Here is a 55871-nt window from a genome sequence, read left to right on the forward strand (position 1 = left end):
GCCGGCCTTGCGCACCGCCTCGGCCCACATGTTGAAGCCGATGTAGTGGGCTTCCATGGGGTCGTTGGTGACCGCCTCCTCGTCGCCGGTCCACTCGATCCAGGCGTCGATGAAGTCGTAGTTGGCGTCGGTGTCGACGCTCATGAAGTAGTTCCAGGCGGCCAGGTGGCCCACCAGGGGGGCGGTGTCGATGCCGGTGAGCTCCTGCTCGCCCACCGAGAAGGCGATGACCGGGATGTCGCCGGCGTCCACCCCCTGGTTGCCCAGCTCCCGGTAGAAGGGCACGTTGGCATCGCCGTTGATGGTGGAGACCACCGCGGTGGGCTTGCCCTCGCTGCCGAAACGGCGCACCTCGGCGACGATGTTCTGCCAGTCGCTGTGCCCGAAGGGGGTGTAGTTGACCATGATGTCCTCGTCGGCGATGCCGTGTTCCTCCTTGAGGAAGGCTTCGAGGATGCGGTTGGTGGTGCGCGGATAGACGTAGTCGGTGCCGAGCAGCGCGAAGCGCTCGATGCCCATCTCGTTGATCAGGTACTCCACCGCGGGGATGGCCTGCTGGTTGGGCGCGGCGCCGGTGTAGAAGACGTTCTCGGAGGACTCCTCCCCCTCGTACTGCACCGGATAGAAGAGCAGGCCGTTGAGCTCCTCGAACACCGGCAGCACCGCCTTGCGCGACACCGAGGTCCAGTTGCCGAAGACCACGTCCACCTCATGCTGGGCGAGCAGCTCCCGGGCACGCTCGGCAAACAGCGGCCAGTTGGAGGCGGGGTCCACCACCACCGCCTCGAGCTGGCGGCCAAGCAGGCCGCCCTGCGCGTTCTGCTGATCGATCAGCATCTCCACGGTATCCTTGAGCACCGTCTCGCTGATCGCCATGGTGCCGGAGAGCGAGTGCAGGATGCCCACCTTGATGGGGTCGTCGTCGGCCAGGGCCTGGCCGCCGGCGCCCAGCAGGGAGGCGGTCAGCAGCGCGGCGGTCAGGGGACGAAGCGGCAGCGACTTGCGATGGGAAGGGGTCACGAGAATCTCCTTGCTCCCCGAAGGGGGTCGTTGTGGTGGGACAAGGAGACATTGCAAGGGGTGCGCCACAGCGGGCCATTCGCGATAAAGACGTTCCAAGACAATCAGTTGGCACCAGTTGGTGCGGCGCAGCAGCGTGCTTGACGCACCGCCTCGGTGCAACCGAGGGCGCCGCCATGCACCGTTCGGTGCGTCGTGCCCGCCCCCTTGCGCCAGGTCAGTGCGCGGCGGACGTGCCGCGCGCCGAGAGCCCAGGTACAACGACGCGGGGGCGCCGGCATGGCCGGCGCCCCCGCGAACGGCGGCCAGGCGGAGGGGTCAGCGGGCCCTGAACTTGCGCAGCAGCGGCAGGGTCAGAGAGAGCGCGGCCACCACCAGCAGCGCCAGGGAGATCGGCTTGTCGATGAAGATCGACCAGTCGCCTCCGGAGATCTGCAGCGCCCGGCGCATGGACTCCTCCATGATGCTGCCGAGGATCAACGCCAGGATCAGCGGTGCGGCCGGGAAGCCGAACAGGCGCATGCCGAGCCCCAGCAGGCCGAAGCCGAGCAGCAGCAGCAGGTCGAAGACGCTGAAGCTCATGCCGTAGACCCCGACCATGCAGAAGATCAGGATCAGCGCCAATAGCAGCGGCCGCGGCAGGTCAAGGATCTTGGCGATCAGCGGGATCAGCGGCAGGTTGAGCACCAGCAGGAAGATATTGCCCAGGTACATGCTGGCCACCACGCCCCAGAAGACGTCGGGGCGGTCCACCAGCATCGCAGGCCCGGGGGAGACCCCCATCACCAGCAGGGCGCCGAGCAGCACCGCGGTGGAGCCGGAACCGGGCACGCCGAGGGTCAAGAGCGGCACGAAGGAGCCGGTGCAGGCGGCATTGTTGGCCGACTCCGGCGCCGCCACCCCCTTGATGTTGCCCTTGCCGAAGGTGTCGCCGTCCTTGGCCAGACGCTTCTCCATGCTGTAGCCGAGGAAGGAGCCGATGGTGGCGCCGGCCCCGGGCAGCACCCCGGTGAAGAAGCCGAGTATGGAGCTGCGCCCGATGGGCGGCGCGATCTGCCTGACCTCCTGCTTCGTGAGCCTGAGCGAGCCGATGGCGTTGCGCGGCTGCTCCTTGCCGCCGCCGCCCCTGAGCAGCATGTAGAAGACCTCGGCCAGGGCGAAGATCCCCAGCGCCACTACCAGGAAGTCGATACCGTCGAGCAGATGAACGGTGCCGAAGGTGAAGCGCTCGGTGCCGGTCTGCAGGTCGATGCCCATGATGGAGATCATCACCCCCACCACGGCGGCGATAAGCCCCTTGACCAGCGACTTGTCGGAGAGCGAGACCACTGCGGTAAGCCCCAGCACCATCAGCGAGAAGTACTCGGCGGGACCGAAGCTGACCGCCACCCGGCCGAGAAGCGGTGCCACCAGCATCAGGAAGATGATGGAGATGGTGCCGCCGATGAAGGAGGCGTAGGCAGCGATGGCCAGGGCCTTGCCGGCCTGGCCCTGCTTGGCGAGCGGGTAGCCGTCGAAGGAGGTGGCCACGGTGCCCGCCACGCCGGGCGCGTTGAGCAGGATCGAGGAGGTGGAGCCGCCGAAGATGGCGCCGTAATAGACCCCGGCCATCAGGATCAGCCCCGAGGAGGGCTCCATGCCGAAGGTGAGCGGGATCATCAGCGCCAGGGCGCTGATCGGCCCGAGCCCCGGCAGCATGCCGATCACCGTGCCGGCGAAGACCCCGGCGAAGACGTAGAAGATGTTGATCGGGTCCAGCGCGATGCTGAAGCCATAGATCAGGTTATTAAAGGCATCCATGGAATCACTCTCTCGCCGGTCAGAACGGCAGCAGGCCGGTGGGCAGGTAGACGCCCATCACCCGGGTCAGGGTCAGGTAGAGGGTCAGCACCACGCCCAGCGAGGTCGCCAGGTTGACGGCGTGGCGACGATAGCCGTAGTAGCAGCCGAGGCCGAAGCAGAGTGCCGTGGAGGCCAGCACAAAGCCCACCGGCACCAGCAGCAGCGCATAGGCGGCAAGGGCGATGGCGGTCACCACCACCCGCGACCAGGGGCGCAGCAGCAGCGTCTCACTGGACTCGGCCGAGTCGCCGTCGGGCTGGGGCTCGCCGGCGGCGGGCGCCTCGAAGAAGAGCAGCACTGCCAGGCCCAGCAGGGTGAATCCGAGCACCTTGGGAAAGAGGTCGGAGTCGATGGGGCGCGGCAGGGGGAACTGGGGGATCTGCCAGGCCATGGCCAGGTAGCCCACCGAGAACAGCGCCAGCAGCAGCGCGATGATCTGGTTGGAGTTGAGTCGCGTCATAGGAACCTGCCCGACGGCACCGCAGTGCCGACACATGGGGACGGGCCCGCCCGGGAGCCAGGCTCCCGGGCAAGCGGTGAGACAGAGGGGTGGAGGGGTCAGCCGCCGAGCAGGCCGAGGTCACCGAGGATGGTACTGAACTGCTCCTTCTGCTCGTCCAGGAAGGCGCCGAACGCCTCACTGTCCTGGTAGGCATCGATCCAGCCCAGCTGGTCGCGAGCTGCTTCCCAGCCATCGGTCTCGAGCATCTCGGCGAACAGCGCCTCGTAGTAGGCCACCGCCTCCTCGGGCATGTCCGGAGTGCCCATCACGCCGCGCCAGATGTCGAAGGTGTAATCGATTCCCTGCTCCTGATAGGTGGGGATATCCGCCAGCACGCCGCCCAGCCGCTCGGGAGAGGAGACACCGAGAGGGCGCAGGCCACTGCCCTCGCCCAGCTGGCCGGAGGCCTCGCCCGCACCGGTGATCACCGCTGCCACGTGACCGCCCATCAGGTTGGTCATGGCCTCACCGCCACCGGAGAAGGGGATGTAGTTGACGCTGGCGGCATCGAGGCCGGCCGCGGCGGCCACCCCGGCCATGGAGATATGGTCCATGGAGCCCGGCGCGCTGCCGCCGCCGATGCTCAGGCTGGGGTTCTCGGCAATCGCCTCGAAGAGCTCGTTGAGGTCCTCGTAGGGTGCGTCGGCCTTGACCAGGATGATGGAGTAGTCGGTGATCAGCCGCGCGACGGGAGTGAAGTCGGTGTGGTCAAAGCGCGAGGTGCCGGCCAGGGGCACCAGGATGATCGGCGGACTGGTGGCAAACAGCTTATGGGGGTTGCCGGTGTCGCGGGCGATCTGCGCCCAGGCCACGGCCCCGCCGCCCCCCGGCACGTTGATGGCACCGAAGCTGCGCTCGGCCAGCCCCTCCTCCTGGATCACCCGCGAGACGGTGCGCACCAGGGTGTCCCAGCCGCCGCCGGGGTTGGCCGGGGCGATGAACTCGATGTTGCGGGTCGGTGTCCAGTCGTCGGCCTGGGCGGCGGCACTGAAGCCGGTCAGGGCGGCCAGCGGCAGGACGATGGCGGTGAGGCTCTTGGCGGTAAACCTGGCAGTCATGGCGATTTCCTCTAGGCGGGTTCGTTGTTATGGCACTACGGGGCGAACGTTAGAGGAGCGGCGCCAGGGATCACAACCTTGTGAACATAATGAAGAAAAAGTGCGTTGTGGGCATTGTGTCCATTCTGCTCACGGCCGGGCGACTACCCCTCCTGGCACCAGGCGGCAGCGTCGCCGACCCGCCGATAGCGGCGCTCCGGCCTGCCCACATCACCATAGCCCAGCTCCGCCTCCACCACCTGCACCGAGACCAGAAACTCCAGATAGCGCCGCGCTGTGGAGCGGCTCGCGCCCATGGCCCGCGCCACCTGCATGGCGGCCATGGGCGTCGGTGAGGCGTCCAGCGCCTCCACCACCGCCCGCAGGGTCAGGCGGTCGATGCCCTTGGGCAGCTGGCGCCGGCCCCTGTCCGGCATCTCCGGTCCGCGGCCGAGCACCCGGTCGAGCTCCTCCTGGCTCATCTCCTCCCGGGCGGCCAGGGCCTCGCGCTCGCGGCGAAAGCGCGCCAGCATCTGGGCCATGCGCGAGGCCTCGGCGGGCTTGATCAGGTAGTCGAAGACGCCGCCGCGCAGCGCCTCGCCGATGGTCTCCACCTCGCGGGCGGCGGTGACCATGACCACGTCGACATGGCGGTAGTCGCGGCGCAGCAGCCACAGCAGCTCGAGCCCCTCGACATCGGGCAGGTAGGCGTCGAGCAGCACCAGATCGACCGCCTCCCCACCATCGGTGAGCAGGGTGCGGGCCTCCGCCCCGGAGCGCGCCATGCCCACCACTCGGAAGCCCTCGCTCTGCTCGATGAAGGCGCGGTGGATCTCGGCGATGCGAAAGTCGTCCTCGATGATCAGGACGCTATAGCCCTGATGATCGAGGTCCTGGCCCTGGACCGACTGGGGGTCGTTCGACATCTCTCCTCCTCTGACGGTAGTTGCGGTTGGGGAGACGGGGCTCGCTCAGGCCGTGGCCGGGTCGCGGCACAGCGAACGGTCCAGCACCACCGTGAAGCAGGCCCCGCCCAGTTCGCTCTCCTCCAGGGTGATGGCACCGCCGTGCTCGGCACACAGGCGAGCGACCAGGGCCAGGCCGATGCCGCGGTGGCGGCCTGGCTTGGTGGAGTAGCCCTCCTCGAAGATATGCGCCACCTGCTCCGACGGCACACCGGGGCCGTTGTCCTCCACCTCGATCAGCAGCTGCTCGCCCAGGTCGGTAAAGAAGAGCCTGACCCGCGGCAGCTCGCCACGGGCTCCATTGCCATCCGGACCGGCGCCCTGCCGGGCGGCATCGCAGGCGTTGTCGATGAGATTTCCGAGCACCGTCATCAGCACCTCCTGGCCGGCGGCGGTCATCGGCAGCGAGAAGGAGCTCTGGTCGTCGATCTCCAGCACCACGCCGATCTCGCGGGCCCGGGTCAGCTTGCCGAGCAGGGTGCCGCTGATCACCGGGTCGGCCACGTGGCCCATCAGGAAGCTCATCTGCGCCTGGGCCCGCTCGCTCTCCTGGTGGATCAGCGCCAGGGCCTCCTGGATGCGATCGAGCTGCAGCAGCCCGGAGAGGGTGTAGAGCTTGTTGGAGAACTCGTGGGCCTGGGCACGCAGCATGTCCACGTCGCGGCTGGCGGCGGTCAGGGCATCGGAGAGCTCGACGATCTCGCGGCGGCTGCGGAAGGTGGCCACGGCCCCCTCGATCTCGCCGGCGTGGCGCACCGGCACCCGATTGACCACCACCGGGTGGTCGCCGAGCCACATCTGCTGGTCGAACTGCCGCTCGCCGCGCTCGAGCACCTCCAGCAGCCGCGAGTTGGGCACCAGCTCCTGGATCGGCCGCCCCAGCACCTCCCGGGCCTCGGGCAGCCCCAGGAAGCGCCGCGCCTGCTGGTTGACCAGGGTGATCTCGCCCTCGCGGTTGACGGCCAGGATCCCCTCGTGGATCGACTGCAGGATCGCCTCCTTCTCCATGGCGAGCCGGGCGATCTCGTGGGGCTCGAGGCCCAGGATCACCCGCTTGAGGTGGTGGGAGAGCCCGTAGGCGCCGGCGAAGCCCAGGGCGATCATGGCCGCCACCAGCCACCAGCCGAGGCTGGTGTGTCGCCCCACGTCCAGGGCCACCCGGTCGAGCATGAATCCCACCGAGACGATGCCGATGATGTTGCCTTCGGCGTCGAACACAGGGGTCTTGCCGCGCATCGCCTCGCCGAGCGAGCCCTCGGCCTCGGAGACGTAGGACTCGCCGCCAATCAGCGCCCGGTCGTTGTCGCCCCCGACCATGGGCAGGCCGATGCGGTCCGGCAGCGGGTGGGAGTAGCGGATGCCCTCGGCGTTGCCCACCACCACATAGCGGGCCCCGGTGTCGCGGCGGATGCGCTCGGCGATGGGCTGGATGGTGACACTGGGGTCGGGCTCGTCGAAGGCCGCGACCAGCTCGGGAATGGCGGCCACGCTCTGGGCCACCGCCAGGGCACGCTGGCCCATCTGGTCGCTGATGATCTCGGCCTTGCGGTGATTGAGGTAGGCGCCCTGGGCCAGCAGCATGGCGGCGAGCAGCACCCCCACCAGCAGCATTACCTGCAGGCGGAAGCTGCGCATCAGGCGGTGGCGCCGCGGGCGCTGGTGGCGCAGTCGCCTCACCTCGGCGAGGGCATCATTGGGACGAGCCGTCATGATGGGCTCCCGACGATCGTGGAGCCCTCATTGTCGCACGCGACGACCACGCCGTCTTCGCCAGCGGCCCGCCTCAGCCGCGGCTGCCGGTCTCCCAGCCGCCGGCCCCGGCATGGGCGGGGTCGAACCAGGCCAGCGTGCCGTGCAGCCCGACCACCCCACCGACGATGATCAGGGTGGGCGGCCGGGGCGACACCTGGGCCAGTCGCGCCGGCAGGTCGGTGAGGGTCGCGCGATACACCCGCTGGCGGGCCGTGGTGCCCTGCTCGATCAACGCCACCGGCGTCGTCGGCGCCAGGCCGTGGGCCACCAGCTGACGGCAGATCTCGGGCAGGCCGTGCAGCCCCATATAGAAGACCAGGGTCTGGCCGGGGCGGGCCAGGCAGGGCCAGTCGAGATCGGCGCTATCATCCTTGAGATGCCCGGTCACGAAGCGCACCGACTGGGCGTGGTCTCGATGGGTCAGCGGGATGCCGGCATAAGCGGCACAGCCCGAGGCCGCAGTGATGCCGGGAATGACCTCGAAGTGGACCCCGGCCTCCGCCAGGACCTCCAGCTCCTCGCCCCCCCGGCCGAAGATGAAGGGATCTCCCCCCTTCAGTCGCACGACCCGCTTCCCGGCCCGAGCCCAGTCGACCAGGGCCTGATTGATGGCCTCCTGGGGCAGGCTGTGGTCGGAGCGCGCCTTGCCCACGTAGAGGCGGCGGGCATCGGGATTGGCCAGGGCGAGGATCTCGCGACTGACCAGGCGGTCGTGCAGCAGCACCTCGGCCTCCCCCAGGCGCCTGAGTGCCCTGAGGGTCAGCAGCTCCGGGTCACCGGGGCCCGCCCCCACCAGGCTGACGCTGCCGGGCGGAAACTCGCTGGGGGCGATGGCGGATAAGAGAGGATCCTGCCGCATATTCCAATACCATTAAAATAAAGACGTTTTATATGCCTAAAGGTAATGAAATTGCCACCCGGATGCTACGACCGATCCGCTCCGAGCTTATAACGGGACGCCCCAACGCAGCGCGGCCCCGCCCCCTCGGGGCGAGGCCGCCTCTGACATGGGCGCTCGCTTCGTTCAGCCCATCAGGGCACGGCGCAGCCGGGGGCTTGCCAGCTCGCCCACCAGGGTAATCAGCACCAGGGCGCCCAGCAGCCACGGCCAGTGGAGGCCGAACTCGATCCGTGCGATGCCCAGGGCATCGGCGAAGATCACCAGGATCCCCAGGGGCGCCAGGTAGCGGACGGCGAAGAGCCAGAGGGCATACCAGCCCGGAGGCACCCCCAGCTCCTCCCTCATCGGCTCATTCTTGAGTACGAAGCCCGCCAGCAGCGCCACGCCCAGGCCGCCCAGGGGCATCATCCAGCGTGCGGTCAGGTAGTCGAGCCAGTCGAAGACGGTGCGCCCCACCAGGGTCCAGTCGGCCCCGACGTTGAAGGAGAGCATGGCCAGGGTGCTGATCAGCCACAGCACGATGCCGGTGCCCCAGGCCGCCGTGCGCCGCGAGACTCCCTTGCTGTCGGAAAGCCAGGAGACGGTGGCCTCCACCATGGAGATGGAGGAGGTAAGCGCCGCCATGGAGAGCATCATGAAGAAGAGGATGCCGAACAGGGTGCCCAGGGGCATGGCCTGGAAGGCCAGAGGCAGGCTCATGAAGATCAGCCCCGGCCCCTCCCCCGGACTCATGCCGTTGGCGAAAATGATCGGGAAGATGGCCAGTCCCGCCATCAGCGCCACCACGGTATCCGCCGCCGCCACGCTCAGGGTCGTGCGGGCGATGGAGGCTCGGGCCGGCAGGTAGCTGCCATAGGTGAGGATGGCACCGGAGGCGAGCGACAGGGTAAAGAAGGCGTGGCCCAGGGCCGCCAACATGCCCTCGCTGGAGAGGCTCCCGGCATTGAAGGAGAAGAGGAAGCGCCACGCCTCGCCGAAGCCCCCCGAGAAGGCGCCGTAGGCGATCAGGATCGCCAGCATCACCACCATGCCGGGCATCATCCAGGTGACGCAGCGCTCGATGCCCGCCTGCACTCCCTTGCCGACGATCAGCATGGTGGCGACCACCACCAGGGTACTCCAGAACCCCAGGTTCAGCGGATTCTCGTTGTTGGCCACGAAGATGCCGACCATGTCATCACCGGTGGCGCCGGCAAAGGCGCCGGTGAGCATCTTCCAGAGATAGGAGAAGGACCAGCCAGCCACCACCGCATAGAAGCAGAGGATCATGAAGCCGCAGAGCATCGCCAGCCAGCCCAGCAGCGACCAGGCCGAGCCGCTCCCCGACTCCTTCACCACCCGGCGCAGGGCGTCCACGGGGCTGCCGCGACCGCGACGCCCGAAGGCGATCTCGGTCATCATCACCGGGATGCCGACCGCCAGGATGCAGGCCAGGTAGACCAGCACGAAGGCGCCGCCGCCATACTCGCCGGTGATATAGGGAAACTTCCAGATATTGCCGAGGCCCACCGCGGATCCGGTAGCCGCCAGCACAAAGCCCCAGCGGCCTAGCCACTGGGCACGAGGTTGGGTATCGGTCGTCATTTCAGCGCCCATTGCAGTATCAGCCGAGCCGCCCGCCGAGGTGGCGGCGACAAAATGCGCTATTCTGCCGGATTTTTCCCTGTCTGGCAGGTTTGGCTATGCTCAGGAGTGTTAACGCGCTCCCCGGCCCGGACGGACAGCATGAACAGTAACGCGCCCACACACCTCACAGCCCTTCCCGACTCTCGCGCCAGGCGAGCTATCGAGCGCCTGCTGGAGGGCTCCGGCATCACCCTCAACGGTCCGGCACCCCGAGACCTCAGGGTCTACCACCCCGACCTCTTCGAGCGCGTGCTCCGCCAGGGCACCCTGGGCCTGGGGGAGGCCTATATGGATGGCTGGTGGGAGTGCGAGAGGCTCGACCAGCTGGCCTGTCGGCTCCTGCAGCACGGCCTGGGGGAGCGCGTACACCCTCCCTCCGAGCGGCTGATGTACCGTCTCCAGGCAGGCTTCTTCAACCTGCAGAGCCGGGCTCGCGCCTACCGGGTCGGCGAGGTCCACTATGACCTGGGCAACGACCTCTTCCAGCGTATGCTCGACCCCACCCTGTGCTACTCCTGCGGCTACTGGAAGGAGGCCGATACCCTGCATGAGGCCCAGCTCGCCAAGCTGGAGCTGGCCTGCCGCAAGCTCGAGCTCGAGCCCGGCATGCGCGTGCTGGATATCGGCTGCGGCTGGGGGAGCTTCGCCGAGCATGCCGCTCGCCACCACGGCGTCGAAGTCACCGGCATCACCATCTCGAAGGAGCAGGCCGAGCTGGCGCGGCAGCGCTGCGCGGGGCTGCCGGTCGCCATCGAGCTGATGGACTATCGCGACCTGGAGGGGTGCTTCGACCGCATCGTTTCCATCGGCATGTTCGAGCACGTGGGGCATCGCAACTATCCCGTCTACTTCCGGACGGTCGAACGGCTGCTGGACGCCGAGGGGCTGTTCCTGCTGCATACCATCGGCTCCAACAGCTCGGAGATCACCGCCGACCCCTGGATCAACCGCTACATCTTTCCCAACGGCGTGCTGCCCTCGGCGATGCATATCGCCCGGGCCAGCGAACCCTACTTGCTGCTGGAGGACTGGCAGAACTTTGGCCCCGACTATGACCGCACCCTGATGGCCTGGCTCGGGAACTTCGATGCCCGCTGGGGCGAGATTGCCGACCGCTACAACGAACGCACCCGCCGCATGTTCCGCTACTACCTGTCGGTCTGTGCCGGGGCCTTTCGCGCTCGCCACCTGCAGCTCTGGCAGGTGCTCTTCTCTCGGGGCCGCGAGCAGCGCTATGACGCGCCGCGCTGAGCGCGAGACCTCCAGTGGAGCAGCGACAGGCTCGGTCGGCTACACTGGACGGCCAGCCAGTCCTGACTCCGGAGCCCCCGATGATCCAGCAGACCCTTCAAGAGGTCTTCGGCTACGCCGACTTTCGCCCCGGCCAGCGCCCGGTGATCGAAGCGGTGACGGCCGGCCGCTCGGCGGCGGCCATCTTCCCCACCGGCTCGGGGAAGTCGCTCTGCTACCAGCTGCCCGCCCTGCACCTGCCCCACCTCACCCTGGTGATCTCGCCGCTGCTGGCGCTGATGCAGGACCAGCTCGCCTTCCTCGAGCGCCACGGCATCCGAGCCGCCAGCATCGACTCCGCCCAGAGCCGGGAGGAGGCCGCCGCGGTGATGGCCGGGGTCGAACGCGGCGAGATCCGCATCCTGATGATCTCGGTGGAGCGCCTCAAGAACGAGCGCTTCCGGGCCTTCATTCGCCGGGTGCCGATCTCCCTGATGGTGGTGGACGAGGCCCACTGCATCTCCGAGTGGGGGCACAACTTCCGCCCCGACTACCTCAAGCTTCCCGACTACCAGCGTGAATTCGGTATTCCCCAGGCGCTGCTGCTGACCGCCACGGCCACCCCCAGGGTCATCGACGATATGCGCAGCCGCTTCGGGATCGCCGCCGATGACATCACCGCCACCGGCTTCTATCGCGAGAACCTCGACCTCAGCGTGGCCCCGGTGGCCGCCGACGCCCGCCCCCGGGCCCTGGCCGCCTGGCTGAAGCAGCGCCAGGCCCAGGCGCCCTCTCCCACCATCGTCTACGTCACCCTCCAGCAGACCGCCGAGCGTCTGGCCGCCTACCTGAGCAAGGCCGGGCTCTCCGCCACCGCCTACCATGCCGGGCTCGAGGCCGAGAAACGCGAGGCGATCCAACGAGCCTTCATGACCGGACAGAGCGACTGCATCGTCGCGACCATCGCCTTCGGCATGGGCATCGACAAGGCCGATATCCGCGCCGTGGTGCACTTCGACCTGCCCAAGTCCATCGAGAACTACAGCCAGGAGATCGGCCGGGCGGGGCGCGACGGCAGGCCTTCCGAGTGCCTGATGCTGGCCGGGCGCGATACCCTGGGGGTGCTGGAGACCTTCGTCTACGGCGACACCCCGGAGCGCCACGGCATCCGCCGGGTGATCGACGAGCTGCGCGCCGCCGGGGCGCACTGGGAGCTGACCCTCAACGCTCTCTCCCAGCATGCCAACATCCGCCCGCTACCGCTCAAGACCCTGCTGGTCCAGCTGGAACTGCGTGGCATCCTCAAGCCCCGCCACGCCTATTTCGCCGACTACCGCTTCAAGCTGCTCCTCGACCCCGAGGCCCTGGTGGCCCGCTTCCAGGGCGAGCGCCAGGCCTTCGTCCAGGCCATTCTCGACGCCGCCAGGAAGGCGCGCACCTGGCACGAACTGGACTTCGCCACCCTGGAGGCGCTGGGTCGGGAGCGCGGCCTCGACACCTCCCGCCGCCGCGTGATCACCGCCCTGGACTACTTCGTCGACAAGGGCTGGATCGAGCTTCAGAGCCGCCAGCTCACCGAGGTCTACGAGGTCATGGCGACCGACATCGACCCAGAGGCGCTGACCGGCGAGCTCCACGACTACTTTCGCGACAAGGAGGCCGCCGAGATCGCCCGGCTGCACGCCATGCTCGAGCTCTTCGAGAGCGAGCGCTGCCTGAGCCGGCGCCTGGCCGAGTGGTTCGGCGACGACCGCGCGCCCGAACGCTGCGGCCACTGCTCCGCCTGCCGGGGCCAGCCCGCCCGGCTGCCCCGGGGACCCGAGCCCGCCCCGCTGGGGGAGCGCGCCCCTGGCGAGCTGCTCGGCGAGCTCCTTGGCCGCCTGAGCGACCAGGGCGAGGGCCACCCCCCCACGCCGGACCTGCTGGCCCGGTTCCTGTGCGGGATCACCACCCCGCTCCTCACCCGGCTCAAGGCCAGACAGCTGCCGGGCTTCGGTGCCCTGGAGGGCTACTCCTATGCCGAGGTGCGCGACTGGCTGATCCGGAGCGGCGCCGGGGCCTGAACCGGGGTCACCCAAGCCGGCCGCGGCGCTGCAGCCGGCGCGTCAGAAAATGAACGGGGAGGTAGATCAGCAGGGGCCAGAGGCCCATCAGGGCGACCAGGTAGAGCAGCGGATCCATCAGCGTCTGAGGCTCGCTGCCGAAGGGCCCATGCACCCAGTTGATGTTGCGCTCGGGGTCGGTGAGCAGGTAGCTGGCCGGTATCACCAGCCAGGTCAGGCCGGTCTGCCAGGAGAGGGCCCGTCGATCATAGCCCAGCCGCCACACCGCCAGCCCCGCCACCGGTGGCAGGATCAGGTGATAGAGCGAGAGCAGCCGGGTCAGCAGCGGCTGGCCGCCATCGAACATGTACTCGGTGCCGCCGATGGGATGCAGCCCGATGAGCCAGGCCGTTCCGACATCCAGGGCCCAGAGCGTCCCGACCAGGGCCACCGCCAGCCACTGCATGGAGAGCAGCAGGCGGCTCTCCCGCCACAGCCCGACCAGCAGCAGGAAGTTGGCCAGGTTGCAGAGCCAGAAGTAGTTCTGGGGACCCAGCAGCACCCAGAAGGTGGGCGCCCAGCCCAGGATCCAGAGCGTGAAGGCCAGCTTGAGCCAGAGAGGCACTCCCCTGCCGGGATGCCGGGCCGAAGGTGGCGTGGCGTCTGTCATGGCGGTCCCCTGTCTCTATCGACTCCCCTGTGTCTTCCTGCCCCCCAGTCTAGCCAGCCGAACGACGGGGTGCCTCCGCATGCCGCACAGGCTGGGATACCCCTTGACGTCGAGGCCCAACTGCACAACCTTTCGGGGTGAACTCCCTGCCGAGGTGACTCCATGGAAAAGCTTTCCCGTCAGCCCTGCGAGGCGTGCCGCAAGGGCGCCCCCACCGTCAGCGACGCCGAGATCGCACTGTTCAAGCCCGAGGTTCCCGAGTGGAAGATCATCGAGCGCGATGGCATCATGCAGCTGGAGCGGGCCTTCACCTTCCCCGACTTCCAGCAGGCCCTGGCCTTCACCAACCGCGTCGGCGAACTCGCCGAAACGGCCGGTCACCACCCGGCCCTGCTGACCGAATGGGGGAAGGTCACCGTGACCTGGTGGTCGCACAAGATCAAGGGCCTGCACAGGAACGATTTCATTCTTGCCGCCAGAACCGACGAGGTAGCGAAATAAATGTTCGAACATATTGAGCGGGTCCCCGGGGATGCCATCCTCGGCCTGATCGAGGCCTTCAAGAAGGACACCAACCCCCAGAAGGTCGACCTCGGCGTCGGCGTCTACAAGGATGCCCAGGGCAACACGCCGGTGATGCGCGCGGTCAAGGAGGCCGAGGCCCTGCTGCTCAAGAACGAGACCACCAAGACCTACATCGGCTCCCACGGGGCGCCGGCGTATGGCGAGGTGGTGCTGCCCATGGTGCTGGGCGAAGGCTCCCCGGTGCTGGAAGCCGGCCGCGCCAGCGCCACCCAGTCCCCCGGCGGCACCGGCGCCCTGCGCCTGGCGGCGGACTTCATTGCCAAGCAGCTGCCGGGCAAGGGCATCTGGGTCTCCGATCCCACCTGGCCCAACCACCACGGCATCTTCACCGCCGCGGGCATCGCGCTGCACAAGTACCCCTACGTGGACGCCGAGAACCGCCTCGACTTCGACGGCATGCTCGCCGCCCTGAAGCAGATCCCCGAGGGCGATGTGGTGGTGCTGCACGCCTGCTGCCACAACCCCACCGGCTTCGACCTCTCCCGTGAGCAGTGGCAGAGCGTGCTCGAGGTGCTGCGCGAGCGCAACCTGCTGCCGCTGGTGGACTTCGCCTACCAGGGCTTCGGCGAGGGCCTGGAGGAGGACGCCTATGCGGTGCGCCTGCTGGCCGAGAGTCTCGACGAGGTGATCATCACCAGCTCCTGCTCCAAGAACTTCGGCATCTACTGCGAGCGTACCGGCTGTTTGATCATGGTGGCAAAGAGCGCCGAGCAGATGGAGAACGTTCGCTCCCAGATCGCCATCGTGGCCCGGGAGAACTACTCCAACCCGCCGGCCCACGGCGGCGCCATCGTCAGCGAGATCCTGCACTCCGCCGAGCTCGCCGCCATCTGGCGCGAGGAGCTCACCGAGATGCGCGACCGCATCAACACCCTGCGTCGCGACTTCGTCGAGGCCTTGAAGCCCTACGGCCTGGACCAGAAGTATGCGCATATCGCCGAACAGCGCGGCATGTTCAGCTACACCGGCCTGACGCCGGAGCAGGTCGACCGCCTGCGCGACGAGTTCGGCATCTATATGGTGCGCTCCGGCCGCGCCAACGTGGCGGGCTTCTCCCACGAGAACCTGCCCTACCTGGCCAAGGCCGTCGCCGCGGTCAACTGAGCGAGGCGCCAGCCTTGTTCCCAGACGCCCGGGCCCTGCCCGGGCGTCGCCGTTTGGGGTAGAGTTCGCTCCTCCATCCCGCGCCCCAACAGCAAGAGGCTCCCCATGGCGACACCCCTCGGCAGCTCCCCCGTGCACTATCCCTGGTACAAGAAGGAGGACACCGACGCCTTCTTCGCGCTGTTCCAGAACAACATCGCCAACTTCGTCATCATCGCCATCACCATGCTCGGCATGGGCTTCCCGGCCTCCATCGTCTTCGGCCAGGTACTGCCCGGCGCGGCCGTGGCCGTGATGGTGGGCAACTTCTACTACGCCTGGAGCGCGGCGCGCCTGGCCAGGAAGGAGAACCGCACCGACGTCACCGCCCTCTCCTACGGCATCTCCACCCCGGTGATGTTCGTCTTCCTGTTCGGGGTGCTGCTGCCCGCCAAGCAGCTCACCGGCGACGCCGAACTGGCCTGGAAGGTCGCGGTGGCCGCCTGCTTCATCAGCGGCGCCATCGAGGCGGCCATCAGCCTGATCGGCCGCTGGGTCCAGTACCATCTGCCGCGGGCGGCGATGCTCGGCGCGGTGGCCGGGGTGGCGCTGACCTTCATCGCCGGCGAAATGCTGTTCAAGACCCTGGAGATGCCGGTGATCGGCCTGCTGGTGCTGGCGATCATCATCGTCGGTCTGGTGGCCCGGGTGGCCATGCCCTTCCGCCTGCCCACCTCGCTGTTCGCCATCGTGGTGGGGACCGCCATGGCCTACCTGATCGGCGATGCCGGGGGCGAGCGCTTCAGCGACGCCTTCACCCACCTGGGCTTCTACCCGCTGCTGCCCAACCTGGCCTGGTTCGAGGGCCTGGGGCTGCTCTTTACCGGCATGCTGGCCGTGCTCACCGTGGTGCTGCCGATCACCCTCTACAACGCCATCGAGACCATGAACAACGTGGAGGCCATGGAGGCCGCCGGCGACAGGTATGACGTGCGCGAGTGCCAGGCCGTGGACGGCGCCGGCACCATGATCGGCGCCCTGTTCGGCGGGGTCTTCCCCACCACCGTCTACATCGCCACCGTGGGCGCCAAGTGGATGGGCGCCGGGCGCGGCTACAGCCTGCTCAACGGTGCGGTCTACGGCCTGGCCACCATGTTCGGCCTGATCGCGGCACTCGCCGCCATCATCCCGGTCTCGGTGGTGGCACCGATCCTGGTCTTCGTGGGCATGTCGATGATCGCCACGGCCTTCCAGAGCAACGACACCCGCTACTATCCGGCGGTGGCACTGGCCATGCTGCCCTACTTCGCCAACTACGTGATGACCCGCTTCGGCCGCGCCGCCGAGGAGACGGTTACCGGCATCTCTACCGGCATCGTGCCCCTGGGCCAGGGCGCCATGTTCATGGCGATCCTGATCGGCGCCATGACGGTCTCGGTGATCGACCACCAGTTCCGCCGTGCCGCGGCCTTCGCCGCGATCGCCGCCGGCTTCTCCTTCGTGGGGCTGATGCATGCCCCGGCCCTCGCCCTCAACGCCGCCCCGGACTATGTGGTGGGCTACCTGGTGATGGGGGCGCTGTTCCTCTACTTCGCCTGGCAGCAGCAGCGCCTGGCCGCGGGGCCCTCGGGGCGCTCCTGAGCCCTGACCCCGAACGCAGCGCGCCCCGCCGAATGGCGGGGCGCGCTGCGTTTATCGGGCGTTCGCCGTGCCGCTATTTCCAGAAGTCGCGGATCGAGGCGATCCCCTGGGCGCCCACGGCCCGGGCGTGGTTGGCGTCATGACGCGTCATGCCCCCCAGGGCAAAGACCGGCATGGCGGCGCGCTCCACCAGCTCCTGGAAGTCGTGCCAGCCCATGGGCGCCACCTCGGGGTGGGAGGGCGTGGTACGCAGCGGCGAGAGGGTCACGAAGTCACAGCCCAGCTTGCCGGCCTGAACCAGCTGCTCGCGGTCATGGGTCGAGGCGGAGAGCCACTTGCCCTCGGCGATGGGGCGCCGCTCGAGGCGCATCAGGCGTTCGCTGGTCAGGTGGATACCGTCGGCATCGACGCGCTCCAGCAGTTCGGGCTCGGCGTTGAGCAGCAGGCGGGCGCCGTGCTGACGACACAGGCCCAGGGAAGCCTCGGCCCGGGCCAGGAAGGCCGCCTCGTCGAGCTCCTTGGCGCGCAGCTGCACCAGGCGCACGCCGTCCTCTACCAGGGCACGCTCGAGACGCTGCTGGAAGCGGCCTTCGTCCTCCTCCTCACCGGTGATCAGGTACTCGGTGGGCAGCGCCACGGCCCGCAGGATCGGCAGGTTGGCCGCCGGGAAGGGATAGTTGACCAGTTCCGCCATGGGCACCCAGCGCACCGCCTGCCCTTCGCGACCGAAGGGCTCGCCGGAGAAGTCGTGGACCTGCCAGACGTCGAGCAGGATATGCTTGTCGGGGTACTCGTGGTGGATGCGGATCAGCGGCTGGGCCCGCTGTATCTCCACCCCCAGCTCCTCGAGCAGCTCGCGCTTGAGCCCCCCGAGGCCCGTCTCGTAGGGCGCCAGCTTGCCGCCGGGAAACTCCCAGAGGCCACCGTGGTCGACATTGCTCGGCCGGCGGGCGATCAGCACCTCCCCGCCGTCGGCGCTGATGATGGCGGCGGCCGCCACGTGCACCCTTCTCTTCACCATTGCGTTCATTTACCTTTCCAACTGGTCCGCGCCGGGGGCGCGAAATTCTGTGTCTGGCGGTTGCCCCACCGCAGCGGCTCAGCTGCGATAGTCGGCGTTGATGCTCACATACTCATGGGAGAGGTCGGTGGTCCATACCGTCGCGCTCTCCTCGCCGCGCCCCAGCTCGATGCGGATGGGGATCTCCTCCCGGGCCATCACCGCGCTGCCGGCCTCCTCGGTATAGCCGGAGGCACGGCCTCCGGCCTCCACCAGGCGCACCTCGCCGAGATCGATGGCGACCCTCGAGACATCGAAGTCCGCCACCGGCGCACGGCCCACGGCGGCCAGGATGCGCCCCCAGTTGGCATCGGAGGCGTAGAGCGCGGTCTTGACCAGCGGCGAGTGGGCCACGGTAAAGGCCACGTCCAGGGCCTCCCGCCGGGTCCGGGCACCGCCCACCTGGAGGGTGACGAACTTGGTCGCCCCCTCGCCGTCGCGGATGATCGCCTGGGCCAGCTCGGTCATCACCCGCTGCAGGCCGTTGCGAAACACCGCAACGGCCTCGTCGCTCTCGATCCGGGCGCCGCGCTGGGTGCTGATCAGCGCGCAGGCGTCGTTGGTGGAGGTGTCACCGTCCACGGTGATGCAGTTGAAGGAGCGCTCCACCGTCTCGCGCAGCAGCTCGTCGAGCAGTGCCTGGTCGAGGGAGGCGTCGGTGGCCACGAAGGCCAGCATGGTCGCCATATTGGGCTGCACCATGCCCGACCCCTTGGCGATGCCGTTGATGGTCACCGTCTCCTCTCCCAGCGCCAGGGTCACGCTAGCCCCCTTGGGGCGGGTGTCGGTGGTGAGTATGCCCTCGGCGGCCTGATGCCAGGCCTGCGGGCCCTCGTCCAGGGCGGCCAGCGCCGCCGGCAGCCCCGCCAGCAGCGTCTCCATGGGCAGCGTCTCGCCGATCACCCCGGTGGAGAAGGGCAGCACGGCCTCGCCGGCCACGCCGGCCAGCCGAGCCAGCTCGGCGCAGGTGGCCCGCGCATCGCGCAGGCCCACCTCGCCGGTGCCGGCATTGGCGTTGCCGGTATTGATCACCAGATAGCGCGCGGCCTCGCCGCTGGCCAGGTGCTCCCGGGCCACGGTGACCGGGGCGGCACAGAAGGCGTTGCGGGTGAAGGCGCCCGCGACGCGGGCGCCTTCCGGCGCTTCGATCACCACCAGGTCGCGGCGGTTGGCCTTCTTGATACCCGCCATGGCGCTGCCCAGGCGCACGCCGGGAATGGCCGGCATCTCGGGAAAGCTTGCTTCACCCACTGCCATCGTCTTCTCTCCTGTCAGGTTGGCGGCGGCGCCGATCAGCTCAGCTTGCCACAGCACTGCTTGTACTTCTTGCCGGAGCCGCAGGTACAGGGGTCGTTGCGCCCTACCTTGGGGCCCTCGCGGCGCAGCGGGCGGCCGTCGGCACCGGGCGGCAGCGGCGCCTCGGCGTCCGCGGTGCCGGCGGCGGGCGCCTCCGGCGCATCGTGGCGGCTGGCCGCCGACGCCTTCTCGCGCTCCAGGGCCGCGCGGCGCTGCTGCTCCAGCTCCTCGACCTCCTCGGGGCGGCGTACCTGCACGTGGCTCAGGATGCGGGTCACGTCGCTCTTGATATTGGCCAGCAGGGTCTGGAACAGCTCGAAGGATTCGCGCTTGTACTCCTGCTTGGGATTCTTCTGGGCGTAGCCGCGCAGATGGATCCCGCGACGCAGGTGGTCCATGGACTGCAGGTGCTCCTTCCAGCGGGTGTCGAGCACCTGGAGCATCACCTGCTTCTCGAAGCGACGCATCAGCGCCTCGCCGGCCTGCTCCACCTTGGCCTCGTAGGCCTCGCGGTGCAGGGCGTGCAGGCGCTCGCGCAGCTGCTCTTCGTGGAAGCGCTCGTCCTCCTCGGCCCACTGCACCACCGGGACCTCAAGATTGAACTCGGTCCTGAGGTGGTCCTGGAGCCCGGCGAGGTCCCACTGCTCGGGCAGGCTCTGGGGGGGCACGAAGTCGCTGATGGCGAGTTCCAGGACCTCTTCCCGGATGCCGGCCACCGCCTGGGCCACCTCCTCGGCGGCGAGGATCTCGTTGCGCTGCTCGTAGATCACCCGACGCTGGTCGTTGGCCACGTCGTCGTATTCGAGGAGCTGCTTGCGGATATCGAAGTTGCGGCTCTCCACCTTCTTCTGGGCGCGCTCCACGGCGTTGGAGACCATCTTATGCTCGATCGCCTCGCCGCTCTCCAGGCCCAGGGCCTTCATCATGCGCTGCACCCGGTCGGAGCCGAACAGGCGCATCAGGCTGTCCTCCAGGGAGAGGAAGAAGCGCGTGGAGCCCGGATCGCCCTGACGGCCGGCACGGCCGCGCAGCTGGTTGTCGATGCGCCGCGACTCGTGACGCTCGGAGCCGATCACGTGCAGACCGCCAGCGGCCAGCACGGCGTCGTGGCGCGCCTGCCACTCAGCCTTGAGCGCCTCGAGCTGCTCGGGGCTCGGGTCCTGCAGCTTGGCCGCCTCGGCCTCCCAGTTGCCGCCGAGCATGATGTCGGTACCGCGACCGGCCATGTTGGTGGCGATGGTCACGGCGCCGGGGCGACCCGCCTGGGCGATGATCTCCGCCTCGCTCTGGTGCTGCTTGGCGTTGAGCACATTGAAGGCGATTCCCGCCTGCTTCATCAGCCCGGCCAGGTACTCGGAGGTCTCGATGGAGGCGGTACCCACCAGCACCGGACGGCCGGCCTCGGTCTCCGCCTGCACGTCCTTGATGATCGCCTCGAACTTCTCCTCGGCGGTCAGATAGACCAGGTCGTTGAGGTCGCGGCGAATCAGCGGCTTGTTGGTGGGAATCACCACCACATCGAGGCCGTAGATCTGGCGGAACTCGAAGGCCTCGGTGTCGGCGGTCCCGGTCATGCCGGCCAGCTTGTCGTAGAGGCGGAAGTAGTTCTGGAAGGTAGTGGAGGCCAGCGTCTGGCTCTCCCGCTGCACGGGCACCCCCTCCTTGGCCTCCACCGCCTGGTGCAGCCCCTCGGACCAGCGCCGGCCGGGCATGGTGCGCCCGGTGTGCTCGTCGACGATCACCACCTGGCCCTCGGCGACGATATAGTCCACGTCGCGATGATAGAGGTGGCGGGCGCGCAGCGCCGAATGCATATGCTGCAGCAGGTTGAGGTTCTGGGCGGCGTAGAGGGAGTCCTCCTCCCCCAGCAGGCCCTCGCTGCGCATCAGCTCCTCGACCTTGTGGTGGCCGGTCTCGGTGACCTCCACCTGCTTGTGCTTCTCGTCGAGCAGGAAGTCGCCGCTGGCCGGGTCCTCGGGGTCCTCGCAGGCCGTAAGCTCCTTGGCCAGGCGGTCGACCACCTGGTAGAGCTCGGTGTTCTCGTCCACGGCGCCGGAGATGATCAGCGGCGTTCTCGCCTCGTCGATCAGGATGGAGTCCACCTCGTCGACGATGGCGAAATGGAGCCCGCGCTGCACCTTGTCCTCCAGCGAGAAGGCCATGTTGTCGCGCAGGTAGTCGAAGCCGAACTCGTTGTTGGTGCCGTAGGTGATATCGCACTCATAGGCCGCCCGCTTCTCCTCGCTGCTCTGGCCGGCGCGGATCACGCCGACGGAGAGACCGAGGAATTCGTAGAGGGGGCGCATCCATTCGGCGTCGCGGCTGGCCAGGTAGTCGTTCACCGTGACCACGTGCACGCCCTTGCCGGGGAGGGCGTTGAGATAGACGGCCAGGGTCGCCACCAGGGTCTTGCCCTCGCCGGTCTTCATCTCGGCGATGCGGCCGCTGTTGAGGGTCATGCCGCCGATCATCTGCACGTCGAAGTGGCGCATGCCCATGACCCGCTTGCCGGCCTCGCGCACGGTGGCGAAGGCCTCGCCCAGCAGGTCGTCGAGGCGCTCACCGGCCTCCAGGCGCCCACGGAGCTCCTCGGTGCGGGCCCTGAGGGCGGCATCGTCCAGGGCTTCCAGCGCAGGTTCCAAGGCGGTGATGCGCTCGACGAGGCGACTCATGCGCTTGACTTCACGGTCGTTCTTGGAGCCGACGACCTTGCGTAACAGGGAATTGATCATGAAAGGGGTCCAGTCTCTGCGTGTGACAAGTTACCGGCCGCCGCTGGCGGTCGGAGAAACGTTCAGATTGCCCACGCAGCGGGCGGACCTCGGCGGGTCAGGACGTCATGGGCGGCGGTCAGACGACGCGCGCGCGGCGACGGCCAGCGCAGCCCGCAGGGCCGCGGCATCGCGATAAGACACGGCAACAGCGGCCAGGCGCGGCGCGCCCGGCGGCGGGCCTGCAGGCGCGAACTGGCCCGAATCAGCGCCGGCGCCAGGATACACACCTGCACCAGACGCTCGGCCTGGCGCAGCGGCTCCCCCTGCACCAGACCCGCCGGCAGCAGGCACCCCACCAGCAGGCCGGCCAGCCACCAGCGCGGCGTTCGCCGCCGGCTCATGGCGGCGGACGCCTTCGCATCATCATGCTGGGTGCGGGGGGGCATGCTGTCGATGGACTCCCGAGCGTGCTAGGCTTCCGAGCATCAGCGCCCGGCGCAGAGACATGTGAATGAGGTTCCCCGGCGTAACGCCACAAGGCCCCGAGAAACAAGCCCATGAGTATAAAGGCTAAGCGCTTCCGCGCCCAGCCCATGACCCGCCTGCTGGACGGCCGCGGCGAGCTCGGCTCGCTGATGCGCACCGCGCGGCTGATCGAGCGGGCCCAGCAGCACCTGCGCGACCAGCTGCCCGGCGAGGTCGCCGAGCATCTCTTCGTGGGCGGCTTTCGTGATGGACGCCTGACGCTGATCACCGACCGCGCCATCTGGCTGACCCGGCTGCGCTACGAGCAGCCTCGCCTGCTCGAGCTGCTGCACCAGCTCCCCGGCTTCGAGGCGGTAACCGGATTCACCCTCAAGGTACGCCCGGTGCGGCCGGTCAAGGCGCCGCTGCGCCAGGTGCGCCACCTGCCCGCCCAGGCGGCCGACGAGCTGACCAGCTGCGCCGAGGATACCCGGGACCCCCGCCTCAAGGCGGCACTGCAGCGCCTGGCCGCTCATGCAGAGCGCGAGCCGTAGGCCGTAGGCCGTAGGCCGTAGGCCGTAGGCCGTAGAGCAGCTTGAACCCTTCCGGACAACGAAGACAAACACCCCCACAGCACTGCTGCGGGGGTGTTTGTCTTAAAGCTTATGGCTTACCGCTTAGAGCTCCCGGCGCAGCCGGGTTCAGGCCATGGCCGGGGCCGCGTAGGAGATAGGCGCCGCGGCGGCCTCCTCCTCGAAGGTGACAATCTCGTAGGCGTCGGGCTGGGCCATCAGGGCGCGACAGAGCTGGTTGTTGAGGGCATGGCCCGACTTCACCCCGTGGAACTCACCGATCAGGCTGTGGCCAAGCTGGTAGAGGTCGCCGATGGCATCGAGCACCTTGTGCTTGACGAACTCGTCGTCGTAGCGCAGGCCGCCCTCGTTGACGATGCGGTAGTCGTCCACCACGATGGCGTTGTCGAGGCTGCCGCCCAGGGCCAGGTTGTTGGAGCGCAGATACTCCAGGTCGCGCATGAAGCCGAAGGTGCGCGCCCGGGAGACCTCCTTGACGAAGGAGGTGGTGGAGAAATCCACCATAGCGGTCTGGGTCTGTCCTTCGAAGACCGGATGGTCGAAGTCGATGGCGAAGGCGACCTTGAAGCCCTGATGGGGGCGGAAGGTGGCTTCCTTGTCGCCGTCCCGCACCGTGATCTCCCGCTTGATGCGGATGAACTTCTTGGGCGCATTCTGCTCGCTGATGCCGGCGGACTGGATCAGGAAGACGAAGGGGCCCGCGCTGCCGTCCATGATCGGCACCTCGGCGGCGCTGAGGTCGACATAGGCGTTATCGATACCGAGGCCGGCCAGGGCCGACATCAGATGCTCGACCGTGGCCACCTTGGCGCCGCCGGCGGAGAGCGCCGTGCAGAGGGTAGTGTCGGTGACGTTATCGGCCTGGGCGGGGATCTGCACCTCGGGATCCAGATCGGTGCGCACGAAGACGATACCGGTATCCACGGGCGCCGGACGCAGGGTCATGTAGACCTTCTTGCCGGAGTGCAGGCCGACGCCGGTGGCGCGGATGACGTTCTTCAGGGTGCGTTGTCTGATCATGGGCTGTGGCCAGGCTGTTATCGGGTTATCAAACACTGTTCACTATAACACCGAACGGGCGTTTCAACAAAGAAACCTCGCCCGGCACGGCCAATGGGCTCGATAGTGCGTCTCAATCGGCCTGGCGGCGCAGGAAGGCCGGAATATCCAGGTAGTCGTCGAGCTCCTGGGAGCGACGCTTCTCGCTGCGCGGCCTGGCGGCCTCCTCCGGCTCGGCGGCGGCACGGGTGGCCTGCTGACGCGCCACGGCCGGCTGCTGCGACATGCGACGGTAGTCGGAGGCGCTCTCGGCACGCTTGGCCGGCTCTCGCGTCGCGGCCTTGGTCTGCTGACGACCGTCGAGGCCTGCCGCCACCACGGTGACGCGCAGCTCGTCGCTCATCTCCATGTCGATGGAGGTACCCACCACGATGGTGGCGTCCTGGGAGGCGAACTCCTGGACGGTGGCACCCACATCGTTGAACTCGCCGATGGAGAGGTCCGGACCGGCAGTGATGTTGACCAGGATGCCCCGGGCGCCGTGGAGATCCACGTCCTCGAGCAGCGGGCTGCGGATGGCCTTCTCGGCGGCTTCCCGGGCGCGATTCTCGCCCACGGCACTGCCGGAGCCCATCATCGCCATGCCCATCTCGGACATCACGGTTCGCACGTCGGCGAAGTCGACGTTGATGATGCCGGGGCTGGTGATCAGCTCGGCAATGCCCTGGACGGCGCCCAGCAGCACGTCATTGGCGGCGCTGAAGGCGGTCAGCAGGCTGGCACTCTTGCCCAGCACCGAGAGCAGCTTCTCGTTGGGGATGGTGATCAGGGAGTCGACGTGCTCGGAGAGCTCACGCATGCCCTCCTCGGCGGCACGCATGCGCTTGGGGCCCTCGAAGGGGAAGGGACGGGTCACCACCGCCACGGTGAGGATGCCGAGCTCCTTGGCCACCTGGGCCACCACCGGAGCGCCGCCGGTGCCGGTGCCACCGCCCATGCCGGCGGTGATGAACACCATGTCGGCACCGTTGAGCAGCTCGGCAATGCGCTCGCGGTCCTCCATGGCGGCCTGACGCCCCACCTCGGGGTTGGCGCCGGCGCCGAGCCCCTTGGTGATCTCGTTGCCGAGCTGGAGCACGGTCTTGGCCGAGACTCGCTTGAGCGCCTGGGCATCGGTGTTGGCGCAGATGAACTCCACGCCCTCGATGTTGCTCTCGACCATGTGGTTGACGGCGTTGCCGCCGCCGCCGCCGACGCCGATCACCTTGATGACCGCGCTGCTTGAGGGTGCGCTATCTACCAGTTCAAACATTTGCCCCGTCTCCTGGATCGCCGCGGCGACCCTGTCAGAAATTTCCTTTCAACCAGCCCTTGAGCCTTGCCAGCGCCGGTATGCCTTCCCTGAAGCCGCGCCGGCCGGCGTCTTCGCGCCGCGCCTGGACCGGCATCACGCTGCCCTGTGCCTGTCGACCGTGACCCTGCCGGGTCTCCTGCAGAGCGTAATGTAGCAAACCGACCCCGGTCGAATAAATCGGGTTGCGCACCACATCGGCCAGGCCGCGCACGTTCTGCGGGCAAGCGATGCGCACCGGCATGTGGAAGATCTCCTCGGCCAGCTCCACGACCCCTTCCATCCGGGCGGTGCCGCCGGTCAAGACCACGCCAGCCGCCACCAGGTCCTCGTAGCCGCTGCGGCGCAGCTCGTCACGCACCAGGGTGAAGAGCTCCTCGTAGCGGGGCTCCACCACCTCGGCCAGCGCCTGGCGAGAGAGGTCCCGGGCCGGCCGGTCGCCGACGCTGGGTACCTTGATCAGCTCGTCGCTGGCGGCCAGCTGGGTCAGGGCGCAGGCGTACTTGACCTTGATCTCCTCGGCGTGCTGGGTCGGCGTGCGCAGGGCCATGGCGATATCGTTGGTGACCTGGTCGCCGGCGATGGGGATCACGGAGGTATGGCGAATCGCCCCCTCGGTGAAGACGGCGATATCGGTGGTGCCGCCGCCGATGTCCACCATGCAGACCCCCAGCTCGCGTTCGTCCTCGGTGAGCACCGCCATGCTGGAGGCGAGCTGCTCGAGGATGATGGCGTCGACCTCGAGGCCGCAGCGGCGCACGCACTTCTCGATGTTCTGCACGGCGTTGAGCGCCGCCGTCACCAGGTGCACCCGGGCCTCCAGGCGCACCCCGGACATGCCCAGCGGCTCGCGAATACCGCCCTGGGTATCGATGGCGAACTCCTGGGGCAGCACATGGAGCACACGCTGCCCCTCGGAGATCGCCCGGGCGCGGGCCGAATCGATGACCCGGTCGATATCGGAGGGGGTCACTTCCCGCTCCTTGATCGCCACCACGCCATCGGAGTTCATGGAGCTGATGTGGCTGCCGGCCACGCCGACATAGACGGAGTGAATATCGCAGCCGGCCATCAGCTCGGCCTCCTCCACGGCGCGCTGGATCGACTGCACCGTGGATTCGATATTGATCACCACGCCCTTCTTCATGCCGCGGGAGGGGTGCGAGCCGATACCGGCGATCTCGATGCCGCCATCGTCGGTGGGCTGCCCCACGATCGCCACGACCTTGGACGTTCCGATATCCAGCCCGACTACCATATTGGACGCGTTGGAAGGACCTGCCATGAGTCGGGAACTCTCCTCGAACCTGGCCCGCCAGGGGCCATGCATCATGAAAAATGAACCTGGGGTCAATTATAGGGACAACTCGAGTTGATCCTCCACCCCGGAGCGAAAATCACCTTTCACGATACGGCGATTTTGCCGCAAAAGAAACAGGCGCATGCCCTTGGGCATGCGCCTTTGCTCGGAAAAAGGTCTCAGCCCTCCTCCGCTGGATCCTCCTCTCCCGGCTCGGTCTCGCCATGCCAGGCAACGGCTACCCCGTTGGGGTATCGCAGATCGATGTAGCGGATGTGCGACGCCTGGGAGCCGAGCTGACGCTGCCAGGCCGCCGCCAGCCGTGCCAGCCTCGCCTCGCGATCGCTGCGCCCCAGCATCACCCAGACGCCGTCGTCGAGCTGGAAGCGCCAGGCGCCGCGGGGCTCGAGCCGAAGCTGGGAGAGCTCCAGGCCCATGGCCCCGAAGCGCGTGGCCAGTCGCTCGTGGTAGGCCAGCACCTCGGCACCGCTGCCGAGGGGACCGGCGAGGTCCGGCAGGTCGCCGGGCGGCGACACCGCTCCGAAGGCGAAGGGCTCCCCTTGGGGATTGAGCAGATAGTCGTCGTTCCAGCGCGCCACCGGCACCTGCTCCGTCAGCTCGAAGGTCAGCGCATTGGGCCACTCCCGGGTGACCCGTGCCTCGGCGATCCACTCGATCGCCAGCGCCTCCTCGCGCAGCTCGGCCACGTTGACCGAGAGCCAGGAACGACCGCGGATCAGCGGCGCCAGCTCGTCGCGCAAGTAGTCGGCATTGACGTGGGTGAACTCGCCGCCGATGGAGACCCGCTCGATGGGGCGGTCGAGCCACAGCCACAGGGCTCGACCGCCGGCGCCGAACAGCACCAGCAGCAGCAGGACACCCAGCCAGCCCCCCCGTCGCGTCATGCCGGGCGCGCCTCCAGGGTGGCCGCCAGGATGCGCAGCACCAGGGCCTCGAAGTCGATACCGGCGTGGGCCGCGGCCTGGGGCACCAGGCTGTGGTCGGTCATGCCCGGCGAGGTGTTGATCTCGATCAGCCAGAAACGCCCCTCGCGATCACGCATCACATCGACCCGGCCCCACCCCTCGGCGCCCACCGCCTCGAAGGCGCGGTGACAGAGCTCGCCCAGCTCGGCCTCCTCGGCGTCGCCGAGCCCGCAGGGCAGGTGATAGCGGGTAGTATCGGAGAGGTACTTGGCCTCGTAGTCGTAGAAGCCCCCGGGCACCTCGACGCGGATCGCCGGCAGCACCGCGTCGCCGAGCAGCGACACGGTATATTCCTCACCTTCGACGAAGCGTTCGGCCATCACCCTGGCATCGAAACGAGCCGCCTCATGGTAGGCCGCCGCCAGCGCCTCGGCGCTGTGGACGATGCTGATCCCCAGGGTCGACCCCTCGTGGACCGGCTTGACGATCAGCGGCAGGCCGAGGCGCGCCACCACCGCCGCCCAGTCGGCGCCGGCCTCGAGCATCACCGATTCCGGCGTGGGCAGGCCGAGTGCCTGCCACACCAGCTTGGTCCGCTGCTTGTCCATGCCCAGGGCCGAGGCGAGCACGCCGCTGCCGGTGTAGGGGATGCCGAGCAGCTCCAGGGCCCCCTGAAGGGTGCCATCCTCGCCGCCGCGGCCATGCAGGGCGATGAAGACGCGGTCCGGCGCCAGGGCCTCGAGCCCCACCAGCCCCCCCTCGGCGGGGTCATAGCCGATGGCATCCACGCCTGCCTGCTGGAGGGCGGCCAGCACCGCCGCCCCGCTCTTCAGGGAGACCTCGCGCTCGGCGGAGCTGCCGCCGTAGATCACGGCCACGCGGCCCAGATCGTTCACCAGGCTCATAGGGTCACCTCGTCGAGCATCAGGGCCGCATCGGCCAGCGCCTGGGAGATCCCGCCAACGTCGCCGGCGCCCTGGGTGATCAGGATATCGCCCGGGCGCAGCACCCGGGCCAGCAGGCCGGCAAGCTCACTCTTCTCCTGCACGAAGATAGGGTCCACCTCGCCGCGCTGGCGGATGGAGCCGGCCAGGGTGCGCCCCTCGGCGCCGGGGATCGTCGCCTCCCCGGCGCTGTAGACGTCCAGCAGCAGCAGGGTATCGACGCCGGAGAGCACCCGCACGAAGTCCTCATAGAGATCCCGGGTGCGCGAATAGCGATGGGGCTGGTAGAGCATCACCAGGCGCCGCTCCGGCCAGCCGGCGCGCACCGCCCGGATCACCATCTCCACTTCGCGGGGATGGTGGCCGTAGTCGTCCACTAGCATCACCTCGCCCTCGCCGCTCGGCGCCGGGAAGTGGCCCTGGACCTGGAAGCGTCGCCCCACTCCCTGGAAGCCGGCCAGGCCACGCAGGATGGCGTCATCGTCGACGCCGGCATCGCTGGCCACGGCGATGGCCGCCAGGGCGTTCAGGGCGTTGTGGCGACCGGGCATGGCCAGGCGCACCGGCAGCGGCGCCAGGCCGCCCGGACGGTGGGCAGTGAAGCGGATCTCGCCGCCCTCCTGGGCGAAATCGGTGATGCGGTAGTCGGCGTCCTCGCTGAAGCCGTAGGTGATGAACTGGCGGTGCACTCGGTCGAGCAGGCCACGCACATTGTCATCGTCGATACAGAGGATCGCCAGCCCATAGAACGGCAGGTTGTGCAGGAACTCGAGGAAGGTGGTCTTGAGTTTCTCGAAGTCGCCGCCGTAGGTGGCCATATGGTCGGCATCGATATTGGTGACGATGGAGACCATGGGCTGCAGGTGCAGGAAGGAGGCGTCCGACTCATCGGCCTCGGCCACCAGGTAGTCGCCCTCCCCCAGCCGGGCGTTGGTGCCGGCGCTGGTCAGTCGCCCGCCGATCACGAAGGTGGGGTCGAGCCCCCCCTCGCCGAGCAGGGTCGCGGTCAGGCTGGTGGTGGTGGTCTTGCCGTGGGTGCCGGCCACGGCGATGCCGTGGCGGAAGCGCATCAGCTCGGCGAGCATCTCGGCGCGGCGCACCACCGGCACGCGGTGTTCCCTCGCCCAGGCGATCTCCGGATTGGACTCATCCACCGCGGTGGAGACCACCACCACGTCGGCGCCGGCCACATGCTCGGCGGCGTGACCGATGGCCACCGTGATACCGCACTGGCGCAGCCGCGCCACCACCGCCGATGCCTTCAGGTCGCTGCCGCTGACGGCATAGCCCTGGTTGGACAGGACCTCGGCGATGCCGCACATGCCGGCGCCGCCGATGCCCACGAAGTGAATCTGCCGAATCCGGCGCATGCCCAGCCCCCGCTCGGGAGGGGTGGACTGGCCGGGAACCGGCCGTGAGGTGCTATCGCTCAAAACCTGTCTCCATGCAGCCGGCCACCAGGCGCTCGACGGCGTCGAGGTGCGCACAGGCACGCGCCCGCGCGGCCATGGTGGCGAGAGTGTCGGGGTCCAGCAGCGCCGCCAGCCGCTCGGCCAGCGTCGCCGCATCGAGTTCTGTCTGGGGCAGCAGCTCGGCAGCGCCCTCCTCCACCAGCGCCCGAGCGTTGGCAGTCTGGTGGTCGTCCACCGCAAAGGGAAAGGGCACGAAGAGCGCCGGCCTCGCCGCGGCGGCGAGTTCCGCCACGGTCAGGGCGCCGGCCCGGCAGACCACCAGGTCGGCCCAGCCGTAGGCCTCTGCCATGTCATCGATAAAGGGGGTCACCTCGGCTGGCACGCCCTGGTCGGCATAGGCCTGGCGGGTGGCAGCGTCCTTGTCGCGCCCGGCCTGGTGGCGCACCTCGGGACGCGCCTCGGGGGACAGCAGCGCGAGCGCCTCGGGCAGGCGCTCGTTGAGCGCCTGGGCGCCCAGGGAGCCCCCCACCACCAGCAGCCGCAGGCGCCGGCCACGCATCGCCGCGGCCGTGTGCGGCGCCTCGCCAAGCGCGGCGATCTCGGCGCGCACCGGGTTGCCGATCACCTCGCCGCGGCTGCCGAAGGCCTGGGGAAAGGCCGCGTAGACGCGGCGCGCCAGCCGTGACAGCGCCCGGTTGGTGAGCCCCGCCACGGCGTTCTGCTCGTGGATCACCAGCGGGCGGCGCCCCAGCCAGGCGGCCAGGCCGCCGGGGCCGCTGGCGAAGCCGCCGAGCCCCACCACCAGCTGGGGGTCGAACTCGCGGATCACCCGCCGCGCCTGCCAGACCGCCCGGGTCAGGTTGAGCGGCGCCAGCAGCCAGCCGGCGGCACCGTTACCGCGCAGGCCGGACACCGCGATGCGATGGAGGGGAAGGCCCGCCTCGGGCACCAGGCGGTTCTCGATGCCGCGAGGGCTGCCCAGCCAGGCCACCTCCACCCCCTCGGCGGCGAGGCCGCGGGCCAGGGAGAGGGCCGGAATGACGTGGCCGCCGGTGCCTCCGGCCATGATCAGGACGCGGCGTCCCGGTCGCTTGCTCACTTGGCGACTCCTTCGGGTTGAGGGTTTGGCCGCCCCGGTGCGCCACTGGAGCGCGGCGCCGCGGGGCTTGCCCGGCGCACCGCCTGACGGGTCTCGATATCGGCACGCAGCAGCAGCGCCATCATCACGGCGCTGACCAGCAGGCTCGAGCCGCCATAGCTGAGCAGCGGCAGGGTCAGCCCCTTGGTGGGCAGCATGCCGCTGCTCACCGCAATATTGATGAAGGCCTGGGCGCCGATCACCAGGGCGATCCCGTAGCTGAGATAGGCGGCAAAGGGGAGCCGGGCCAGCTCGGCCCGGCGCCCCACCGCCATGGCCCGCCACACCAGCAGGGCGAAGAGCCCGATGACGCCCACCGCCCCGAACAGACCCAGCTCCTCGGCAAGCACCGCAAAGACGAAGTCGGTGTGGGCCTCGGGCAGGTAGAAGAGCTTCTGCACGCTGTTGCCGAGCCCCATGCCCAGCCAGCTGCCCCGGCCGAAGGCGATCAGCGCCTGGGTCAGCTGGTAGCCGCTGGCAAACTGGTCCGCCCAGGGATCGGCGAAGCTGGTGATGCGCGCCAGGCGGTAGGGCTCGGCAATGGCCACATAGAAGCCCAGCAGCCCCACAGCCCCCAGGAGCACCACGAAGCGGCCCCAGGGAGCACCGGCCATCAGCAGCATGCCCATGACGCAGGCGATCATCACCACCGCCGCGCCGTAGTCGGGGGCGCGAATCAGCAGCAGCGCCATGATGCCCACCACCAGCAGCGGACGCAGGAAGGCGCCCAGCTCGCGGCGCACCTGGGGCAGGAAGCGCTCCAGGTAGCCGGCCACGTAGACGATCAGGCAGAACTTGGCCACCTCGGAGGCCTGGAGGTTGAAGGGCACCCCCGGGATCGAGATCCAGCGCTTGCTGCCGTTGATCTCGCGCCCCACCAGCAGCACCAGGATCAGCAGGCCGATGCCCAGCAGCAGCAGCAGGGGACCGTTGACCTTCCACCAGGCCAGGGGCACGCGCAGGGCGAAGGCGGCCGCCCCCAGCGCCACCACCAGGAAGATGGCGTGGCGGATGCTGAAGTACCAGGGGTTACCGGTAAGGCTCGCGGCCACTTCCGACGACGCCGAGGTCACCATCACCCAGCCGATCAGCATCAGCGACAGGGCGGCTACCACCAGCCAGCCGTCGAAGGGCTGGTCCCGGGTGGAGAGCCGCTCGCGGAGCCGGGAGAGCCGAGAGGAGCGCTTCATGTCGCCTCCTGCCCCAGATGGCGGCGCACCCAGCGCCGAAACACCTCGCCGCGCTCTTGGTAGTTGGCGAACTGGTCCAGGCTGGCGCAGGCCGGGGAGAGCAGCACGCAGTCGCCGGGCTCGGCGATCTCGGCGGCCCGGGCCATGGCCTGGGAGAGCTCCTCCACCTCGGTGATCGGCAGCCGCCCGCGCAGAGTCCGCGCCAGGCGCTCGGCGTCGAGGCCGAATAGGATCGCCTCACGACCATAGCGGGCCAGGGGCTCGGCCAGGGGAGTGAAGTCGGCGCCCTTGCCGACGCCGCCGGCCAGCAGGATCAGGCGGCCCGCCAGGGTCGGGCCGAGGCCGGCGATGGCGGCCAGGGTGGCCCCCACGTTGGTGCCCTTGGAGTCGTTAATCCAGCGCACCCCGCCCACCTCGGCCACCAGCTCACCGCGGTGGGGGAGCCCCGGGAAGCGACGCAGCACCCGGCACATCGATTCCATGGGCAGGCCCAGCCGACGCCCCATGGCCAGCGCCGCCAGGGCATTGGCCTGGTTGTGACGGCCGGCCAGGCGCACCTCGGCGGCGGGCATCAGCGGGGTGTCGCCGTGCATCAGCCAGTCGGCGTCCCGGTGGCGGCCGATGCCCCACTCCCCCGCTTCGGGGGCCCGGGTGGTGAAGCTGTCCTGGAAGGGCAGTCGCGCTTCCGGCCAGGTGTTGGGATCCTCGGCGTTGACCACGGCGTGGCGGGCGCCGCGGAAGATGGCCCCCTTGGCCTCCCGATAGCCGGCCATGTTGCCATGGCGGTCCAGGTGGTCCTCGGAGAGGTTGAGGAAGGCCACGCTCTCGGCACCCAGACGCGGCGTGGTCTCGAGCTGGAAGCTGGAGAGCTCCAGCACGTAGAAGTCGGCGTCGGGCTCGTCGGCGAGCAGGTCCAGGGCCGGGGTCCCCAGGTTGCCGCCCACCGCCACGCGACGACCGGCCTCGACGGCCATATCGCCCACCAGGGTGGTCACGGTAGACTTGGCATTGGAGCCGGTAATCGCCGCGATGGGCGCCCGGGCGGCGCGAACGAACAGTGCGATCTCGCCGATCACCAGCGGCTCGCCGGTCGCCTCGCGAAGGCGCCCGGCCAGGGCGTCCAGGCCCGGGGTGCGCGGGTCGACGCCCGGACTCACCACCACCTCCTCCACCTCGGAGAGGTCGAGGGCGGTCAGCGGACCGCAGTGGATCGCCACCCCCGGATGGGCGGCGTGGAAATCATCCATGCCGGGCGGTACGGCGCGGGTATCGGCCACCATGTAGGCCACCCTCTGCCGCTCGAGGTGTCGGCAGATGGCGCGCCCGGAAATGCCGAGCCCGACCACCAGGGTGACGCCTTTCGGCACCTTGACCATATCCTGCTCCTTGCTCGCGTGGAGGCCCTCGCTCAGCGCACCTTGAGGGTCGCCAGGCCGATCAGTACCAGGACCACGGTGATGATCCAGAAACGCACGATGACCCGCGGCTCCGGCCAGCCCTTGAGCTCGTAGTGGTGGTGCAGCGGTGCCATGCGGAAGATACGGCGCCCGGTGAGCTTGTAGGAGCCCACCTGGAGGATCACCGAGACGGTCTCCATGACGAAGATACCGCCCATGATGAAGAGCACGATCTCCTGGCGCACGATCACCGCCACCACGCCCAGGGCCGCCCCCAGGGCCAGGGCCCCCACGTCGCCCATGAAGACCTGGGCCGGGTAGGTGTTGAACCACAGAAAGCCCAGGCCCGCACCGGCGATGGTGGCGCAGAAGACCGCCAGCTCGCCGGAACCGGGGATGAAGGGGATCTGCAGGTAGTTGGCGAAGACGGCGTTGCCGCTGGCGTAGGCGAAGACCGCCAGGCCCATGGCCACCAGGACGGTCGGCATGATGGCGAGGCCGTCCAGGCCATCGGTGAGGTTCACCGCGTTGGAGCTGCCCACGATCACGAAGTAGGTCAGCACGATAAAGAAGACCCCCATGGGCAGCACCACGTCCTTGAACAGCGGCACGATCAGGCTGGTCTCCACCGGCGAAGCGGCGGTGGCATAGAGCAGCACGGCGGCGGCCAGGCCGATCACCGACTGCCAGAGGTACTTCCAGCGCGCCGGCAGGCCCCGGGGATTCTTCTCCACCACCTTGCGGTAGTCGTCCACCCAGCCGATGGCACCGAAGCCCAGGGTGACCCCCAGCACGATCCAGACGTAGTGGTTGCCGAGATCCCCCCACAGCAGGGTGCTGACGGCGATGGCCATCAGGATCATGGCCCCGCCCATGGTGGGCGTGCCCGCCTTGGAGAGATGGGTCTGGGGTCCGTCATCGCGCACCGCCTGGCCGATCTGGCGCTCGACCAGCCGGCGGATCATCACCGGCCCCAGCCACAGGCAAAGCACCAGGGCCGTGAGCGTCCCCAGGATCATGCGCAGGGTCAGGTAGTTGAAGACATTGAAGGCGCTGAAGCGTTGCGCCAGTAACTCAGCCAGATAGAGCAGCATGTATTGCGTTCACCTTGATCGATCCCGACGCAGCACCGCCACCACCTGCTCCATGGCGGCACTGCGCGACCCCTTGACCAGCACGCTGGCCCCGGGCGGAAGATGGTTGAGGGCGTGGCGCGACAGCGCCTCGCGCTCGTCGAAGTGGCACCCGCCTGCCCCGAAGGCGCGGGAAGCGGCCCGGGCCGCCTCACCGCAGGTGCCGAGGAAGTCGATCCCCAGTTCCCGTGCGTAGTCTCCGATCTCGGCATGCAGCCGCTCGGACGCCTCCCCCAGTTCACCCATGGCACCCAGCAGGCACCAGCGCGGGCCGGGCAGCGTGGCGAGCAGTTCGAGGGCCGCCCTCACCGCACCGGGGTTGGCATTATAGGTATCATCCAGCAGCCGCGAGCCGTTGACGCCGGCCACGATGGCGAGCCGGCCCGGCATGGGCGCGACGCCGGAGAGGCCCGCCACGATCCGCTCGGGGGCGAGCCCCATGGCCAGGGCGGCCGCCGCGGCCGCCAGGGCATTGGCCACGTTATGGCGCCCCAGCAGGTCGAGCCGCACCCGCCCGAGCTCGACGCCGTCCGCGACAAGCGTGAAAGCATAGCGCCCCAGGTCATCGCAGGCCAGCGCCCGGGCGGTGACCCTAGCCCGGGGGTCGAGGCCGAAGTCGCGTACCTCCCGGGGCGCGGCGAGCCGTGCCCAGATGGCAAAGTAGGCGTCATCGCGGTTGAGCACCGCGACGCCGTCGGCCGGCAGACCGGCCAGTATCTCGCCCTTGGCCTGGGCAATCTGCCCCATGCCGCCGAACTCTCCCACGTGGGCGCCGGTGACGTTGGTGATCACCGCCACCCCGGGCTCGGCCAGCACGCTGGTCCAGGCGATCTCGCCCAGGTGGTTGGCACCCAGCTCCACCACCGCCTGGCGGTGCTCGGGGGAGAGCTCGAGCAGCGTCAGCGGGGCGCCGAAGTCGTTGTTGAGGTTGCCCCGGGTGGCCAGGGTTGGCCCCATCTGCCCCAGCAGCGCGGCCAGCAGCTCCTTGACCGTGGTCTTGCCGCTGTTGCCGGTGACCGCCGCCAGGGGGCCACCCCAGGCGCGGCGCCGGGCCCGGCCCAGCAGCCCCAGCGCCAGGCGGGTGTCGGCCACCTCGAGCAGCGCCAGGCCCTCCGGGCGAGCCCTGCCGGCCATGGCGCCGGCCTCGACCAGCGCCGCCACGGCGCCGCCCTCCCGGGCCTTGCCGAGGAAGTCGTGGGCGTCGAAGCGTTCGCCGCGCAGAGCCACGAAGAGGCTGCCCGGCGCCAGCTGCCGGGTATCGGTGACGATCGCTCCCACCTGCAGGTCGTGGGTCGGCGCCGCCAGGCCAAGGGCCTCGGCCACCTCGGCCAGACGGGTCAATCCACAGCGGCTCATGCGCCCTCCTCCCCGTCTCGGCCTTCCCGGGCGGCCAGGGCGCGCTCGGCCTCGGCCAGGTCGGAGAAGGGGTGGCGAACCCCGGCCACCTCCTGGTAGGCCTCGTGGCCCTTGCCGGCGATCAGCACCACATCCTCGGCGTCGGCATCAGCCAGCACCCGGGCGATCGCCGCTCCGCGCCCGGCGATCTCCAGCGCCTGGCGGCGCGCACCGCCGGAGAGCCCGGCGAGCACCGCCGCGCGAATCGCCGCCGGCTCCTCGCCGCGTGGATTGTCGTCGGTGACCACCAGGCGGTCGGCGTGGCGCTCGGCGGCGGCGGCCATCAGGGCACGCTTGCCGGGGTCGCGGTCGCCGCCGCAGCCGAACAGGCACCAGAGGCGGCCATCCATCGGGCGGTGGTCGCGCAGGGCGGCCAGGGCATTGTCCAGGGCGTCAGGGGTGTGGGCATAGTCGATGACCACGGTGGGCGCGCCGGGACGCACCAGCGCCTCCATGCGCCCGGGCACCGGGGCAAGCCCGGCGGCCGCCTCGAAGAGCTCGCCGATGCCGTGGCCCAGGCCATGGAGGGTGGCGATGGCCAGCAGCAGGTTGTCCAGATTGAAGCGACCGAGCAGCGAGGTCTCCAGCACCCGCTCTCCCTCGGGAGTGGCCACCAGGGCGCGCTGCCCCGCGGCGTGGGGGTGCCAGTCGACGACCCGGAAGGTCACCGCCTCGCCCTGCCCGGTGGCCAGCACCCGCACCCGTCCCTCTTGACCACCGGGGAGGCCAGCCAGCATCAGCCGGGCCAGGGAGTCATCGGCGTTGACCACGGCAAGCCGAAGCTCCTCACGGCGAAAGAGCCTGGCCTTGGCCGCCGCGTAGGCCGCCATGCTGCCGTGGTAGTCGAGATGGTCCCGGGTCAGGTTGGTGAAGACCGCCGCGGCGAGCCGGCAGCCATCCAGGCGCCCCTGCTCCAGGGCGTGGGAGGAGACCTCCATGGCCACCCGCTGCACGCCCTCGCCGGCCAGCTCGGCCAGCGCCGCCTGCAGCGCCAGGGGTCCCGGCGTGGTCAGCCCAGCGTCGTGCAGGGCGCCAAGCCGCCCGTGGCCCAGGGTCCCCACCAGCCCCGCCGGCACCCCCAGCGCCTCGCTCAGCTCGGCAACGTAGTGGGTCACCGAGCTCTTGCCGTTGGTGCCGGTGACCCCGATCAGCGCAAGGGACTCGGGCACGGCGAAGAGCTCCCGGCCCAGCTCGCCGAGGCGCTGGCGCAGGCCGGGCAGCATGACGACCCGCGGATCCTCGGGGGCGGCGTGCCCGTCGCCGGCGTGGCAGAGCACGGCGCAGGCTCCCGCCGCCAGCGCCGCCGCAATGAAGTCGCGACCGTCGGCAGAAACGCCAGGCACCGCCACGAAGACCGAATCCGGGCCCGTCTGGCGACTGTCGGTACAGAGCCGCAGGGCAGCGTCACCCAGGGCGGGCAGCGGACCGGCGTCGGGCCAGAGTCGCGCCAGGACGTCACGGAGGTGGCGACCGGTCAGCTCCATAAGGCACCTCGGGCGGGGCAGGGGCGGGATGGGGCGGTAGCGAACATGGCGGTACCTCAGCGGCTGCGCTGGTCGGGCGGCACGTCGAGCAGGCGCAGGGCGCTGCCCACGACGCGGGAGAAGACGGGGGCGGCCACGGCGCCGCCGAAATAGCTGTCGCCGCGGGGGTGGTCGATCATCACCACGGTGACGATGCGCGGGTCGGAGACCGGGGCAATGCCGGCGAAGAGGCTGCGATAGGCATCGCGCACATACCCCCCGGCCCCGGTCTTGCGCACCGTGCCGGACTTGCCGGCCACCCGGTAGCCCGGCACCATGGCGCGCCGCGCCCCGGTGGTCGGCTGCACCGACTCCTCCATGATGCGCAGCAGGTCATGGGCCACCCCCCGGTCGATCACCGGCTCCCCCGGCGGCGGCTCGGGAAGCTTGAGCAGCGATGGCGGCAGGCGCTCGCCGCCGTTGGCGATGGCGGTGTAGGCGCTGGCCAGCTGCAGGGCGGACGTGGAGAGGCCGTAGCCGTAGGAGAGCGCGGCCCACTGGCTGCGCGACCAGCGTACCGGCGCCGGCAGGGTACCGGTGGACTCGCCGGGAAAGCCGGTCTCGGGGCTCTGGCCGAGGCCCAGGCGCCGATAGAGATCCGGCACCAGAGGGTCGTCGAGCTCCAGCACCAGCCGGGACATGCCGATATTGGAGGACTTCTCGAGAATGCCGGCGAGATCCAGCTTGCCGTAGTTGCGGATGTCGCGAATGGTGAAGCGGTCGATGCGCATCCAGCCCGGCGAGGTGTCCACCACCACATCCCGGGGAAATTCCCCGCTCTCCATGATCGCCGCCATGGCCAGCGGCTTCATCACCGAGCCGGGCTCGAAGACGTCGACGATGGCCTGGTTGCGCAGACCGCGGGGGTCGAGGCCCGCGCGATTGTTGGGGTTGTAGGAGGGCTGGTTGGCCATGGCCAGCACCTCGCCGGTACGGGCGTCCATCATCACCACCACGCCGCCGTCGGCGTTGTGCTCGGCCACCGCCGCCTTGAGCTCGCGATAGGCCATGTACTGCAGGCGCTGGTCGATGGAAAGCGTCAGCTCGCCGCCGGGGCGCGCCTCGCGCAGCACCTCGAGGTCGCGCACCAGGCGTCCGCGACGGTCCTTGAGCACGCGCCGCTGCCCCGGCTCGCCGGCCAGGTAGAACTGGTAGGCGAGCTCGAGGCCCTCCTGGCCCACGTCGTCGACGTTGGTGACGCCGAGCAGCTGGGCGGTCACCTCGCCCGCCGGGTAGTAGCGCTTGTACTCATCCTGGCGGTAGACCCCCGGGATGCGCAGATCGAGCACCCGCTGGGCGGCCTGTGGCGTCAGCTGGCGGCGCAGGAACATGAACTCCCGGGAGGCGAAACGCGCCAGGCGCGCGTCGAGGTCGTCGGGCTCCATGCCCAGGGCGCGGGCCAGCTGCAGGCGCTGGATGGGGTCCTCCGGCACGTCCTGGGGATTGGCCCAGAGGGTGACCACCGGGGTGGAGATGGCCAGGGGTTCGCCGTTGCGGTCGCTGATCATGCCGCGGTGGGCGGGAATCGGGTCGGTGCGCAGCGTCCGGGCGTCCCCCTGCCCCTGCAGGAAGGGACGGTCCACCACGTGCAGGATCACCACGCGCCCGACCAGCAGGCCGAGGCCGACCAGCACGATGGCCAGCATGAGGCCGTAGCGAAGCCCTCCCATGGGCGCCATGGGCGGTGGACGGCGCGGCGAGACGCCGCTACGCGCTCGGCTGCTCATGGGCGAATCACCTCCACCTCATCGACATCGGGCAGGCGCATCTCGAGGCGCTCCATGGCCAGGCGCTCGATGCGCGCCGGCGAGGACCAGGCACTCTCCTCCAGCAGCAGCTGCCCCCACTCGGTCTGCAGCTGCTGCTGCTCGCGCTCGAGCTGCTGCAGGCGGCCGTACTGGTCGCGGGTCATATGGCTGGCAGTGATCACCGCCAGGGCGCTGCCCAGCGAGAGCAGGGTCAGCGCCAGCACCACCAGCAGCAGCAGGCTGGGCCTCAGGGCCAGCGGCCAGCCAAATCCGGATGTCGATGTTCGTCCCTGGGTCATCGGGCTTCCCTCAGTACCGCTTGCGTGCCACTCGCATCACCGCGCTGCGCGCCCGGGGGTTCTCCTCCACCTCCTCGGCGCCCGGGCGCTGCGCCTTGCCCAGCGCCTCCAGCCGACGCTCGAGTTCGGCATCCGGCACCGGAATGCCCCTGGGCAGATGGGTGTCGCCGCGCACGTGGTGACGAATGAAGCGCTTGACCCGGCGATCCTCCAGGGAGTGGAAGCTGATCACCACCAGGTGCCCGCCGGGGGCCAACGCCTCCAGGGCCGCCTCGAGGGCGGCATCGAGCTGTTCCAGCTCGCCATTGACCTGGATGCGCAGGGCCTGGAAGACCCGGGTCGCGGGGTGCTTGTGCTTCTCCCAGGCCGGGTGGGCGGTCTTGACCACCTCGGCGAGGTCGCCGGTACGCTCGAAGGGCTGCTCGCCGCGCCGGGCCACGATGGCTCGCGCCAGGCGTCGGGCGTAGCGCTCCTCGCCGTACTCCTTGAAGACCCGGGCAAGCTCGCCTTCGGGCGCCCGGGCGATAAAGGCCGCCGCGCTCTCGCCCTGGGTGGGGTCCATACGCATGTCCAGGGGGCCGTCGCGCAGGAAGCTGAAGCCTCGCTCAGGGTCATCCAGCTGGGGGGAGGAGACGCCGATATCGAGCAGCACGCCGGAGAGCCGCCCGTGCAGATCATGGGCGCGGGCGATCTCGCCCAGCCGGGCGAACTCGGCGCGCTCTATGGTGAAGCGCGGATCCTCGAAGGTCGCGGCTTCCGCGATGGCCTGGGGGTCGCGATCGATGGCGATCAGGCGCCCGGCCGGGGAGAGGCGCTCGAGGATGGCGCGGGAGTGGCCGCCGCGGCCGAAGGTACCATCCAGGTAGACGCCGTCGGGATCGTGGACCAGCGCCTCCACGGCGCCGTCCAGCAGCACGCTGGCATGGCGATAACCGCGCGGCTTGGGTTCGTGAGCGGATGACGACATGCGGTTCTCGTAGGCGGCTGGCAGGCTGCCGGGCGCAGGCCCGGCAGGTGTAAGAATCAGGGGGGAGCCGGCCGATAAGCCGGGTTCTGTCGTGGACAGCCATTCCTCTAGGGGACGCGTCACCGCGGCCCTCAAGCAACCTACCCGAACCCAGCGCGGGCCACGCCATGGGGTTCCTATTTGGTCTTGCTCCGAGTGGGGTTTACCGTGCCACGCACTGTTACCAGGCGCGCGGTGCGCTCTTACCGCACCCTTTCACCCTTGCCGGCCTCCCGAGGGAGACGTAGGCGGTCTACTCTCTGCTGCACTTTCCGTCGGCTCGCGCCGCCCAGGCGTTACCTGGCACTCTGCCCTGTGGAGCCCGGACTTTCCTCCCCCGGATCACTCCGGCGGCGACTGTCTGGCCGACTCCCGCGGCAAGCATACCAGCGCCCCGACAGCCCCTCAACAAGGAGTGTCCTTGAGCGCCTGGGCGCGGGCATACCAGGCCTTCTTGGCGCCCCCCAGCACCCGCGCTGCCACCGAGGCGGCCTGCTTGACGCCGACGCCCTCGGCCAGCAGTGCGGCCAGCAGCGCCTCGCCCTCCACCACCGAGGCCTCCTCCTCTTCGCGCGGCGCGGCACCGGCCACCATCACCACGAACTCCCCGCGGGCCTGATCCGGGTCGACCTCCATGCGCGCCAGCAGCTCGCCCGCCGAGCCGTCCAGGAAGGTCTCGAAGGTCTTGGTCAGCTCCCGAGCCAGCACCAGGCGCCGCTCGCCAACCACCGTCGCCAGGTCGGCCAGGGTGTCGCGGATGCGGTGGGGCGACTCGTAGAAGACCAGGGTCTCCTCCCGGGTCGCCAGGGCCTCCAGGCGAGCGCGCCGCCCCGCCCCCTTGGCCGGCAGGAAACCCTGAAAGGTGAAGCGATCGGTGGGCAGGCCCGCCGCCGAGAGCGCGGCCACCAGGGCGCAGGCCCCCGGCACCGGCACGATGCGCCGCCCCCGGGCGCGCAGCTCGCGCACCAGTACGAAGCCGGGATCGCTGATCAGGGGCGTGCCGGCATCGGAGACCAGGGCGATGGACTCGCCGGCGGCCAGGCGCGCATCGAGCTGTTCGACCCGCGCCGCCTCGTTGTGCTCGTGCAGGGAGAGCATCGGCACCGAGAGCCCCAGGTGGCGCAGCAGGCGCCCGGTATGGCGGGTATCCTCGGCGGCAATCACCGCGACCTCCCCCAGCAGCCGCGCGGCGCGCGGACTCAGGTCCTCCAGATTCCCAATCGGCGTGGCGACCACGTACAATGAAGCAGTGTTAGCGTCTGACACTGGCGGCTCCTCGGCTAGCTGCCGACCCAACGGACTAAGGATGGATTCATGCGGATACCCACTCGCGGCCTGCTGGCCACGGCGCTCTGTGCGATGCTGCTGGCGGGCTGTGCCGCGCCAACCGGCATCGTCGATCGCGTCACCGACGACGACCCGAGCCGCCTGCTCGAACAGGCCGGCCAGCAGGAGCCGGCCCAGGCGGCCAGAACCCGGCTGGAAGCGGCGAACATCCTAGCACGCCAGGGAGAGCACACCCAGGCGCTGGAGATCGCGGCGGACATCGATGACAGCCTGCTCCCCCCGGAGACCCGAGCCCGCTGGGCCCTGCTGCTGGCCGAGCTGGGCGAGACGCTGGGCGAACCCTGGGCGGTCATCCAGGCGGCCCAGGAGCTCGACGCCCTGCCCCTCGCGCCCGACCGCGCCTTGGCGCTGCGCGAACAGCTGGGCATGGCACTGCTCGAAGTCGACGAGCCGGCGGCGGCGGCCGAAGCGCTGCTGCGGGTCCAGGCCAGCCGCAACGACGAGGCGCTCAACGACCCGATCTGGACGGCCATGAGCCGCCTCGACGGCCAGGCGCTGGCCGATCTGGGCCGGGACGCCGACGCCCTGACTCGGGGCTGGGTGGAGCTCGCCGAGCTCTACCACACCAGCGGCGGCGATATCGAGCGGCTGTTCGAGCGCCTCGACGCCTGGCGCGAGCGCAACAGCCGCCACCCCGCCGCTCGCCGGCTGCCCGCCGACCTGGTGGCGCTGGGCGAGCTGCGCGGCCTGGAGGTGCGTCATATCGCCGTGATGCTGCCGGAGTCAGGCCCCCTGGCCAGGCCCGCCGATGCCATCATCGAGGGCATGCGCATCCAGCACCGCGCCGCCGGCGGCAGTGTCCAGCTCAGCTTCCTCGACGCCAGCCATGGCGACCTGGAGGCCCTCTACCGGGAGGCCCAGAGCCGCGGCGCCCAGGTCATGGTGGGGCCGCTGGACAAGGACCAGGTCACCCGGCTCGAGCAGCAGGAGCGCGTGCCCCTGCCCACCCTGGCCCTCAACTACGGCCACGGCGAGCGCAACGGCGCCCGGGGACTCTTCCAGTACGGCCTCTCCGCCGAGAATGAGGCTCGCCAGGCCGCCGTTCGCGCCTGGCGCGACGGCCATCGCAGCGCCGGCGTGCTGGTACCCGACAACGACTGGGGCCGCCGAGTCGGCGAAGCCTTCTGGGACGAGTGGCAGGCCCGCGGCGGCGAAGTGACCAATGCAGTGCGCTACAACCCGAACGCCCCGGCCACCGAGAGCACCCGCCGGGCGGTCAGCAACCCGCGCCCGGATGCCCTCTTCCTGCTGGCGCTGCCCGACTATGCCCGCCAGGTGCCGCCGACCCTGGACTACTTCGGCGCCAGCCGCCTGCCGGTCTACGCCACCTCGCACCTCTTCGAGGGCCAGATCAACCCCCAGCTCGACCATGACCTGAACGACGTCCAGTTCCTGGATATCCCCTGGCAGATTCCCGACGCTGCCGTGGGCGGCGTCGAGGTGCTGCCCTTCCTCGACAGCTACCGGGCCTTGCGCGAGGAGTCGGACCCGACCCTCTTCCGCCTGCATGCCATGGGCGTGGATGCCTTTGAACTGGCTCGCCGCCTGCCCCAGTTCGAGGCGGTGCCCGGCATGGAGCTGCGCGGCGCTACCGGGACCCTGCGTCCCGGAAGCGATGGCCGCATCGAGCGCGAGCTGCCCTGGGCACGCTTCGTCAACGGCGTGCCCCAGCCGGTGCTGATTCCGGGGATCTTCGGCGATGAGCGGGCCCGCTGACGCCCGCGCCCGGGGCGAGGCCGTCGAACGCCTCGCCGCGGCCTGGCTCACCGAGCGCGGCTTGACGCTGGTCGCCAGCAACCAGCATGCCAAGGGCGGTGAGCTGGACCTGGTGATGCGTGACGGCGATACCCTGGTGTTCGTCGAGGTGCGCCACCGGGCCGACACCCGCCACGGCCACCCCCTGGAGACCATCACGCCTCTCAAGCAGCGCCGGCTGATCAGGGCGGCGCGTTTTTATCTCCACCGCAACGGGCTATCATGTCCCTGCCGCTTCGATGTGCTGGCCGCTACCGGCCTGCCGCCCCATCTCGAGTTTGACTGGGTCGCCAACGCCTTCGAGGCCTACTGACCGGTCACGCCCCACTGCCAAAGGACCCGGACGTCACATGGATTTCCAGCAGCGCATTCTCGGCCACTTCAACGCCAGCATCGACACCAAGACCTATGCCAGCGAGGTGCTGCCACCCTTTATCGAGGTGGCCAGCCAGATGATGGTCCAGTGCCTGGTCAACGAGGGCAAGATACTGGCCTGCGGCAACGGCGGCAGCGCCGGCGACAGCCAGCACTTCTCCTCGGAGCTGCTCAACCGCTTCGAGCGCGAACGCCCCAGCCTGCCCGCCCTGGCCCTGACCACCGACACCTCGACGCTGACCTCCATCGCCAACGACTACAGCTACAACGAGGTGTTCTCCAAGCAGATCCGCGCCCTTGGTCAGCCCGGCGACATCCTGCTGGCGATCTCCACCAGCGGCAACTCCGCCAACGTCATCCAGGCCATCCAGGCCGCCCACGACCGCGACATGACGGTGGTGGCCCTGACCGGCCGGGACGGCGGCAACATGGCCTCCCTGCTCGGCCAAGACGACTGCGAGATCCGGGTCCCGGCCACCTCCACGGCGCGCATTCAGGAGGTTCACCTGCTGGTGATCCACTGTCTCTGCGACCTGATCGACGAACAACTCTTCGGCACAAGCGAGTGACCCACATGAACCGCAAGCCCCTGCTCAGCTCCCTGCTGCTGGTCGCCGCCCTGGGCGTGGCCGGCTGCACCACCGTCACCGGCGTCACCCATCAGGGCACCATCGACGAGAACTACGGCAAGCGCACCGTCGGCACCCAGGTGGAAGACCAGAACATCGAGACCAAGGTCAGCCACAACCTGCGCCGCACCGATGCCCGCCTGGGCGACGCCCGCATCAACGTCGACACCTACAACGGTGTGGTGCTGCTCACCGGCCAGGTGCCCAGCCAGGAGCTCAAGGAGAAGGCCAGCGGGGTCGCCGGCGAGGTGCGCAACGTCCGCGAAGTGCATAACGAGCTCTCCATCGCCGCCAACCTGCCGGCCAGCCAGCGCCTCTCGGACTCCTGGCTCAATACGCGCATCCGCACCAGCCTGGCCGCCAATGACCGCATCGACTCCGGCCGCATCCGCGTGGTCACCGAGAACAACACCGTCTACCTGATGGGCATCGTCAGCCGCGCCGAGGCGGACCGCATCGTCCAGGCGGTCTCCAACGTCGGCGGCATGCAGCGCATCGTCAAGGTATTCGACTACATGGATTGAGGACGGCGCCCTGCCCGACCCCATAACGCAGAGCGGCAGGCCACTGGCCTGCCGCTCTGCGTTCTCCCCTGAGGCACGACTACTTGATGACTCTCAGCGAAGGCTTGCCCTTGCGGGGCGGCGCCTCGGCCTGGGGGGCTTCGCCATCCTCCTCACCGGCATCGACCTCACCGTCCACGCTGGTCAGGCCGGGCCCGCTCTCCGGCGTCTCGGCCGGGGCCAGCACCGGCTCATGGCCGAAGACCATGCCGACGCCGTTCTCACGGGCGTAGATGGCGACCAGCGCCGAGGTCGGCACCATCACCTGCATGGGCACGCCGCCGAAGCGGGCCGAGAAGCCCAGGGCCTCGCTCTCGATAAAGAGATCGCGCACGGCGCCGGGCGAGAGGTTGAGCACGATCTGTCCATTCTGGACGAACTGCCTGGGCACCTCCACGCCGGGCTGTTCGGCATCCACCACGATGTAGGGGGTCAGGTCGTTGTCCAGCAGCCACTGGTACAGGGCTCTGGCCAGATAGGGGCGACTCGAATAGGGGCGACTGGATGACATCGTCAGGCCCTCCGATTGCAGCCCCCGGAAACCGGGGGCGGTGTATTCATCAGCTACGAATCTCGCGCTCGGCTTCGCTCAGTGAGGCCTTGAAGCCCTCCCGACCGAAGATACGCTCCATGTAGCCGAGCAGCGGCTTGACCTGCTTCTCGGGCAGGTCGATGCCGAGCGCAGGCAGGCGCCACAGGATGGGCGCCAGGCAGCAGTCCACCAGGGTGAACTCCTCGCTCATGAAGTAGGGCATGTCCTCGAAGATCGGCGAGATGCCGATCAGGCTCTCGCGCAGCTCCTTGCGCGCCTTGTCGGCCTCCTTCTTGCTCCCCTTCTCGACCTGCTCCACCAGCGGGCACCACTCGCGCTCGATGCGGTGCATCCACAGCCGGCTCTGGGCGCGGGCCACGGGGTAGACCGGCAGGAGGGGCGGATGGGGAAAGCGCTCATCCAGGTACTCCATCATCACCTTGGACTCGTAGAGCACCAGTTCGCGATCCAGCAGCGTGGGCACGCTGTTGTAGGGGTTGAGGTCGGCGAGCTCCTCGGGCTGCTGCTCGTCGGTGACCTCGACGATGTCCACCGCCACCCCCTTCTCGGCGAGCACGATCCGTACGCGATGACTGAAGTGATCTGCACCACCCGAGTAGAAGGTCATCGACGACCGCTTGGCCACTACACCCATGAAAGAATCCTCGCATCAAATCGAACGGCAATGATAACACGACGGCAAGCACCACAAGATGGCAGCGCTTCCCGGACCGCTTCTCCGGACCACTGTCTTCAAACCACTGTCGTCTTCAAACACTGAGGGCGCATGGCCCATTGGCCATGCGCCCCCACACCTTTCCACTCAGGCGTGGATCAGTGGATGTCGCGCCAGTACTCGCGCTTCAGCAGGTAGCCGATGACACCGAAGATGAAGATGAAGAGCAGCACCTTCGGGGCCAGGGCCTGGGCCTGGAGCTTGGAGGGCTCGCCGACGTAGACCAGGAAGTTGGTCAGGTCGTACATGGCCTCCTCGAACTCGGCCGGCTCCATGCTGCCCGGGCTCGTGATCTGCAGCACCTCACAGGACTGATACTTGCCGGTGAGCGGGTCCAGCTCGGCGCCCGGCAGGGGCCGGTCGCTCTCGCTGCACACCATCTCCTGCACGCCCTGCAGCGGCTCGAGCACGTTGGGCATGGCCGACGCCTCGAGCACGATGTTGTTGACGCCGAGGGGCTGGCTGGGATCACGATAGAAGCCCAGCAGGTAGGAGTAGATGTAGTCCGCCCCCTTGATCCGGTTGAACAGCGTCAGATCGGGAGGCGTCACACCGAACCAGCTCTCGGAGTCGCCCGACTGCATGGCGATATGCATCTGGTCGTTGAAGGCCAGCTCGCTGGAGAAGATCAGGTTCTCCTCCACCAGGTCCTGGGGCATGCCCAGGTCGGTCGCGGCCCGGGCGAAGCGCTGGTGCTCCAGGGAGTGGCAGCCCATGCAGTAGTTGACATAGAGCTGCATGCCCCGCTGCAGGGACGCCTCGTCGTTGATATCCGGCGTCATCGAGAAGGGCTGTGGCGGCAGCGGCGCCGCCATGGCCGTCAAGGGCAGCAGCGCGAAGAGCAGTGCGAAGAGTTGCTTTTTCATTAGCCAGTCACCCTCTCCGGAACGGGTTTGGTCTTCTCCAGCTTGGTGTAGATCGGCATCAGCAGGAAGAAGGCGAAGTAGAGCACGGTGCACAGCTGCGCCACCGCGGTGCGAAGCCCAGTGGCCGGAATGGCCCCCAGGATACCCAGGATCACGAAGCTGATGGCGAACAGCGTCAGCATCACCTTGGACATCCAGCCCTTGTAGCGCATGGAGCGCACCGGGCTGCGGTCGAGCCAGGGCAGCACGAAGAGCACCGCAATGGCACCGCCCATGAAGACCACGCCCAGGAACTCGGCCTGAAGCGGGCCAATGTCGAAGGTGATCGCACGAAGGATCGCGTAGAAGGGGGTGAAGTACCATACCGGCGCGATATGGTCCGGCGTCACCATGGGGTTGGCAGGCTCGAAGTTGGGACGCTCGAGGAAGTAGCCGCCGCCCTCGGGGAAGTAGAAGATCACCGCCGCGAAGACGAACAGGAAGACCGCCACGCCGACGATATCCTTCACCGTGTAGTAGGGGTGGAAGGGGATGCCGTCCAGGGGCTTGCCGGTCTCGTCCTTCTTGGCCTTGATATCGATGCCGTCCGGGTTGTTGGAGCCGACCTCGTGCAGGGCGATGATGTGCAGCACCACCAGGGCCAGGATCACGATGGGCAGCGCCACCACGTGCAGTGCGAAGAAGCGGTTCAGGGTGATACCGGAAATCAGGAAATCACCGCGAACCCACTGGGCCAGGTCGGGGCCTATGGCCGGAATCGCCGAGAACAGTGAGATGATCACCTGGGCACCCCAGTAGGACATCTGGCCCCAGGGCAGCAGGTAGCCCATGAAGGCCTCTGCCATCAGCAGCAGATAGATGGTCATGCCGAAGATCCACACCAGCTCGCGGGGCGCCTTGTAGGAGCCGTAGAGCAGGCCGCGGAACATGTGCAGGTAGATCACCACGAAGAAGGCCGAGGCACCCGTAGAGTGCATATAGCGAATCAGCCATCCCCACTCCACGTCGCGCATGATGTACTCGACGGAAGCGAAGGCGCCCTCGGCGGAGGGGTTGTAGCTCATGGTCAGCCAGACGCCGGTCAGGATCTGATTGACCAGCACCAGCAGGGCCAGCGAGCCGAAGAAGTACCAGAAGTTGAAGTTCTTGGGGGCGTAGTACTTTGACAGGTGATCCTGCCACATCTGGGTGGCGGGGAAGCGCTCATCCACCCAGCGCATCAGCCCCTTTTCCGCCATCGCCTTGTTCGGGTTAGCCATCAGGCAGTCTCCTCGTCTTCACCGACAATGATGATGTCGTCGGTCTCGAAGCGGTACGGCGGAACCTCCAGGTTGGAGGGGGCCGGCACGTTGCGGAACACGCGGCCCGCCAGATCGAAGTAGGAGCCGTGGCAGGGGCAGAAGAAACCGCCCGGCCAGCCGCTCATGTCCACCGCATCGGGCTCGGGACGATAGAGCGGCGAGCAGCCCAGGTGGGTGCAGATGCCGATCAGCACGCCGATCTCGGGGCGGATGGAGCGCAGCGGGCCGGTGACGTAGCCCGGCTGCTGCGGAACGTTGGAGTCCGGGTCGACCAGCCGCGAACCGTCGAAGCCCTCGGTGCGCTCGATCATCTCCGGCGTACGGTTGATGATCCACACCGGGCGTCCGCGCCACTCGACGGTCATCCGCTGCCCTGGCTCGAGCTTGGAGATGTCTGCCTGCACGGGCGCACCCGCCGCTCTCGCCCTGGCACTAGGCTGCCAGGAAGCCACAAAGGGGACCGCTACCCCGACGGCACCCACCGCACCCACGACGGTGGTGGCACCTACGAGGAAACGGCGCCGACCCTTGTTTACGCCGTTATCTGCCATTTCAAGGTTTCTCCCATCAGCTTACCCGTTGATCCATCACGAGCGGCCCAGCCCCCCGCGACCACGGATACCAAATGCGCTCTATAGTAAAAAAATGCGCCCCACCATACAAGGACGACGGTCCATGACAAAGGTGGAAGGCACGCAGCAACCTATTGATTCCAGAAACAAAAACGCCCGAGCCAGAGACTCGGGCGAGGCGTTTGCGGCGCAGTAGGCGACGCTTAACGCTTGGAGAACTGCGGGCGACGACGCGCCTTGCGCAGGCCGACCTTCTTACGCTCGACCTTACGGGCGTCGCGGGTCACGTAGCCGGCTTCGCGCAGCTGGCTGCGGAACTCCTCGTTGTACTCCATCAGGGCACGAGTGATGCCGTGACGGATAGCGCCGGCCTGGGCCGAGCCGCCGCCGCCCTTGACGGTAACGAAGACGTCGAACTGGCTCAGGGTGTCGGTCAGCTCGAGGGGCTGACGGACCACCATGCGACCGGTGACGCGACCGAAGTACTGGTCCAGCTCACGGCTGTTGACGGTGATCTTGCCGGAGCCCGGCTTCAGGAAAACGCGGGCGGTAGAGGTCTTGCGGCGCCCGGTACCGTAATACTGCTGTGTCATGGCGAAGACTCCCTCAGATGTTCAGTTCTTGCGGCTGCTGGGCGGCGTGCGGATGCTCGGCACCGGCATAGACCTTGAGCTTGGAATACATGGTGCGGCCCATCGGACCCTTGGGCAGCATGCCCTTGACGGCGCCCTCGATGATGCGCTCGGGCGCATGGTCGAGCAGCTTGTCGAAGGTCATGGAGCGCAGGCCACCGGGATAGCCGGTGTGACGGTAGTAGGTCTTGGCCTTGGCCTTGTTGCCGGTGACCTTCACCTTCTCGGCATTGATCACGACGATGTAGTCGCCGGTATCAACGTGCGGGGTGAACTCCGGCTTGTGCTTGCCGCGCAGGCGACGAGCGATTTCGGTGGCCAGGCGGCCGAGCGTCTTGTCCGTAGCGTCGACGACGTACCAGTCGCGCTGGACGGTCTGCGGTTTGGCAGTGAACGTCTTCATGGAATCTCACCAATCAAGTGTATTGGGTTCTGCCGCCGGCGCTGCCGGCATGGAACCATCCCTATTCTTCTTGGTTGTCGGCGGCACCAAGGCCGACGACAACGAGTAGAGCGCGCGAATTCTACACGAGAAGGCGCCCGACGCGCAATGCCGCTCAGGGCTTGTGGGCCAGCGCCAGATAGTCGTGGGACTGCATCTCCTGCAGCCGCGACAGGGTGCGCTGGAACTCGAACTCGAGCCGGCCATCGGCATAGAGCGCCTCGGCGGGCACCTCGGCGGACATCAGCAGCTTGACCCCGCGGTCGTAGAACTCGTCGACCATGTTGATGAAGCGCCGCGCCTGGTCATCCGTGGCCCCATTCATGCGGGTGACATTGGAGACCAGCACGCTGTGGAACTCCCGGGCCAGCTCGATATAGTCATTCTGGCTGCGCGGCCCGTCGCAGAGCTCCCGGAACTCGAACCAGACCACGTCGTCGTGGAGGCGCCGCGCCCGCAGCACGCGGTGGTTGACCTCGATGGTGGCATCCGCCTCGCCCTCGTGGCCGGCGATCTCCCGGAAGCTGCGGGCCAGCTCCACCTCGGCGGCCTCGTCCAGGGGAGCATGGAAGATCTCCGCCCGCTCCAGGGCGCGCAGCCGGTAGTCGATGCCCGAATCGACATTGACCACCTCGCAGTGGCGGTTGAGCAGGTCGATGGCGGGCAGGAAGCGCGCCCGCTGCAGGCCATCCTTGTAGAGCTCGTCGGGCACGATATTGGAGGTCGCCACCAGCACCACGCCATGCTCGAAGAGCGCCTCGAGCAGGTTGGCCAGGATCATGGCATCGGTGATGTCCTTGACGAAGAACTCGTCGAAGCAGATCACCCGCGCCTCGTCGGCAAACTTGGCGGCAATCAGCTTCAGGGGGTTCTTCTCCCCCTTGTAGTGGGTCAGCTCGTTGTGCACCCGCTGCATGAAGCGGTGGAAGTGGGTACGCATCTTCTCCGGAAAGGGCAGCGACTCGTAGAAGGCGTCCACCAGGTAGGTCTTGCCACGCCCTACCCCGCCCCAGAAGTAGAGCCCCCGCACCTCGGGCAGCACCGGCTCGCCGGCAGGCTCGTCGCGCCTGCGCTTGCCGAACAGCCCGGCCATGCGGGCACCCAGCTTGCCCTGGGGCGGGACCGCCCGGGGACGCGCCCGGGGGGTCGCCATCAGGTCATCATGGAGCCGCTGAAGATGGGCGACGGCCTGCTCCTGGGCGGGGTCGTACTGGAAGTCGTCTCGCTCGAGGTCGGCGCGGTAACGCTCCGTGGGCGTCAGGCGAGAGTCTCCGGACTCGGTCGATGTCGGCGTGGCACTCATGCAATAGCGAACCGTCTCGGCTGAAGGTGGCTGCGCATTATACGCCCAAGCGCCGCCGGACGCATCGCCACCCCCGCGTTGACCCACCGCCGCGGCTCGGCCCTATAATGGGGCGCCCGGGGAGCTCCCCGGAACGGGTCCGCACCGGTGCGGACCGATCCACCGCCGCAGGGAGACCGACGTGGACGCAAGCAAGATCAACTGGATTCTGGCCATCGCCTGCCTGCTCGCAGGCATCGGGCTCGGCGCCCTGGGCTACCACCTGCTCAACGCCAGCGCGGCGAGCCTGCAGAAGCTGCGCCAGCGCCTGGCCGAACGGGATCGCGAGCTGGAGGCCCTGCGCAGCGGGGTGAACGACCACCTCGGCGAGGTCTCCCGGCTCGTCGCCGCCCTGCAGCGCGACGGCGAGGCCCTGGCCAGCCGGCTGGAACAGGATGCCCGCCGCCTGGGCGGCAAGGGCGCCCCGCGCGCCGGACTAGAGGCCGCCGCGGCGCCGGAGACCCTGGCCGACGCCGACCCCGATGCGCCCGCCATGCCCCGGGACTACGCCGATGGCACGGGAGGCACCCTGTCAGAGGACTTCGGCCTCAAGGACGACGAGGACGCCAAGGCGCCCCAGCCGCCCCGCTACTGACCTCCTTCCCCACCGCCCCGGCCTCAGGCCGGGTTGTCGATATCCACGAAGCGGTGCTCGATATCGAACCGCCCGGCCAGCCACTCCCCCAGCGCCTGGACGCCGTAGCGCTCGGTGGCATGGTGCCCCGCCGCCAGGTAGTGAATGCCGAGCTCCCGGGCCAGGTGAGTGGTACGCTCGGAGATCTCCCCGGAGATGAAGGCGTCGGCGCCGGCCTCCCAGGCCGCGGTGATCATGTCCTGGGCGCCCCCGGTACACCAGGCCACCCGCCGAATCTCGCCGCCGCCGGGCGCCTCCACCAGCAGAGGCTCCCGTGACAGCCGCTCGCCGACGCGCTCGGCCAGCTGCGCCGGCGTCAGCCCCTCGGAGGGCGCCCCCAGCCACAGCAGCCCCTGGCCGAGCTCGCCGTCGGCACAGCCTTCCACCGTCAGGCCCAGGCGCCGCCCCAGCTCGGCGTTGTTGCCGAGGGTGGCGTGGGCATCCAGGGGCAGGTGGTAGGCCAGCAGGTTGATCTCTCGCGCCAGCAGGGTCTGGATCCGCCGGCGCTTCATGCCGGTGATGGCGACCGGCTCGTTCTTCCAGAAGTAGCCGTGGTGCACCAGCACCAGGTCGGCCTCCCAGGCCACGGCCTCGTCGAGCAGCGCCTGGCAGGCGGTCACCCCGCTCAGCACCCGGCGCACCCGATCGCGCCCCTCCACCTGCAGGCCGTTGATCGTGTAGTCCCGGAAGCCCTCGGCGACGAGCTCGCGGTCACAGGCCTCTACCAGCGCATCGCGATGGATCATGGGCATCTCCCTCCGTGAAGCGGTTGAGAATGTTACAATCGGGCCATTGTACTGGCGGCCCCCCCTTTCCCGCGACCGCCCCCACAAGGACGCCTACCCGCATGTTTCGCCACCTGCGCTCGCTGACGCCCTACCTGCTGCCCACTATCATCGGCGTGCTGCTGGCCGTTGTGCTGCTCAACACCTTCCCTCAGCTCACCGGACGCCAGGCCGACCCGGCGCCGCCTCCCCCGCCCGCCGGCCCGACCGTCGGCGGCCAGCCCGCCCTGCCGATCTCTCCCCAGGTGGAGGCACCCAAGGAAGCTGGCCCGCGCCCCGCTCCCGAGGTGCGCCAGGCCGCCCCCCTCAGCCGCGAGCAGGGGCCGGTGAGCTACGCCGAGGCGGTGGAGAAGGCCGCCCCGGCCGTGGTCAACATCTACTCCTCCCGGGTCGTCGAGCGCGACCAGCACCCGCTGATGTCGGATCCCTTCTTCCGCCAGTTCTTCGGCGACGAGGTCCCGGCCCGGCAGCGCATGCTGTCGAGCCTGGGGTCGGGGGTCATCGTCAGCGAGGATGGCTATGTGCTGACCAACCACCACGTGATCGGCGGCGCCGACCAGATCCAGGTGGCCCTGCGCGATGGTCGCGAGACCCTCGCCGAGGTGATCGGCACCGACCCGGAGAGCGACCTCGCCGTGCTGCGCATCGACCTCGAGGCGCTGCCGGTGATCGAGCTGGCGGACTCCACCGAGGTGGCCATCGGCGACGTCTCCCTGGCCATCGGCAACCCCTTCGGCGTCGGCCAGACCGTCACCATGGGCATCATCAGCGCCACCGGCCGCAGCCACCTGGGCCTCAACGCCTACGAGGACTTCATTCAGACCGACGCGGCCATCAACCCCGGCAACTCCGGCGGCGCCCTGGTCAATGCCGAAGGGGCCCTGGTGGGCATCAACACCGCCATCTTCTCCCGCTCGGGGGGCTCCCAGGGCATCGGCTTCGCCATTCCCGCCAACCTGGCGCGCAATATCCTCGAGGAGCTGGTGACCCAGGGCCGGGTGATCCGCGGCTGGCTCGGCGTGGAGGCCCAGGAGCTCAACCCGGAGCTGGCCGCTTCCTTCGGCCTGCAGGCCCCCCGCGGCGTGATCATCGCCGGCGTGGTCCCCGGCGGCCCCGCCGACCAGGCCGGCCTCCAGCCCGGCGACGTCCTGCTGGCCGTGGGTCAGCGCCCGGTACTCGACGCGCGCATGACCATGGCCGATATCGCGGCGGTGGCGCCCGGCGAGTCGCTGCGCCTGACCCTGGTTCGCGGCGGCGAGACCCTCGAGATCACCCTGGAAGTGGGCGAGCGCCCGGCCCCGGAGCTGCGTCGGCCGGAGTAGCCTGCCCCCTCCCCACCTGCCAACGCAATGGCCCCGCCGGTCGGCGGGGCCATTGCGTTGTGGGCATCACGCTGGGAGCCTCGCGTCCGCTCGTCCCGGACCTACTCCTTCCGGGCCTACTCCTTGATGCGGTACTCGGCGCTGCGGGCGTGGGCGGTGAGCGACTCGCCGCGGGCCAGCGTTGATGCCACCTTGCCGAGCTCGGAGGCCCCCTCGGGCGAGCAGTGGATGATCGAGGAGCGCTTCTGGAAGTCGTAGACCCCGAGCGGCGAGGAGAAGCGCGCCGTGCCGGAGGTGGGCAGCACGTGGTTGGGGCCGGCGCAGTAGTCGCCCAGGGCCTCGGCGGTGTAGCGGCCCATGAAGATGGCCCCGGCGTGGCGGATCTCGGGCAGCCACCCCTCGGGGTTGGCCACCGAGAGCTCCAGGTGCTCCGGGGCGATGCGGTTGATCAGCGCCGCCGCCTCCTCGCGGCCGGCGCACTGGATCAGGGCGCCGCGCCGGGCCAGGGACTCGCGCACGATGCCTTCCCGCTCCAGCGTCGGCAGCAGGCGGTCGATGGCGGCCTCGACGGCGTCGAGATGCTCGGCGTCCCAGCTCACCAGGATCGCCTGGGCGTCCTCGTCGTGCTCGGCCTGGGAGAAGAGGTCCATGGCCAGCCACTCCGGGTCGGTACCGCCGTCGGAGACCACCAGGATCTCCGAGGGACCGGCGATCATGTCGATGCCGACCTGGCCGAACACCGCCCGCTTGGCCGTCGCCACATAGATATTGCCGGGGCCGACGATCTTGTCGACCCTGGGCACCGTCTCGGTACCATAGGCCAGGGCCGCCACCGCCTGGGCGCCGCCCACGGTAAAGACCCGGTCCACGCCGGCCAGGTGGGCCGCGGCCAGCACCAGCTCGTTGAGCACCCCGTCCGGGGTCGGCACCACCATGATGATCTCCCGCACCCCGGCCACGTGGGCGGGAATGGCGTTCATCAGCACCGAGGAGGGATAGGCGGCCTTGCCCCCGGGAACGTAGATGCCGGCGCGATCCAGCGCCGTGACCTGCTGACCCAGCACGGTGCCGTCGGCCTCGGCGTAGTGCCAGGACTCCGGCCGCTGGCGCTCGTGGTAGAGGCGAATGCGCTCGGCGGCGCTGGCCAGCGCCTCGCGCTGCTCGGCGGGCAGGCCATCAAAGGCCTGGCGCAGCCGCGGCGCGGTCACCGTCAGCTCCTCCATGCCGGTCGCCGAGAGGCGGTCGAAGCGGTT

At 69.0% G+C, this 55871-nt stretch carries 51 protein-coding genes and 1 other RNA gene (2 of these 52 only partly in view); 12 read left to right on the forward strand and 40 right to left on the reverse strand.

Going from position 1 to position 55871, the window contains the following annotated elements:
• The 8 genes from urtA to NHL60_RS12330 all read right to left on the reverse strand — a co-directional run.
• A protein-coding gene (gene urtA / locus NHL60_RS12295) for an urea ABC transporter substrate-binding protein (RefSeq protein ID WP_253452170.1) crosses the window boundary here: on the reverse strand, window positions 1-969 show its 5' portion. 324 nt of this gene lie to the left of the window's left edge; the window shows 969 of its 1293 coding nt (coding positions 1-969); the start codon lies at window positions 967-969; its stop codon lies beyond the left edge, outside the window.
• 369 nt (window positions 970-1338) lie between these two features.
• Window positions 1339-2820, reverse strand: a complete 1482-nt coding sequence (locus NHL60_RS12300) for a tripartite tricarboxylate transporter permease (protein WP_253443666.1) — start codon at window positions 2818-2820, stop codon at window positions 1339-1341.
• Window positions 2821-2839: 19 nt separating this feature from the next.
• Complete coding sequence (locus NHL60_RS12305; RefSeq protein WP_253443669.1) at window positions 2840-3322, reverse strand: tripartite tricarboxylate transporter TctB family protein; 483 nt, start codon at window positions 3320-3322, stop codon at window positions 2840-2842.
• A 98-nt stretch (window positions 3323-3420) separates the two neighbouring features.
• On the reverse strand, window positions 3421-4422 hold the full coding sequence (locus tag NHL60_RS12310) for a tripartite tricarboxylate transporter substrate binding protein (protein WP_253443672.1): 1002 nt from the start codon (window positions 4420-4422) through the stop codon (window positions 3421-3423).
• 143 nt (window positions 4423-4565) lie between these two features.
• The gene (locus NHL60_RS12315) at window positions 4566-5327 is read right to left on the reverse strand and encodes a response regulator (protein ID WP_253443675.1); all 762 of its coding nucleotides are present in this window, start codon (window positions 5325-5327) and stop codon (window positions 4566-4568) included.
• A 45-nt stretch (window positions 5328-5372) separates the two neighbouring features.
• Complete coding sequence (locus NHL60_RS12320; RefSeq protein WP_253443678.1) at window positions 5373-7076, reverse strand: sensor histidine kinase; 1704 nt, start codon at window positions 7074-7076, stop codon at window positions 5373-5375.
• Window positions 7077-7149: 73 nt separating this feature from the next.
• The gene (cobA, locus tag NHL60_RS12325) at window positions 7150-7977 is read right to left on the reverse strand and encodes a uroporphyrinogen-III C-methyltransferase (RefSeq protein WP_253443680.1); all 828 of its coding nucleotides are present in this window, start codon (window positions 7975-7977) and stop codon (window positions 7150-7152) included.
• Window positions 7978-8142: 165 nt separating this feature from the next.
• Entirely contained in the window at window positions 8143-9603 is a 1461-nt protein-coding gene (locus NHL60_RS12330) for a sodium-dependent transporter (RefSeq protein WP_253443695.1), read from the reverse strand.
• A 141-nt stretch (window positions 9604-9744) separates the two neighbouring features.
• Between NHL60_RS12330 and cfa the strand changes: the two genes are divergently transcribed.
• On the forward strand, window positions 9745-10896 hold the full coding sequence (gene cfa / locus NHL60_RS12335) for a cyclopropane fatty acyl phospholipid synthase (RefSeq protein WP_253443698.1): 1152 nt from the start codon (window positions 9745-9747) through the stop codon (window positions 10894-10896).
• An 80-nt stretch (window positions 10897-10976) separates the two neighbouring features.
• A complete protein-coding gene (locus NHL60_RS12340) occupies window positions 10977-12938 on the forward strand; it encodes an ATP-dependent DNA helicase RecQ (protein ID WP_253443701.1) in 1962 nt (653 codons plus the stop codon).
• 7 nt (window positions 12939-12945) lie between these two features.
• Here NHL60_RS12340 and NHL60_RS12345 read toward each other — a convergent pair whose 3' ends face one another.
• A complete protein-coding gene (locus NHL60_RS12345; RefSeq protein ID WP_253443704.1) occupies window positions 12946-13587 on the reverse strand; it encodes a hypothetical protein in 642 nt (213 codons plus the stop codon).
• A gap of 162 nt (window positions 13588-13749) precedes the next feature.
• On the opposite strand from NHL60_RS12345, the gene NHL60_RS12350 reads away from it, so the two are divergent.
• From NHL60_RS12350 to NHL60_RS12360, 3 genes are all read left to right on the forward strand, one after another.
• Window positions 13750-14088 carry a 4a-hydroxytetrahydrobiopterin dehydratase gene (locus NHL60_RS12350; protein ID WP_253443707.1) on the forward strand — a complete coding sequence of 113 codons (339 nt, stop codon included), beginning with the start codon at window positions 13750-13752 and terminating at the stop codon, window positions 14086-14088.
• Window positions 14089-15276 carry an amino acid aminotransferase gene (locus NHL60_RS12355; RefSeq protein WP_253443710.1) on the forward strand — a complete coding sequence of 396 codons (1188 nt, stop codon included), beginning with the start codon at window positions 14089-14091 and terminating at the stop codon, window positions 15274-15276.
• Window positions 15277-15381: 105 nt separating this feature from the next.
• Complete coding sequence (locus NHL60_RS12360) at window positions 15382-16896, forward strand: NCS2 family permease (RefSeq protein WP_253443714.1); 1515 nt, start codon at window positions 15382-15384, stop codon at window positions 16894-16896.
• Window positions 16897-16969: 73 nt separating this feature from the next.
• On the opposite strand, the gene NHL60_RS12365 is transcribed toward NHL60_RS12360, so the two are convergent.
• From NHL60_RS12365 to NHL60_RS12380, 4 genes are all read right to left on the reverse strand, one after another.
• A complete protein-coding gene (locus tag NHL60_RS12365; protein ID WP_253452173.1) occupies window positions 16970-17917 on the reverse strand; it encodes a Nudix family hydrolase in 948 nt (315 codons plus the stop codon).
• 78 nt (window positions 17918-17995) lie between these two features.
• Window positions 17996-19213 (reverse strand): bifunctional glutamate N-acetyltransferase/amino-acid acetyltransferase ArgJ, encoded by a 1218-nt coding sequence (argJ, locus tag NHL60_RS12370; RefSeq protein WP_253443717.1) that lies wholly within the window; start codon window positions 19211-19213, stop codon window positions 17996-17998.
• Window positions 19214-19248: 35 nt separating this feature from the next.
• Window positions 19249-21984 (reverse strand): preprotein translocase subunit SecA, encoded by a 2736-nt coding sequence (secA, locus tag NHL60_RS12375; RefSeq protein WP_253443720.1) that lies wholly within the window; start codon window positions 21982-21984, stop codon window positions 19249-19251.
• Between the two features lie 62 nt (window positions 21985-22046).
• Window positions 22047-22367: a hypothetical protein gene (locus tag NHL60_RS12380; RefSeq protein WP_253443723.1), complete on the reverse strand. Its 321-nt coding sequence runs from the start codon at window positions 22365-22367 to the stop codon at window positions 22047-22049.
• Between the two features lie 156 nt (window positions 22368-22523).
• Here NHL60_RS12380 and NHL60_RS12385 point away from each other — a divergent pair, with 156 nt between their 5' ends.
• Complete coding sequence (locus NHL60_RS12385) at window positions 22524-22985, forward strand: DUF721 domain-containing protein (RefSeq protein WP_253443726.1); 462 nt, start codon at window positions 22524-22526, stop codon at window positions 22983-22985.
• A 147-nt stretch (window positions 22986-23132) separates the two neighbouring features.
• Here NHL60_RS12385 and lpxC read toward each other — a convergent pair whose 3' ends face one another.
• The 17 genes from lpxC to rsmI form a co-directional block, all read right to left on the reverse strand.
• A complete protein-coding gene (gene lpxC, locus NHL60_RS12390; RefSeq protein WP_253443729.1) occupies window positions 23133-24044 on the reverse strand; it encodes a UDP-3-O-acyl-N-acetylglucosamine deacetylase in 912 nt (303 codons plus the stop codon).
• A 112-nt stretch (window positions 24045-24156) separates the two neighbouring features.
• On the reverse strand, window positions 24157-25335 hold the full coding sequence (ftsZ, locus tag NHL60_RS12395) for a cell division protein FtsZ (RefSeq protein WP_253443732.1): 1179 nt from the start codon (window positions 25333-25335) through the stop codon (window positions 24157-24159).
• Window positions 25336-25369: 34 nt separating this feature from the next.
• Window positions 25370-26659, reverse strand: a complete 1290-nt coding sequence (ftsA, locus tag NHL60_RS12400; RefSeq protein ID WP_253443735.1) for a cell division protein FtsA — start codon at window positions 26657-26659, stop codon at window positions 25370-25372.
• Window positions 26660-26853: 194 nt separating this feature from the next.
• Window positions 26854-27579: a cell division protein FtsQ/DivIB gene (locus NHL60_RS12405; RefSeq protein ID WP_253443738.1), complete on the reverse strand. Its 726-nt coding sequence runs from the start codon at window positions 27577-27579 to the stop codon at window positions 26854-26856.
• On the reverse strand, window positions 27576-28505 hold the full coding sequence (locus NHL60_RS12410; RefSeq protein ID WP_253443741.1) for a D-alanine--D-alanine ligase: 930 nt from the start codon (window positions 28503-28505) through the stop codon (window positions 27576-27578). The genes NHL60_RS12405 and NHL60_RS12410 overlap by 4 nt, the downstream gene beginning before the upstream one ends.
• Window positions 28502-29914, reverse strand: coding sequence for a UDP-N-acetylmuramate--L-alanine ligase (gene murC / locus NHL60_RS12415; protein WP_253452177.1), 1413 nt, complete (start codon window positions 29912-29914; stop codon window positions 28502-28504). The genes NHL60_RS12410 and murC overlap by 4 nt, the downstream gene beginning before the upstream one ends.
• 52 nt (window positions 29915-29966) lie before the next feature.
• Window positions 29967-31022: an undecaprenyldiphospho-muramoylpentapeptide beta-N-acetylglucosaminyltransferase gene (gene murG / locus NHL60_RS12420; RefSeq protein WP_253452179.1), complete on the reverse strand. Its 1056-nt coding sequence runs from the start codon at window positions 31020-31022 to the stop codon at window positions 29967-29969.
• 29 nt (window positions 31023-31051) lie between these two features.
• Complete coding sequence (gene ftsW, locus NHL60_RS12425) at window positions 31052-32284, reverse strand: putative lipid II flippase FtsW (RefSeq protein ID WP_253443744.1); 1233 nt, start codon at window positions 32282-32284, stop codon at window positions 31052-31054.
• Window positions 32281-33660, reverse strand: a complete 1380-nt coding sequence (murD, locus tag NHL60_RS12430) for a UDP-N-acetylmuramoyl-L-alanine--D-glutamate ligase (protein ID WP_253443747.1) — start codon at window positions 33658-33660, stop codon at window positions 32281-32283. The genes ftsW and murD overlap by 4 nt, the downstream gene beginning before the upstream one ends.
• Window positions 33661-33692: 32 nt before the next feature.
• Window positions 33693-34775: a phospho-N-acetylmuramoyl-pentapeptide-transferase gene (gene mraY / locus NHL60_RS12435; RefSeq protein ID WP_253443750.1), complete on the reverse strand. Its 1083-nt coding sequence runs from the start codon at window positions 34773-34775 to the stop codon at window positions 33693-33695.
• A gap of 9 nt (window positions 34776-34784) precedes the next feature.
• Window positions 34785-36170, reverse strand: coding sequence for a UDP-N-acetylmuramoyl-tripeptide--D-alanyl-D-alanine ligase (gene murF, locus NHL60_RS12440; RefSeq protein ID WP_253443753.1), 1386 nt, complete (start codon window positions 36168-36170; stop codon window positions 34785-34787).
• Complete coding sequence (locus NHL60_RS12445) at window positions 36167-37693, reverse strand: UDP-N-acetylmuramoyl-L-alanyl-D-glutamate--2,6-diaminopimelate ligase (RefSeq protein ID WP_253443756.1); 1527 nt, start codon at window positions 37691-37693, stop codon at window positions 36167-36169. The genes murF and NHL60_RS12445 overlap by 4 nt, the downstream gene beginning before the upstream one ends.
• A 56-nt stretch (window positions 37694-37749) precedes the next feature.
• Window positions 37750-39459, reverse strand: a complete 1710-nt coding sequence (locus NHL60_RS12450; RefSeq protein ID WP_253443759.1) for a penicillin-binding protein 2 — start codon at window positions 39457-39459, stop codon at window positions 37750-37752.
• Window positions 39456-39779 (reverse strand): cell division protein FtsL, encoded by a 324-nt coding sequence (gene ftsL, locus NHL60_RS12455; protein ID WP_253443762.1) that lies wholly within the window; start codon window positions 39777-39779, stop codon window positions 39456-39458. The genes NHL60_RS12450 and ftsL overlap by 4 nt, the downstream gene beginning before the upstream one ends.
• Window positions 39780-39789: 10 nt before the next feature.
• Window positions 39790-40746: a 16S rRNA (cytosine(1402)-N(4))-methyltransferase RsmH gene (gene rsmH / locus NHL60_RS12460; RefSeq protein ID WP_253443766.1), complete on the reverse strand. Its 957-nt coding sequence runs from the start codon at window positions 40744-40746 to the stop codon at window positions 39790-39792.
• A gap of 59 nt (window positions 40747-40805) precedes the next feature.
• Window positions 40806-41158: RNase P RNA component class A (rnpB, locus tag NHL60_RS12465), an RNA gene on the reverse strand.
• A 32-nt stretch (window positions 41159-41190) separates the two neighbouring features.
• The gene (gene rsmI, locus NHL60_RS12470) at window positions 41191-42051 is read right to left on the reverse strand and encodes a 16S rRNA (cytidine(1402)-2'-O)-methyltransferase (RefSeq protein WP_253443774.1); all 861 of its coding nucleotides are present in this window, start codon (window positions 42049-42051) and stop codon (window positions 41191-41193) included.
• Between the two features lie 48 nt (window positions 42052-42099).
• Between rsmI and NHL60_RS12475 the strand changes: the two genes are divergently transcribed.
• Genes NHL60_RS12475 through NHL60_RS12490 form a run of 4 tightly spaced genes read left to right on the forward strand, consistent with a single transcriptional unit; the run spans window position 42100 to window position 45415 of the window.
• Complete coding sequence (locus NHL60_RS12475; protein ID WP_253443777.1) at window positions 42100-43848, forward strand: penicillin-binding protein activator; 1749 nt, start codon at window positions 42100-42102, stop codon at window positions 43846-43848.
• Window positions 43832-44200 carry a YraN family protein gene (locus NHL60_RS12480; protein WP_253443780.1) on the forward strand — a complete coding sequence of 123 codons (369 nt, stop codon included), beginning with the start codon at window positions 43832-43834 and terminating at the stop codon, window positions 44198-44200. Before NHL60_RS12475 ends, NHL60_RS12480 begins: the two co-directional genes overlap by 17 nt.
• Before the next feature lie 37 nt (window positions 44201-44237).
• The gene (locus NHL60_RS12485) at window positions 44238-44831 is read left to right on the forward strand and encodes a phosphoheptose isomerase (protein WP_110068125.1); all 594 of its coding nucleotides are present in this window, start codon (window positions 44238-44240) and stop codon (window positions 44829-44831) included.
• Window positions 44832-44836: 5 nt separating this feature from the next.
• Entirely contained in the window at window positions 44837-45415 is a 579-nt protein-coding gene (locus NHL60_RS12490; protein ID WP_253443783.1) for a BON domain-containing protein, read from the forward strand.
• A 79-nt stretch (window positions 45416-45494) separates the two neighbouring features.
• Here NHL60_RS12490 and NHL60_RS12495 read toward each other — a convergent pair whose 3' ends face one another.
• The 8 genes from NHL60_RS12495 to zapE form a co-directional block, all read right to left on the reverse strand.
• A complete protein-coding gene (locus NHL60_RS12495; protein WP_253443785.1) occupies window positions 45495-45965 on the reverse strand; it encodes a ClpXP protease specificity-enhancing factor in 471 nt (156 codons plus the stop codon).
• Window positions 45966-46014: 49 nt separating this feature from the next.
• Window positions 46015-46641 carry a stringent starvation protein SspA gene (sspA, locus tag NHL60_RS12500; protein WP_253443787.1) on the reverse strand — a complete coding sequence of 209 codons (627 nt, stop codon included), beginning with the start codon at window positions 46639-46641 and terminating at the stop codon, window positions 46015-46017.
• Between the two features lie 179 nt (window positions 46642-46820).
• Complete coding sequence (locus NHL60_RS12505) at window positions 46821-47588, reverse strand: cytochrome c1 (RefSeq protein WP_253443788.1); 768 nt, start codon at window positions 47586-47588, stop codon at window positions 46821-46823.
• Window positions 47588-48847 carry a cytochrome bc complex cytochrome b subunit gene (locus tag NHL60_RS12510; RefSeq protein WP_253443789.1) on the reverse strand — a complete coding sequence of 420 codons (1260 nt, stop codon included), beginning with the start codon at window positions 48845-48847 and terminating at the stop codon, window positions 47588-47590. The genes NHL60_RS12505 and NHL60_RS12510 overlap by 1 nt, the downstream gene beginning before the upstream one ends.
• Window positions 48847-49440, reverse strand: coding sequence for a ubiquinol-cytochrome c reductase iron-sulfur subunit (gene petA / locus NHL60_RS12515; protein WP_253443790.1), 594 nt, complete (start codon window positions 49438-49440; stop codon window positions 48847-48849). Before petA ends, NHL60_RS12510 begins: the two co-directional genes overlap by 1 nt.
• A 224-nt stretch (window positions 49441-49664) precedes the next feature.
• A complete protein-coding gene (rpsI, locus tag NHL60_RS12520; RefSeq protein ID WP_253443796.1) occupies window positions 49665-50054 on the reverse strand; it encodes a 30S ribosomal protein S9 in 390 nt (129 codons plus the stop codon).
• 13 nt (window positions 50055-50067) lie between these two features.
• Entirely contained in the window at window positions 50068-50496 is a 429-nt protein-coding gene (gene rplM, locus NHL60_RS12525; protein ID WP_253443801.1) for a 50S ribosomal protein L13, read from the reverse strand.
• A 154-nt stretch (window positions 50497-50650) separates the two neighbouring features.
• The gene (gene zapE, locus NHL60_RS12530; protein WP_253443802.1) at window positions 50651-51838 is read right to left on the reverse strand and encodes a cell division protein ZapE; all 1188 of its coding nucleotides are present in this window, start codon (window positions 51836-51838) and stop codon (window positions 50651-50653) included.
• A gap of 181 nt (window positions 51839-52019) precedes the next feature.
• Here zapE and NHL60_RS12535 point away from each other — a divergent pair, with 181 nt between their 5' ends.
• Window positions 52020-52472 (forward strand): YhcB family protein, encoded by a 453-nt coding sequence (locus tag NHL60_RS12535; RefSeq protein WP_253443803.1) that lies wholly within the window; start codon window positions 52020-52022, stop codon window positions 52470-52472.
• 23 nt (window positions 52473-52495) lie between these two features.
• On the opposite strand, the gene NHL60_RS12540 is transcribed toward NHL60_RS12535, so the two are convergent.
• The gene (locus tag NHL60_RS12540; protein ID WP_253443804.1) at window positions 52496-53257 is read right to left on the reverse strand and encodes a Nif3-like dinuclear metal center hexameric protein; all 762 of its coding nucleotides are present in this window, start codon (window positions 53255-53257) and stop codon (window positions 52496-52498) included.
• Window positions 53258-53358: 101 nt separating this feature from the next.
• On the opposite strand from NHL60_RS12540, the gene NHL60_RS12545 reads away from it, so the two are divergent.
• Window positions 53359-54618 (forward strand): Do family serine endopeptidase, encoded by a 1260-nt coding sequence (locus tag NHL60_RS12545; protein ID WP_253443806.1) that lies wholly within the window; start codon window positions 53359-53361, stop codon window positions 54616-54618.
• A gap of 116 nt (window positions 54619-54734) precedes the next feature.
• Here NHL60_RS12545 and hisD read toward each other — a convergent pair whose 3' ends face one another.
• Window positions 54735-55871 carry the 3' portion of a histidinol dehydrogenase gene (gene hisD, locus NHL60_RS12550; RefSeq protein WP_253443808.1) on the reverse strand. The gene runs 183 nt beyond the window's last position, so the window shows 1137 of its 1320 coding nt (coding positions 184-1320); its start codon lies off the right edge, out of view — the gene reads right to left on this strand; the stop codon is at window positions 54735-54737.

Source organism: Halomonas sp. Y3 (genome assembly GCF_024137965.1).
GTDB classification, from domain to species: Bacteria; Pseudomonadota; Gammaproteobacteria; order Pseudomonadales; family Halomonadaceae; genus Halomonas; species Halomonas mongoliensis.

What these genes read in the sequence shown, in the direction of transcription:
- NHL60_RS12300 (WP_253443666.1), bottom strand. Translation starts at nt 2,820, where the DNA reads ATGGATGCCTTTAATAACCTGATCTATGGCTTCAGCATCGCGCTGGAC.
- NHL60_RS12305 (WP_253443669.1), bottom strand. Translation starts at nt 3,322, where the DNA reads ATGACGCGACTCAACTCCAACCAGATCATCGCGCTGCTGCTGGCGCTG.
- NHL60_RS12310 (WP_253443672.1), bottom strand. Translation starts at nt 4,422, where the DNA reads ATGACTGCCAGGTTTACCGCCAAGAGCCTCACCGCCATCGTCCTGCCG.
- NHL60_RS12315 (WP_253443675.1), bottom strand. Translation starts at nt 5,327, where the DNA reads ATGTCGAACGACCCCCAGTCGGTCCAGGGCCAGGACCTCGATCATCAG.
- NHL60_RS12320 (WP_253443678.1), bottom strand. Translation starts at nt 7,076, where the DNA reads ATGACGGCTCGTCCCAATGATGCCCTCGCCGAGGTGAGGCGACTGCGC.
- cobA (WP_253443680.1), bottom strand. Translation starts at nt 7,977, where the DNA reads ATGCGGCAGGATCCTCTCTTATCCGCCATCGCCCCCAGCGAGTTTCCG.
- NHL60_RS12330 (WP_253443695.1), bottom strand. Translation starts at nt 9,603, where the DNA reads ATGACGACCGATACCCAACCTCGTGCCCAGTGGCTAGGCCGCTGGGGC.
- cfa (WP_253443698.1), top strand. Translation starts at nt 9,745, where the DNA reads ATGAACAGTAACGCGCCCACACACCTCACAGCCCTTCCCGACTCTCGC.
- NHL60_RS12340 (WP_253443701.1), top strand. Translation starts at nt 10,977, where the DNA reads ATGATCCAGCAGACCCTTCAAGAGGTCTTCGGCTACGCCGACTTTCGC.
- NHL60_RS12345 (WP_253443704.1), bottom strand. Translation starts at nt 13,587, where the DNA reads ATGACAGACGCCACGCCACCTTCGGCCCGGCATCCCGGCAGGGGAGTG.
- NHL60_RS12350 (WP_253443707.1), top strand. Translation starts at nt 13,750, where the DNA reads ATGGAAAAGCTTTCCCGTCAGCCCTGCGAGGCGTGCCGCAAGGGCGCC.
- NHL60_RS12355 (WP_253443710.1), top strand. Translation starts at nt 14,089, where the DNA reads ATGTTCGAACATATTGAGCGGGTCCCCGGGGATGCCATCCTCGGCCTG.
- NHL60_RS12360 (WP_253443714.1), top strand. Translation starts at nt 15,382, where the DNA reads ATGGCGACACCCCTCGGCAGCTCCCCCGTGCACTATCCCTGGTACAAG.
- NHL60_RS12365 (WP_253452173.1), bottom strand. Translation starts at nt 17,917, where the DNA reads ATGGTGAAGAGAAGGGTGCACGTGGCGGCCGCCGCCATCATCAGCGCC.
- argJ (WP_253443717.1), bottom strand. Translation starts at nt 19,213, where the DNA reads ATGGCAGTGGGTGAAGCAAGCTTTCCCGAGATGCCGGCCATTCCCGGC.
- secA (WP_253443720.1), bottom strand. Translation starts at nt 21,984, where the DNA reads ATGATCAATTCCCTGTTACGCAAGGTCGTCGGCTCCAAGAACGACCGT.
- NHL60_RS12380 (WP_253443723.1), bottom strand. Translation starts at nt 22,367, where the DNA reads ATGAGCCGGCGGCGAACGCCGCGCTGGTGGCTGGCCGGCCTGCTGGTG.
- NHL60_RS12385 (WP_253443726.1), top strand. Translation starts at nt 22,524, where the DNA reads ATGAGTATAAAGGCTAAGCGCTTCCGCGCCCAGCCCATGACCCGCCTG.
- lpxC (WP_253443729.1), bottom strand. Translation starts at nt 24,044, where the DNA reads ATGATCAGACAACGCACCCTGAAGAACGTCATCCGCGCCACCGGCGTC.
- ftsZ (WP_253443732.1), bottom strand. Translation starts at nt 25,335, where the DNA reads ATGTTTGAACTGGTAGATAGCGCACCCTCAAGCAGCGCGGTCATCAAG.
- ftsA (WP_253443735.1), bottom strand. Translation starts at nt 26,659, where the DNA reads ATGGCAGGTCCTTCCAACGCGTCCAATATGGTAGTCGGGCTGGATATC.
- NHL60_RS12405 (WP_253443738.1), bottom strand. Translation starts at nt 27,579, where the DNA reads ATGACGCGACGGGGGGGCTGGCTGGGTGTCCTGCTGCTGCTGGTGCTG.
- NHL60_RS12410 (WP_253443741.1), bottom strand. Translation starts at nt 28,505, where the DNA reads ATGAGCCTGGTGAACGATCTGGGCCGCGTGGCCGTGATCTACGGCGGC.
- murC (WP_253452177.1), bottom strand. Translation starts at nt 29,914, where the DNA reads ATGCGCCGGATTCGGCAGATTCACTTCGTGGGCATCGGCGGCGCCGGC.
- murG (WP_253452179.1), bottom strand. Translation starts at nt 31,022, where the DNA reads ATGGCCGGAGGCACCGGCGGCCACGTCATTCCGGCCCTCTCCCTGGCC.
- ftsW (WP_253443744.1), bottom strand. Translation starts at nt 32,284, where the DNA reads ATGAAGCGCTCCTCTCGGCTCTCCCGGCTCCGCGAGCGGCTCTCCACC.
- murD (WP_253443747.1), bottom strand. Translation starts at nt 33,660, where the DNA reads ATGGTCAAGGTGCCGAAAGGCGTCACCCTGGTGGTCGGGCTCGGCATT.
- mraY (WP_253443750.1), bottom strand. Translation starts at nt 34,775, where the DNA reads ATGCTGCTCTATCTGGCTGAGTTACTGGCGCAACGCTTCAGCGCCTTC.
- murF (WP_253443753.1), bottom strand. Translation starts at nt 36,170, where the DNA reads ATGAGCCGCTGTGGATTGACCCGTCTGGCCGAGGTGGCCGAGGCCCTT.
- NHL60_RS12445 (WP_253443756.1), bottom strand. Translation starts at nt 37,693, where the DNA reads ATGGAGCTGACCGGTCGCCACCTCCGTGACGTCCTGGCGCGACTCTGG.
- NHL60_RS12450 (WP_253443759.1), bottom strand. Translation starts at nt 39,459, where the DNA reads ATGAGCAGCCGAGCGCGTAGCGGCGTCTCGCCGCGCCGTCCACCGCCC.
- ftsL (WP_253443762.1), bottom strand. Translation starts at nt 39,779, where the DNA reads ATGACCCAGGGACGAACATCGACATCCGGATTTGGCTGGCCGCTGGCC.
- rsmH (WP_253443766.1), bottom strand. Translation starts at nt 40,746, where the DNA reads ATGTCGTCATCCGCTCACGAACCCAAGCCGCGCGGTTATCGCCATGCC.
- NHL60_RS12475 (WP_253443777.1), top strand. Translation starts at nt 42,100, where the DNA reads ATGCGGATACCCACTCGCGGCCTGCTGGCCACGGCGCTCTGTGCGATG.
- NHL60_RS12480 (WP_253443780.1), top strand. Translation starts at nt 43,832, where the DNA reads ATGAGCGGGCCCGCTGACGCCCGCGCCCGGGGCGAGGCCGTCGAACGC.
- NHL60_RS12485 (WP_110068125.1), top strand. Translation starts at nt 44,238, where the DNA reads ATGGATTTCCAGCAGCGCATTCTCGGCCACTTCAACGCCAGCATCGAC.
- NHL60_RS12490 (WP_253443783.1), top strand. Translation starts at nt 44,837, where the DNA reads ATGAACCGCAAGCCCCTGCTCAGCTCCCTGCTGCTGGTCGCCGCCCTG.
- NHL60_RS12495 (WP_253443785.1), bottom strand. Translation starts at nt 45,965, where the DNA reads ATGTCATCCAGTCGCCCCTATTCGAGTCGCCCCTATCTGGCCAGAGCC.
- sspA (WP_253443787.1), bottom strand. Translation starts at nt 46,641, where the DNA reads ATGGGTGTAGTGGCCAAGCGGTCGTCGATGACCTTCTACTCGGGTGGT.
- NHL60_RS12505 (WP_253443788.1), bottom strand. Translation starts at nt 47,588, where the DNA reads ATGAAAAAGCAACTCTTCGCACTGCTCTTCGCGCTGCTGCCCTTGACG.
- NHL60_RS12510 (WP_253443789.1), bottom strand. Translation starts at nt 48,847, where the DNA reads ATGGCTAACCCGAACAAGGCGATGGCGGAAAAGGGGCTGATGCGCTGG.
- petA (WP_253443790.1), bottom strand. Translation starts at nt 49,440, where the DNA reads ATGGCAGATAACGGCGTAAACAAGGGTCGGCGCCGTTTCCTCGTAGGT.
- rpsI (WP_253443796.1), bottom strand. Translation starts at nt 50,054, where the DNA reads ATGACACAGCAGTATTACGGTACCGGGCGCCGCAAGACCTCTACCGCC.
- rplM (WP_253443801.1), bottom strand. Translation starts at nt 50,496, where the DNA reads ATGAAGACGTTCACTGCCAAACCGCAGACCGTCCAGCGCGACTGGTAC.
- zapE (WP_253443802.1), bottom strand. Translation starts at nt 51,838, where the DNA reads ATGAGTGCCACGCCGACATCGACCGAGTCCGGAGACTCTCGCCTGACG.
- NHL60_RS12540 (WP_253443804.1), bottom strand. Translation starts at nt 53,257, where the DNA reads ATGATCCATCGCGATGCGCTGGTAGAGGCCTGTGACCGCGAGCTCGTC.
- NHL60_RS12545 (WP_253443806.1), top strand. Translation starts at nt 53,359, where the DNA reads ATGTTTCGCCACCTGCGCTCGCTGACGCCCTACCTGCTGCCCACTATC.